The sequence below is a fragment of the Streptomyces sp. NBC_00887 genome (assembly GCF_045207585.1).
Genome location: NZ_CP108788.1, coordinates 9,666,152 through 9,723,822 on the forward strand (window position 1 = coordinate 9,666,152; position 57,671 = coordinate 9,723,822).

Here is a 57,671-nt window from a genome sequence, read left to right on the forward strand (position 1 = left end):
GAGCACAGTGGTGAGCCCCGGGCGCTGTCAACGGCGGTGCTGGCACTTGCGGAAGTCCGCGCGGAGGGAGATTCGGCCTTCGAGTCGGAGCTGCACCTTCAGCAGATGGAATTCGCCACCCAACCGTGCAGCGCGATGGCTGAACTGGCGGAGGAGATCCTGCGCTGGAGGGCCGAGGCGGCGGAGAGCGCCGCGCAGGCCGGGGCAGCGGTGGCGGCTTTGGCGACGGCCCCTCTTCCCGTCAACCCCCCGATCGGGGAGGGAGAGCGGTATCGGTGGCTGGCCGAGCGGTTCGGTCTGACCACCCAGGAACAGCTGACCTGCGGATGCCACGTACATGTCGCGGTCGACTCGGACGAGGAAGGCGTCGGGGTGCTCGACCGGATGCGTCCCTGGTTGCCCGTTCTTCTGGCGCTCAGCTCCAATTCGCCCTTTTGGCAGGGGCAGGACACCGAGTACTCCAGCTATCGCAGCAGAGTCTGGGGTCGATGGCCCTCGGCCGGGCCGGTGGAAGTCTTCGGCTCCGCAGACCGTTACCACGAACAGGTTCAGGCGCTGGTCGACACAGGGGTCCTGCGCGACCAAGGAATGATCTACTTCGATGCCCGGCTCTCCCACCGGTATCCGACAGTCGAGGTGAGAGTGGCGGATGTCTGTCTGGACCCGGGCGACACCGTGCTTCTTGCGACGTTGGTACGCGGCCTCGTCGAAACGGCGGCCCGCGAATGGCATGCCGGCGGCCCACCGGATCCGAGCGGGGTGAGTGTCCTTCGCATGGCCACCTGGCAGGCCGGACGGTCAGGGCTGGAGGGCCGGTTGCTGCATCCCCGCACCATGCGCCCCGAGCCTGCGGCGGATGTCATCGGTGCCCTGCTCAGTCACGTCCAAGCGGCCCTGGAGGAGACCGACGACTTCAGCTCGGTCGAGAAGGCGCTCAAGAACCTCATGGAGCGTGGAACCGGGGCGCGGACGCAACGCGACGCGCTCGCGCGCACCGGCAGCCTGCGCGCCGTGGTAACCGAGTGTGTCTCCAGGACCCAGGGCTGAAATCGGTCCCCGGCCAGGGCCCACCCGCAGACGGTCGCCCACGATGAAGCCGGACCTGTATCGGCCGGAAGGGAGCCGGCGCGAGCGGACAACGTCGACGCACTACACGGGCACTGCACCATCATGCCGCCGACACGACGTCAGTGGCGAGCATGCAGCGCCCGACGGCAGCACCGTATGACAGGTTGGCGTAGTGCGACGCCCCGCCCGCACGCGGATATCCGGTGACCAGTTCCACGTAAGAGGTGACTGTCGCCAGCCGGACATAACGCGACTGGCTGTGGAGCCCAACGGCACGCCGAATTCGGCGGCGACCTGTCCCACCAGGGCCTGCACGCCCGTGCCAAGGACGTCCCCAAGGATGAAGAGTGGGAGCAGAGGAGTGGTCAGGGCCTTCTCGAGGGGTGGAGGGGTATGTGATGTGGGTTACCCGCAGGGTGCCCGGCAGGCGGCGGATCGTCCGAATGTTTGCTTTAGTGAATCCTGTGCGCACCAAGTGGTCTGGTGGCAGCCCGGGCCGTGCCTGAAGAGCACGGCTGGGCGGTAGGGCGGACTCGGAACGGCGAGAACGGGAGGTATCGATGCCGGACGCGGTGGTTATCGGTGCGGGGCCCAATGGCCTTGTGGCGGCGAATCTCCTTGCCGCTGCAGGATGGAGTGTGGAGGTGCTGGAGGAACAGCCGGAGCCCGGCGGCGCGGTCCGCAGCGATCGAGGCGTCCACCCGGACTACGTGAGCGACCTCTTCAGTGCCTTCTACCCACTGGCCGCCGCATCCCCTGTTCTCGCAGGACTCGACCTGCAAGATGAAGGGCTCAATTGGAGTTGCGCCCCGCGCGTCCTGGCACACCCGCTGCCGGACGGCCGCTGCGCGGTTCTCGAACGCGGAGTCGAGGACACAGCGGATGGGCTGGACATGTTCGCCGCGGGCGACGGGCCCGCCTGGCTCGACCTGTACGGCACGTGGAATCGCCTGGGTCCAGACATCCTGCGTGCCCTGTTCACCCCTTTCCCGCCGGTGCGCTCCGGCGTTCGCCTAGCGGCCAGGCTTCGGGCGGCCGGCGGGCTTCGACTGGCGAGGATGTTGTTGCTGCCCGTGCGATGTCTGGGGGAGGAGCAGTTCCGCGGAGAGGCAGCCAGGCTCCTGCTCGCGGGCAACGCGCTGCACGCGGACCTCGGCCCCGAAGCTGCAGGCAGCGGGGGCTTCGGGTGGCTGATGTCCATGCTCGGACAGACTTACGGTTTTCCGGTGCCGGTCGGGGGCGCCGGGGCGCTCACAGCGGCTCTGGTGCGGAGGCTGGAGCGGCACGGCGGCGTGGTCCGGTGCGGGGAGCGTGTCGACGAGATCGTCGTGCGCGGCGGACGTGCTGTTGGCGTACGCACCGCAGGGGGCGAGTCCGTACCGGCATCCCGCGCCGTCCTTGCCGACGTGTCCGCACCGGCGCTGTACGGCGAGCTGGTCGGCGCGCAGCACCTTCCCGACCGGCTGCTCAAGGACCTGCGCGCATTCCAGTGGGACTTCGCGACGTTCAAGATCGACTGGGCGCTGACCGCCCCGGTGCCCTGGACCGCTGGTGAGGCTGCCTCGGCGGGCACGGTCCACCTGGCCGACGGGGTCGACGGTCTCACCCGCTTCGCGGCGCAGATCGCCACGGGCCGAGTGCCTGACCGCCCCTTCCTCCTCTTCGGGCAGATGACCACAGCCGACTCCACTCGCTCACCCGCCGGCACCGAATCGGCTTGGGCCTATACGCACGTCCCGCAGCGGATCAAGGGTGACGCGGGTGAGGACGACCTGACGGGGCGATGGGACCGGCGCGAGCAGGAAGCCATGGCCGACCGCATGGAGAACGAAGTCGAACGCTGGGCCCCAGGATTCCGTTCCCGTGTCATCTCCCGCCGCGTTCTCGCACCGCCCACCATCGAGTCCATGAACGCCAATCTGCACGGCGGCGCGATCAACGGCGGAACCGCAGCAGCCCACCAACAACTTCTGTTTCGGCCGGTCCCGGGCACCGGGCGGCCCGAAACACCAGTGAAGGGCCTCTACCTCGCCTCAGCCTCCGCGCACCCCGGCGGCGGAGTCCACGGTGCCCCTGGTGCCAACGCCGCGCGGGCCGCGCTGCGCGGGGCGCGCGGTATCCGCCTGCACGTGTCGGGCACGCCGTGGGCGGACCGCACAGGGCGCAGCACCGGATGATCGACAGTCCCGGGGCGCGGCTTCCCGTCGCCCAGTCGGGGCACCGACAACGGGGCGTTGTGGCCGGCACTCTGTTCATGCCGAGGGGGACTTGCTCGCCGATGTGGGGCTGTCACATGAGCGGCCGGCCTGGGTGTCAGGCCCGCGTTCGTTCGGTTGCCTCTGCTGCACGTCCACCGGCCCCCAAGAGCCCGGTGCCTGCGAATTGTGAACGTGTCAGCTCCCGGCGGGCCAGCCGCGAGACCAGCCCGGGCAGACCGGCGCGCACCGCCTGGACGCTCCGGAGCCACCCGGGCACGTAGACGGAAGGTGCCCGCCGTTCGACTGCGTTGACCACGAGACGGGCCACGTACTCCGGGGGATAGGTCTTGCGGGCCGGTGGAGGCATGTGGGCCCGGAGCTCCCGCAGCACGGCGTGCTGGTCGGCGTCGCGGATCATGTCGGTGTCGATCCAGTTCAGATAAGCGATTCCCACGCCGACCCCACGGGGGGCCAGTTCGGCGCGCAGGGAATGCGAGAAGGACTCCACGCCTGCTTTGGAAGCGCAGTACGCGCTCATCATCGGCGCGGCGCCGATGGATGCGAGGGAGGCGATCTGAAGGTAGTGACCGCGGGTGCTGAGCAGTTGGGGCAGGAACGTCCGTGCGGTGATCGCGCTGCCTACGAGGTTGACCTCGATCACGCGCCGCCAGCTGTCCGGGTCGGATTCGGCAAACGGACCTCCCTCTGCCACACCGGCGTTGGCGATGACGACCGAAACCGGGCCCAGTTGACGGACCACCTCCTCGGCCGTGCGGGCCATCGCCTCGTCGTCAGTGACGTCTACATGCCAGTGCTGGGACGCGGTCGGAAGTTCGTCGGCCGTCCGGGCGAGAGCGTCCTCCTCCAGGCCGAGCAGAGCCACGCGGACGCCCCTCTCGGCCAGCTCTCGGGCGACGGCCTCTCCGAGGCCGCGTGCGGCGCCGGTCACCACGGCTGTACGTCCGCTCAGGATGTGCTTCCGATCAGTCACGAGAGCTCCTGCGAGTGTGTGGCGGTGGTGGGTGATCAGGCGCGAACAGAGGCCGATGAGGGCGGCCCGGAGAGAACGAGCGACGAAATGACCCGTCGGAACAGCACCGTCTGACGGCGCTGCCCGCCGAGTGGGGTGAGAACGTCTCCCGATCGCGAGCACTACAGCGCGACCGTGTCGCCGCGGTGATGGTCGCTCGCATGCTGCGCTCCATCATGAGCAGTGCGGCTTCGGCAAGGTCACTGTGGGTGTGGGCTCACGGACAAGTTCGCCTCTCGGCCCGGCCTGAGCAGTCTCGATGATTTCGCCGTGGTGACAGCGCCATTCGGCGTCATTGTCATTTCCGTGAATGACGGGCACGCCTTCGGCGTGCGCTGTCGCCAGAAGCTGGACGATGTGAGGTAACGCCTTGCGTATGGACGGAAACAAGAAACTCGGCTTCGGGGTGCTCATACGTGTTGATCACGTCGATCAGGATGAGAGCGTTTCCCCACCGCTTCATGATCTCACCGATTGGATAGCGCGCATGTTGTCGGCCCGGTGAGTTCCTGCGGACGCTTCGAAGGTGAGGACCCACGGCCGGCGAAGGAAAGGGATAGCGACCGGGGTGCGACGGCAACTGGGTCCGTGATCGGGCCGCTGTATGGGCCGGGCCTGGGAGACATATCGCGTGCTGCAGCCGGAGAGGCCGGCCTCCCGCTCGCGGCAGTCGAGCCAAGCCCTGCTCTGTCCCAGCTCAAGGAGTGGCCGGGGGACGGCCGGACTCTCGGCCTTGTCACCGACGGTGCAGACGACCTGGACGGCGTACGCGAAGTACGTCAGGCAGTCCTCGACGCAGGGATGACTCCGCTGGCGGTCTGGTGATGCATCCGCCCGGGCCGGGCGGCGCCGGACCACAGCGTGCGGCCTGGTGGTCGCATGGGACGCCGAATACGAGGTGTTCCAGGAGCGCAAGACGTCTGGAGCTGTATTCATCCAGGAAAACGGCTGTGGCTTCTCGACCCTGCTCGTCGTCACGGCTCCGCACCACGGCTCACTGTGGTTCGACGGCCGGGCCACCTGCGACCAGATCCTGCCTTCGAATCTGGACGATCAGCCCGTGTCTTTACGGACTGGCGCGCGCGAAGGTCCATATACCTGGTCGGCCGGTGAACGCTGCCGGGCCGACTTCCCCCGAGGGCGGTGTCGACAGCCCGGTAGCAGAACTCCCGAACCCGCCCATCGATCAGGACTCTCGTCCAGGCCAATCGTGGGGCAGGTCGTAAGCAGCGATTTTCCCTGGTTCGTTCGATGAGGTGGCCGCGTTCGAAGTCGGCGCCGGCTCGGACGAGGGCGACGAGGGGGGGGTCACGGACCGCCGCGTCGGGCCAGCACGGTCAAGGCCGTCGCGTCACCGAACCGCCGGTGCGCCGGAGGGCGACAGCCCGTTTGCATGCGCCTGCTCGGGAGAAGGCGAACTCAGTCGGAGCGCGGATCGGACGGTCCGGCGTCGCCCATGGCCCTGCGGTCCTCGTCGGTCCACTTGCGGGTGTCCCGCGGGGCTACGTACGGCTCCTTCAGGTGTGGATGACCGCCGATGATGGCCCGCTCCCTGGCCATTTCCGCATCGAATTCGAGGCCGAGCAGAATCGCCAGGTTCGTGATCCACAGCCAGACCAGAAAGATGATCACGCCTGCCAGGGCGCCGTAGGTCTTGTTGTACGAGCTGAAGTTGGCGACGTAGAAGGCGAAGGCGGCCGACGCAACCATCCAGATCAGGAGCGCCAGCAGGCTGCCCAGCGACACGAACTTGAAGCCTCGCCCCTTGGCGTTCGGTGCCGCCCAGTACAGGATCGCCAGCATGAGGGTCACCAGCACCACCAGGACTGGCCACTTCGCGATCGCCCAGACGGTCATGGCCGTATCGCCGACCCCCAGCGCGGTGCCGAGCCGACGGGCGAGATCGCCTGAGAGAACGACGATCAGCGCGCTGACGCAGGCCAACACCATGAGCACCAGAGTCAGACCTACGCGGACCGGAAGCACCTTCCAGACAGGACGGCCCTCGGGCAGGTCGTACACCGCGTTGGAGGTCCGGATGAACGCCGCCACGTAGCCGGACGCCGACCACAGGGCAACCGCCAGACCCACGATCGCCACCACCCAGCCGGTCCCACTGCTGGACTGCAGTTGGGTCACGGCGTCTTCGAAGACGTCACGTGCCGCTCCCGGGGCCAGCTTCTTGATGTTGTCCAGAACGGTCTGTGTCGTCGACTTGCCCGCGATGCCGAGTAGTGAGACGAGGACCAGCAAGGCGGGGAACAGGGCCAGAATTCCGTAATAGGTCAGGGCAGCTGCCCGGTCGGGGAGTTCATCCCGTTTGAACTCCTTCAGCGTGCGCCTCAGCACCGCCCCCCAAGAAGCCTTGCCAACCTTCGTGGGCGTGTCGGGCGCGTTTCGCTCCACCTGCGGGTCCGGTCCAGCACCCGACCGTTCCCCGCGCGGACCTGCGCTGTCCTCACTGCGCTGTTCACTCGGCATATGGAGCACACAACCTCAGTCGCACCAGCTACGCGACTTTCCAGCCGGTTTATGCGTCTCAATGGATGACCGCCCACTGACCAAGCGGCCGCATCACCACTGCAGAATGAAATGCCGCCACCTGCCAGCGCACTCTTTCGTGTGGGCCGCCGACGAAGTCGGTGGCCCATTTCGTTGCCGATGACCGTGGTTGGGCAGGCCGTGGGCCCGAGCGTCGTGTCGGGTGAACGCCGGGTTCCACTACTCCGGGATGGAACGTTCCCTCGAAGGGATGGGTGGATCTGCTGGTCAGCCCGGGTTCGGGAGCACGTCGAGAGGCTCGATAGCGTCCGCAATGACGTCGGTCCAGGGCCAATGGCGTGCGAATCTCAGGTGCCGGAGGCGGGCAGTTGTGACGAGTTGGGCGGCGGCGGAGGAGAGGCGGTGCCGCAGTCGGCGGGGCTCCCACCTGCGGGTTTCACCGGTCGGAGCGAGCATGGGCATCCAGGCCAGCAGGTCCAGGGCGATCTGGACGATCTCCAGCCAGATCTGGTTCTGCGCGGTGTCGTGCAGGGGCAGGTTGCGCAGTCCGGTGGCGCGGGCGGCCCGGATGCGGCCCTCGGCGCGTGCCCGCTGGCGGTGTCGCAGTTCGATTGCGGCGATCGGGGCGTTGGTGGCGAACGCGGTGAGCCGCAGTCCGTCGGCGTCGGTGAATCGCAACTGGGCGCCAGGGTGCGGGCGTTCTTTGCGGACGATCAGCCGCATTCCCTTCGGCCAGCCCTTCATTACGTCACCGTCGAGCTCTGCGACCCACGCGCCGTCACGGATGTCCCCGTCCGACCGCCCAACTCGCCCTGGCGCAGCTACCGAAGACATACGGGCGTGGACGCCGCACGCTGATCCGCACCGACTCCGCCGGCGGCACCCACGAGTTCGGTGATGTGGGCGGTGGGGGTTTCGCTGCCCGCGTTCCCGGGCCGCAGCAGGGCGGCCACCGGCTCTCCGGTGCCGCCGCGTCCGTGGTCGACGAAGCCCATCAGTGGGCGGTGTCCGTAGGTCTTCTTCCAGGTCGCGGTGGCGTCATGCTTCCCGGAGTGGGCCAGTACCAGCACTCCGTCCAGGTCCACGATCACCTGACCGGTGGTGTCCGGCGAGGAGGCTCCAGCCAACTTCCAGACACGCTCGCGCTTCGGCCCGAGCTGACCGGATCGCGGTTCAGGGCCTTCGGGCCGGCCGCGCCCAGGGTGTCGATGAGGCGGGAGACGGTCGGGTCGGAGGCAACCAGGCCGAACACGGCTGACTCGGCCCGCAGCATCCCCATGTCGGCCAGACAGTCCCCGCCCAGCGCGACCGCGAGAGCCACGTCCAGCAGAATCTTGCCCGGATCGTGCGCCGCCCGAGCCTTCCCCACGGTGCCAGCACCGCTGATATCGCGGTGTCCAAGCCGACCTTGCGGACGGTCTCGACCAGCAGCACGCCCCCGGCCCGGGAGACCACCGCCCGGCCGCAGCCCTCGATGCGGACACGCGGGTACGACCCCATAGGCTTCTCCACCTGAGAAGTGCTTCTTTCCACGGCACGATCTGGACCCTCGACAAGTCTTATCGTTGCAGGTCAGGAGCACTTCTCGCTTTCTCGATCATGCTTCGGACAGGCCGCCTCGTGAAAGTCCGGGGCCTAGAGTTCCGTCATTTCGATCACTTCGCACCGATCCGGTACACAACTTGGGAGGGCACCTCTCGAGCGTCGCCGTTGTGAGGCAGCGACGCTCGAAGTCGAATTCCGGGAGTCTCAACCCAGGCCGACGAGAACCAGGACCATGCCGGTCCCCGATGCCAGTGGGGTAAGAGCTTTCCCAAGGACAGCACCAAATGCGGCCTCACGGTCGGTCGCAACCATGGTGTGGCCGGGAGTCGACGAGGTCGTCAGCAGATCGCCGACGCCAATGGGCTTCGACGACGCGTCCGCACGGCACCAGACCTTCCCGATCACGGCGATTGCTTTACGGAATGCGGCCTCTCGGCTTGTCCCCGCCTCCTGGCGATCCAGGACGAGTGCCGGAACTCGGTCACCCGCCCCTGACACCACGCCTGCCACGCGCGTGTCATACGCCAGCGTGCAAGGTGTCAGAGCGCCCTCGTGATCGAGGGTGAGGACCGCGCCAGGACCAATGTCCTCACCATCGCCCCTGCCTACGGCCACGTCGAACTGCTCGGCTACATCGGCCCCTGTGAGCACGAGGTCACCAGTAACCTCAACATTGCCCTCAAAGAAGCCGGCGAGGCGGCCACCGCGGGCGTGCACGCCGACGCCTTCGGCGCTGAAACCGATCGTCCCGGTACCGGCGCCTTTGTGCTCGCCCCAGACACCGCTCCCACCAGAGGTGCTCGCCGACTCCCCGTAGGCACCCACCCAGTTCTTGGACTTACCTGCCGTGCCGGCGCCGTTATCAGCCTCGCCAAGTACGCCTTGGCCCTCGGTGCCGCTGTGCTTGCCGTACACGGCGGGGTTGAAGCGGCCCGAGGTCTCGCCCACCACACCGGCGCCGCCAGCGGAGTTCGATCCGTAGACTCCGGCCCCTCCGATCGCGCTGCTACTCAGGCCCTCTACGCCATGCCAGCGGGTGCCCTTGCCCTGGACGCCCACAGCGTCGCCCCGCCCTCCGACGCCGACCGTTCGCTCGCCCGGGTGGGCAGTCCCGGTGATCGCCACACTGTCGTCGCCCGTCACTGATTCGTTGATGGCCATTCTGATTCTCCATTTTCCGCAGGTCCGGCATGCGTGGCGGACCCGGCTTCGATGGGGGTTGGGTATGAAGGGAACACGAGGTACTTCTCCTTCAACTCTCATGCGGAAAACGGACGGGCGCAAACCAGGGTGCGAAGGCACGACGCGGCGGCCAGGAGTTGTTGCAGCTGTGCCGAATGTTCACGGCGGACAGCAGCGCGGACGATGACCAGTGCCCTGCCGACTCAACAGCCGGTCGACGGCGGCGTCACATCCATTCAAACCGCGCTCGGGGGTCGGCTCGCTATTCGGAAGTGAGGCTTCGGCGGCGAGCAGTGTGCTCGATACCCATTCGCCGAACTTCACGGAGACGAAAGGGATTTGGAGTCGCCCGCTGACCGTAGTTGCTCAGAGGTCATTTACGGAGGACTGGCCGGAAATATTGCCTCCGACTCTCACCAAGGGACCTGCCCCGAGGTCACGGTTCCCTTCCTGGCCGCTGTTGTCCGCGACGCCAGCGTCCCCGCCGAAAGTCAAGTAGTCCTGCTCGGCGATCTGCTGCGGCTCGCCGTCACCGGGCCGACAGCGGCTTTTCCCCTTGCCGACCGCAAATCCGCCTTCGGCGGAGCATGGCAGGAACGCGTCGAGGCGACCTGAAGCGCACACAGCGCGAAGGCACCGACATCCCGACGCGTGGGCGCACCCTGCCTGACTGCCCTTCCCGGCTGCCCAGTTGCACCACACAACAGACAGTAGGACCATCAAAGAGCAGGGCTTAGCAAAGGCCCGAGCTCTTCGCGCCGGGCGCAGGGGTGATCTTCGCGCTCGCCGGTCCTGCCTAGTCAGATCGGCTGATCATTTGCGACGCCTGCGGAACGCCGCAGGCATCGTTCTCGTACTGTCGCAAAGGGTGCGTAGTGCTGTGTAGACGCGCAAAATATTCGACCTTGGAAGTAGGCGACACATTCGACCTTGGAAGTAGGCGACACATGAGAAGCGTGAGGCAGCTCGCCCAAGACGAAGGCCTTCATGGCGATATGAGCATGGCCACTTTGGTTCAGCGATATGACGTCTCTAGCCTGGTGGCACTGATTGGTGCTCACGACCAAGCGCGTGCGGCGTTGTCGAGTTTCACCTTCGACGGCGATATCTCAAGTGAGAACAGAGGTACGCTGATCGCCCGTCACTGGATAGCGTTGTCTAGGGGCCTGTCGAGCGGCATTCTAGCGGCAACGGAAAAGGAGTCGCTCAAGGCAGCGTACGGACGTGCAATTCATCACACGATCCTGAGTGACCCGGATGCGAACGCCAGCGCGACTGTCGGCGGTTCCACTCTCAATGTGAACTTCGGCGTATTGTTCCCGCAGGGTAATGAGGAGATATCTCAGACACTCATTCATGAGATGATGCATTGCGCGGGATTCACTCACCCCGAGAGGCGTGATCCTCCTCCAGGCCGCGATTGCTCTGCGCCCGACCCCGACCTTTTCGACTGCCCGAACGATAACGGCCAGTACTACGGCACTGCCCCTCTGCGCGCGGAGTTCTGCATAGCAGGTGACCAGAGTGACGCAAGTGACGTTCGCGAGGCGCGGTTCGTACTGATCGAGCGGAAATCTGGCGCCGAGAGCTGCGCCATCGATGGCGCGGGCGTGGCGACCATCCACACAACGGGATGAGACGGCGTCTGCGGCAGGTTCGGCCAGGATGAACAGAAAAGCGTGGAGCGCGGCGGGCGACGCGGAACGCGGTGTCGAACAGGTCCGCGTGCCGGGCCGGGGGCCATACCCGAAAAACCGGTGCGGCAAGCTGCGGCTCGGGCCGTGACAGGCGTCGGGCATTCCCAGCCCATCGCGACTGCGAGGGCCACGTCCAGCAGCACCTTGCCTGAATCGTGCGCCGCCCGAGGGCGCCGCCTGGGTGTCAGCCGGCTGATAACGCCTGACCCAGCGCGGCTTTGCGAACCTCTCGACCAAGAGCACGGCCCCGGCCTGGGACACCACCGCCCGGCCGCCGCCCTGGATGTGGAATTGCCCGGTGCTGACGACAGCCGGGTCAAGGCGTACCGCAAGCAGGCCCGTGAAGGGACGCTCCCATCTGTCCTGTTGTGGTGATAAGTGTCCTTGACTGCCGTCTGATCCTGGACGGTCACGCACGGCTTGCCGCGGCGATCGCCGCATCCGTCGAGCCTCCGCTGCTGCAGTTGCACCGCACGGTGCCGCGCGATTGACCTGACCGCGCGCATCGATGAGGCCACGGGCTTCTACGAGGACGAACTGGCACGCTTCACCGAACTCCGCACCATTCACGGCCCCACCGCTCCAGACGGTGCCGCAACCGCCGGCCCACAGTTCGTCCGCCTTCTTCATGACCTGAACACCGTGGAACAGCCGACCTGGGTATGGCCGCTGCCCGGGGGAGAGGACCAGTGGCGTCGTATCGCACGCGAGGTGACAGCCAGCCAGGCAGGACTGGCCCCATATCTGAGCCCTGTTTGAAAGTCACACTCTGACCGCCGTACGGCCAAGATCGCGCGCACCGCGATGAAGGACCACCTCCGAGGTGCGAGCTCTCACGCTTACGCGGACTCTGGCGCAAGCCGCCGTCAGCAGGCGGTCCGGCCGAGGCTCGCCCTGCCCCTGGAGCCGCCTGGCCATCAGGCAATGTGGGGAGATCCACTGAGCAGGTCTGGGGTCACCGCCGAGCAGGAGATGGCCGATTTCACAGAGCGCCATCAACGCGCCTCAAGCTCGCAACTGATCATGCCTGTTCGTGCTTGTTGGTGCCAGATGCTGGTGCCAGCATCCGAAGCGGCCTTGACGCCGGTTCGCGTTGCCGACCGAGTTCCGACGGCATATCCAATGAGGGAGGCACAGCCGATCAGGAAGACAACCCCAACTACCTGCCAGACCGTGTTCCCATCGATGAGTGCGCCTTTCGCGATGCGGCTCCCCGCAAAAGTGAACGTCATTAGCCCGACCCAGAACCGAGGCTTGCGCCATCTGGGTATGCCATCAGTCACCTGGCCTCCTGGCCGCGCACGATAGCGCACTGTCGGCGGAGCGGTTCCAGACGGGGACGGCCGTCCGGGAGCTGGTCACGAGCTCCCTGCACCAACCCACCACTGGCCCCCAAGCTCCCATCCCGTCCGCCTTCGACCCACACGTCGTGGAGCGGTCGTGGTTCAGGGCGTCAAGGTGGAGCGCGCCACTGTAGGAACGACCTTGACGTCCTGGGCCGCGACTGCTCGGCTCTGCCTGGGGTGAAGGTGGTGGGGATGGGAGCCCCACGACGCACACCACGAATCCGCCGGCACTCGCGAACGGCGCCCCTCCCATCCCGGAGTCTGAGCCCCCCCGCCGGAGGCATTTCTCGTGCCCGACGGTTCCCCTCAGTCAGGGACCGGCGTAGCCGGGGAGCGCGCGACGAGCGGAGCGAGGGGCCTTGAACCTGTAGAAAAGGTTTCTACTCAGCATGCCGCTCGTCCCGATGGCTCCCGGGTTTGCCGCAGCCCGGGAGGCACGATGAAATGCCCCCTGTGCCGGCTACGGCCGGGGCAGGGGGCGTTTTCGTGTATCTGGAGGCTATCCGCGCCGAACAGTTCCGGCGGGCCAGACCACATCCACGGGTAGCCCGGCCTCGCGGGCCTGCTCGACGGTGTCAGCGGTGCCGCCGCCCTTGCCCGAAGGGGGCGTCCCGTCCCACACGGCGACGAGGCGATCGGCTCGTCGCAGCAGCTCAGCGTTCGCCGCCTCGTAGGCAGCCCGGTTCGCAGTCGAATGCGGCAGAGTCACCACGTGCTCGGCCGCCTCCACCAAGTGGTCGAAGACTGCGACGTGGGCTGGCTTCACCTTCGCAGCGCGGTAATCCCGAGAGGGAATCACCACGACCAGACGGCCCCCGATCGCGGAGACCTCTTCCGCGAAGAGGCTGTCCGCCCCGGCGGCAATGCACGACACCCCAGTCAAGTCATCGCTGTACTCGGCGAGCAGCTCACGCAGCGCGGCCCACACAACCGGCACGCTTTCGTCAGCCAGGTCCATGTGCCCGGTCACAGCAAGTGTTGTCATGCTCCCTGTTCCTCAGCTCGACAGCAGGTCGCGGATACTATCGCGCGCCTCACGCACTGGTCGCGACGCGCTGTGTCCCACGGTGTAGGGATACAGCTGCCCGAGTTGAGCACGGACACGCCCCGACTGCGTGCCTCTCGCGGCCTGCACGGCCAGGGTCGTTTCGGCGGCGGCCCCTTGGATGTCACCGGCAAGGAACGGGGATTCCGCCAGGCCGATGCGGTCGAGTGCGCAGGAACCTGCGATGGGCCGTCGACTTCGATATCCGGAAGCACAGCGGCAACCCCCGCCAGGCGCATCCGCTGACCAGTGTGCCGCGGGATTTGAGACCCCACAACGGACGTCGCTCTCGCCCCGTGCGACATCGCCTGACAGGCAACGCTTGGCAGAAGAACGGAGACTGATCACTCACGATCAACGATTACGCTCCAGCCTGGTTGCGGTAGCACCCACCCCATGCCCGCGAGCCCCGTCGTAGAGTTTGGCCGCACCGTCAGGTGTTCTCAGAAACGAACCTTTCCCGGAGCAAGATCGAGAACGGTCGGCGGAAGCGCTGCTAGGGCCTGTCTTCAAAGGGTCATATCCACATCAGGAGTGACGCGATAGTGAGTGCCGCTTCGTAGGATTCGCGGGTTTTGTCGTAACGGGTGGCGATGGCCCGGTACTGCTTTAACGCATTGAAGCAGCGCTCGACGACGTTGCGCTGCTTGTAGCGCTCCTTGTCGAACGCGGGCGGCCTGCCGCCGTTGCTGCCTCGACGGCGGCGGTTCTCCTGCTGGTCCGACCGTTCAGGGATGGTGTGCGGGATACCGCGTTTCCGCAGGTAGTTACGTATGCCTCGGCTGCTGTATCCCTTGTCACCCAGGAGATGATCAGGCCGGTTGCGCGGTCGACCTGGGCCTGGACGGCAGACCCTGATCTGCGCAAGGATCTGCTCGAACTGCGTGCAGTCGTTGATGTTGCCGCCTGTGACGACAAAGCCGAGCGGACGGCCGCGGCCGTCGCAGGCGAGGTGAATCTTGGTCGTCAGTCCGCCACGGGATCGTCCGAGGGCGTGAGCGTGTGCCGTTTCTGCGGGACCTGCCCCTTTTACGGGCGCCGGCCGCGTGCTGATGAGCGCGGGCGATCGTGGAGTCCACCGATACCAGCCAGTCAACGTCCCCAGCCGCATCCTTCTGAGCCTGAACGGCCTCAAGCATCCGCGTGAACGTGCCATCGAGCGCCCACCTGCGGAAACGTGTGTACAACGTCCGCCAGGACCCATACCTCTCCGGCACATCACGCCAGGCCGAACCAGTCCGCAGCTTCCACACGATCCCGTTCAGCACCACCCGGTCGTCCCGCCGGGGCCGCCCCGTGCCCGTCCGCGGAAGCAGCCCCGACAGAACGTCCCACTCGTCGTCCGAGAGCTCATGCCGCCGCACCATGCGTCACATGATGCCCCATCAACAGCCTTTGAAGACAGGCCCTAGCGCCGGACGCACCGGCCGAGGCAACACAGGCCGTCGCTCCGCTCACGGACCGGCATTCCACCGAAGCGCCGTACCCTCGACCGCCCAGAGGCGGGCGACGTCAGGACTGATCCTCGGCGCGCCCCGTCCCACGGCGGTGCGCGGGCCCGGTTCCGGTGTCCTCGGAACCACGCTGCGCGCTCCGCTCGGTCGGCTCTCGGTCGGACGGTGAGGCTGTGGCGCCTCGGTCTGTCCGCTCGGGAGCGGCTGCCTTCGCGTCGTCGTCCGTCACGGGTCCCGTCGCGCCGGCGATCTTCGCCCCGCCCTTGATCGACTTCTCCCTGGCCCGGACATCGCCGGACCGGCGGCGGCCCTCGTACGGTGGTACGGCCTTGCCCTCGGTGTCGATGTCGTCGGGTCCGTTCTCTCTGCTCGTCATGCTCTGCTCCCGGTGTGAGAGGGACCGAGTCGCGCCGCGCGATGCTCTTCCAGCCACGCACCCGTACCTCGATCGTCACGCTCACCCGGGGTGACCGCATGTGGATCATGCGGTTGCCTGGCCTGAGATCTCGATGGCAGTTGGTGCCCAAGTCGACAGGCATGGAGCGAAGGGCGGCAGCGGCGGCGACCGCTGCCGTGGAGCAGGCATAGACGGCCCGGCACCGCAACAGCACATGCCGCCGACGCTTCGCTTGCAGCCTGGACAATCATCAGGCGGCCCTTTCCTGCCGTCCGCAGCCGTGCGGATAGCAAGTGATCGGTGCCCCGAGTGTGCGCACCGCGCTCATGCTTTAGACCTGCTGCTCTCCTGCCATCACTCTGCAGGGCATCCAGGATGCGCGAGTCGGTACCATCCGGCGAATGAGTGCTCCTGCGGCAAAACTTTCAAGGAATCGCCGGTGAATCAAGCCGATCGCCGGTGATCAATGCTTCCGGCGCGTGTTGGCCGGTCATAGCGTTGCGGGCATGGAAAACAACGCAACGAGCGCGGCACTGGCGGTGCCGCAGCCGGTTGCGCTTGCCTCGTTGGCGCGAATATTGCAGCAGCTCCGCCTGGCCCTGCGGGTGACCGCTCAGGACTTGCGCGTCGCCAAGGACGAGCAGCCCGCGGCGAAGGCTGCCGGACAGCCGCCCATCACGCCGCGACCGATCGCTGCCACCGTGATGATGTGTCCGATGTGCGGCGCACCCGTGCCGATCCGCTCCCGACGGGGCCCGCGACGGGTCTACTGTGCGAACGTCTGCAGGAGCCGGGCTCACCGCCGCCGTTTGGCGGCGCTGGGGCGGCAGCCGGTATCGCCCAAGTTCCCCGAGCCCGCGGGCGCAGGCGCTGTGCTTACCGCGCGGCAGTGCGCCGCCGGCCACGGTGAGGAACACGGTTGGTCCGTCTTCATCAGCCGAAGAGTCCATCAGCTCTGGGCTTCGTCCTCGCCGGCTACTTGAGACTTCGCGACCAACTCGGTGGGACGAGACGGCCGCTTGGCCGTGTCGCCGAGGTTCTGGCCGCCCTGGACCGGCCGAACGGTGACCGGCGTGCTGCCGCGCTGGACTGGATTGACCGCCATGCGGCCACCTTGCCGAACGGCTTCGCCGACGACGTCCAGGACTGGCTCCTTCGGCTGCTGGACGGTAGTGCCCGCAGCCGGTCCGCGGGCACTGGGCGCCCTCCACGTCTATTTCGGTGGCGTCCGCCCGATCATCTGGAAGTGGGCCGGGAGCCGTACCAACTGCGGGAGATCACCTGCGACGACGTGATGACCACGGTCGCCGACCTCCGTGGCCAGCCCGTACACCTCCTTATGGTCCCTTTTCCGCTACGCCAGGAAGTACCGGCGCATCTTCACCAGCCCCATGCGCGGTATTCGCGTCGGCTGGCGCGTTCCGGGCGCCGTCGCCCCGATGACCGACGTCGAGGTCACCCACACGCAGGTCACCGCTGCGTCCCCAGGCACGAGGTTCGCCGTCGTCCTGGCTGGCGTTCACGCGGCCCGGGGCGAGACCGTCCGGGCCCTTCAGTTCGACGACCTTGATGTCCGCCAAGACCGCATCACCATCTACGGCAACGTCCAGCCGATGGGCGCTCTCACCCGGGCCGCCCTGCGGGCCTGGCTCACCGAGCGGCGGGCGGACCCGATGGGCGCACACCCTGCCGGCACGTTGTGGTCTCCCGCCAGACCGCGAACGGCACCGGCCCAGTCAGCGGTTACTTCCTCTTGACGACAGGTCACCCTCAACGGCGTCAGCCTGGACCGTATCCGTGTCGACGACGTCCTGGGCGAGGCCCTGGCTACCGGAGCCGACCCGCTCCACCTGATCTCGTTCTTCGGCCCGTCCGAGTCCACCGCGACGAAGGACGCCTTCCTCGTCCGCAAGTTCCTCGACCCCGTGCCGTCTACCGACGAAAACCAGCAGTGACGGTGGGCTGTCACAACAACGTTCGTAGTTCTGCCGTAGGCATGGGAAGTAGCGACCGAAGTCGCTCGCTGGGTCTGATGACATCTTGCTGCCGCCCGCCGTGCCCGTGTTCGGTACAGGCCATCACGGGTGGTGGCCGACGACGTCTCCGCCTGGGTCGTCGGCCAGCACGATGGCTGTCGAGATCCGCTTGCCCACAGGTTCGCGGTGCACCGCGAAGCTCTGACCGATCGCCAGGACCAGCTCCAGCCCGTGCTGGCCGATTCGGGTCGGGTCGGGCGGGAGGATCGCTGGTGGCGTCGGGTTGCTGTCCCACACGGTCACCTCGACCGAGCCGCCACAGACTTCCAGCGTCAGCAGGCACGGACCGGGCGCGTACTTGCGGGCGTTGGTCACCAGCTCGCTGACCACGAGCTGCACCATGCCCATCGCCCGCCCGGACACCGGCAGCCCGTGCACGGCCTGTACATCAGTGAGAAAGCCGTGGGTGAGGTCCCGGGCGACGGCGATGTCCTCGCTGCCCTCGAACACCCCGGACACGGAGATAATGCCCCCCGGCAGGGCCTGCTGGTCCTTGCCGCCTGCCGTCTGCTGCATGCCGCCCGCCTCGCCCCGGTACACCCCAACCGCCAGGCTCCGTTTACCCCCAAACCTTCACATCATTCGACTCACGGCAGATCACTGACATCTCGTGGAGGAACGCACGGGCATCCACGGACAGACGGCAAGTGACACCCCGAGTGTCCGGTGCAGCGAAAGGCTGCGTCGCCGGTGCGGGTGACCAGCGGAACGACGTGCCGGCCTGAAGGACATCCAGGAGATGCTTGGCCACTCCTCGAGCACCATCACGTCGGACACGTACACGAGCCTGCTCCCCGAGGCGGACCTGGCGATCGCCAAGGCCGCGGCCCGGCTCGTGCCGCGAGCACGCGTCACCTCCAAGGACAACGGGCCCGGGGCGGGCGCCCAGCCCGGCGAGGCCGACGAGTCCGTCCCGGACGACGCTGATCCGTGGGGACGGATTGGGGACAGCGACTCCCCGTCCGCTCACGCACCGCTCACGCAAACGGCCCGGACGAGGAGTCCGAGGCCGAGTAGCACCTCCCTGGGGGAGAAACCTCAGGTCAGAGCGATAGTGCGCTGTGCCCACGGCAGGATTCGAACCTGCGACACCCGCTTCAGGAGTTCGATCAACGGAGCGCGGGGATGCTCGTAGTCGTGTTCCAGGGCGGTTGCTGATCCACTCATGACCACCCGGATCCATCATTGTCCGACGCCGTTGATGTCAGCCGCTGATGTCAACGTGCCAACGTGCACTGGGAAGTGGCCGTGCATGAGAGAACCGGCAGGCCTCTCGTCCGGCGCGCGTGTGAATCTGTGAACTGTGGTCGTCGGGCGGCCGTGGAACGCTCTGGTGTCCGCCTGCGTCGTCCCTCTACGGGGCACGGTGGTTGTGTTTCGGAGAGGGGAGAATGGGTGCATACGGGCGGCTTCGCCACGTGGACAAGGCGGTTCGAGGACGAGCGCGAGCGCAGGCGTGCCCTGGGGGCACAGCGCGCCCGCTGCATCCGGTGGTGTGGGCCAGCATCCAGCGCTTCCAGGTCGGCGAGGACGGTGACGGTGCCAAGCTCGTCCGTAAGGCGGACGCGGCCGGTGACGCCGATTACGGGCAGGCGGTCCGGCTCTTCATCGCCGAGGAACACAACTATGCTCTTCTGCTTGCTCGGCTGGTGGCTGCGGGGGGCATGCCGGCGTTGACCGGGCACTGGAGCGACGCCGTCTTCGTACGGTTGCGGCGTCTCATGGGTTTGCGCATGGAGCTGCTGGTGCTGATGATCGCGGAGGTAGTGGCGCTGCGCTATTATCGGGCGCTGCGCGATGGCACCGGCGACTCGCTCACTGCGGATGTGGCGGGGCGGATCCTGTCCGACGAGCAGCGCCATGTCCCGTTCCACTGCGAGCGACTGCACGCCTCCCTGGCGGAGCTGCCTCGTGCAGTGCGCCGCCCCGTGATGGCCCTGTGGCGACTTCTTCTGCTCGCGGTCTCTCTCGTCGTCGCCGCCGACCACGGTCCGGCACTGGGCCAACTCGATATCGGGCGCCTGCGATTCGTGGTCGATGTCATGACCTCGTCCCGGGCGGTGGTCTCCGCAGTGCTGGTGCCCCGCCCAGGTGCGTGGACGAGCGCGGGCTGACCACAGACAGCTCCACCGCTTCCTACACCCTCTTTGGGAGTTCGATCGAGGACGCGCTACTACAGACTGCGGTAAAGGGTGCGGCGCTGTAGAGGACCGGGAGGGATCGTGGTCGTGCGTCGGCGTTGGTGTCAGGCGGGCCGAGGCACGATACTCACGGCGCGGTAGTCGTACCCGTCCTGTTTGAAGCCAGGGTCTTTCCATGTGAGGTCCACCTGTTGTCCGGAGGACAGCGTGCGGAAGCCGGTCAGCTGAATGTCGGAGTAGTGGCCGAAGCAGCCGCCGGGGGTCTCGGAGGAATCGAGTACGCCCCACCCTTCCTCGTCGTTCCACTCGCGGACAGTCGCAGTCACCATGGGCGGCACTCTACGGGCTTCGTCTGCGCCGGCATGCTCGGTACGCAAGCGGCAGCGTCCGGACCGCGGGTGACCACGCGCGTTGTACCAGCCGGTCAGCTCGTGGAACGGCACCTGGCCCGGGAGGGCCTCTTCGTCGGACAGGACGGGTGGCGACGCGGTGCTCGCCGCTGGTGAGGACCGCGCCTCGTCGGCCACAGGACCCTTGCTGGCCGAACTGGTGTCCGAGCTGCTCGGGGTGTGCGTGGGGTGGGCGGAAGAGGTCGAGCGGTGTGGAAGATGCTGGCCTGTCGCCCGGGGGTGTCGCGTAGAGGACGAGCGTGCAGCCGGTCGCGGCCAGGACCCCGGCTGCCGCGAGGAAAGCTCGTCCCCGGCTGTTGCCTGCAGGTGTGGTGGTCACAGGATGCGGGCTCCTCCGGCGTAGTGGGACATGGAGGTGCCGGAGTCGACGCGGACTCTGGTGCCGGGCCGGGCGGCGTTGACCATCTGACCGTTGCCGAGGTAGATCCCGACGTGGTGGATGGTGCTGTTGCGGGTGGGGATGTAGCCGTAGAACACGACGTCGCCGGGCTTGAGCGCTCCGATCACTTGGGGATGTAGCCGTAGGACACGACGTCGCCGGTAGAACACGACGTCGCCGGGCTTGAGCGCTCCGATCACTGTCGTGACCAGGTGTCTCACCCGAAGCGGGCGGGTGAGGAAGTACGGGCGCTGGCCAGCCGAACTGTCAGCCCGTCTCCCGGTCAGGGAACAAGCGCCGCCGCAGCCGACCGCCGACTTCGCCTACGGCAGTGACCGGCACAGTACTCGCCGCGCACCCCGCGAGGTCTGTCGGCTGATCGAAGTCCTTGGCCGGGAACGGGAAGGCCGCGGTTACAGCCGCCCACCGCATAGCCCACAAGCTGTTGGCGGACCACCGGGCCGTCTCTTCACACCATCAAGATACGTCCCTCGTCCTTTGCCCTGAGCGGCCCGGGATCTTCTGCCGGGTACTCATCGCCCGGGGCCGGGGCCTGTCGAAGGCGACATGCCAAGAATGGGTTGGAGGGCGCCGAAGGCGACCCACCCGTTTCGCAGCTTCGGCAGACTGTGAGGACGAGGAACTCCCACCACTACGAGGAGAGGCATCCACATGCCGCGGATTCCCGTCCACACCATCGACAGCGCGCCCGCAGCCGGCGGAGAGATTCTGCGCCGCCTGCAGAAGCGATTCGGGAGGGTGCTCAACATCCACGGAGGGATGGCCCATTCCCCCGTGGTCCTGGAGGCCTACGCGGGCATCACCGGGGCTATCGCCGATCATGGCACCTTCGACGCCCGGACGCGCGAGGCGATAGCCCTGGCCGTGGGCGCGGTCAATGCGTGCGCGTACTGCCAGTCGGCGCACACGGTGTCGGCGAAGGTGTCGGGCCTCACGGTGGAAGAGACCGTGGTGATCCGCCGCGGGGAGGCGGGCGACGACGTGAAGCTCGCCGCCCTGGTCCAGGTCGCGAGGGAGATCGCCGGTGAGATCGGCGAGGCATCCGACGCGGCGTGGGACGAGGCCGTGGCCCAGGGCTGGACGGACACCGAGCTGACCGAGGTGTTCGTCCATGTGGCACTGAACCTGTACACCAACTACTTCAACCACTACGTCCGCACGGAACTCGACGTCCCCGCCGCCCCGGACATCGACGACTGATCCCACTGGCCCGCTCCCGTCCGGCTCCGGGGCCGCACAGCTCCGGAGCCGACTGGGAGACCGGCCGCGGTTGCCCATCGAGACCTCGGCGCCCCACAGGTTCGGGTATCGTCTGCGCCACAATCATGGAAGCCCTTGTGTGCCCCAAAAGTCATACCGGGCAACGAAGTTGACTTTCAGTCAGGCGGCTTGCGGTCGGTACGCGGCGCCGGTGGTGGACTGCACGACCGGGCGCCCTTGGTCCAGCGGGGAGGCTTCTTCATGAGTCGAACGGGTGTGCGTCCCAGAGTTCTCGTCGTAGGGGCAGGCCTGGCCGGCACCGCAACGGCGATCCGGCTGCTCCACTTCGCGCGAAGACCTCTGGAGATCGTCCTGCTGGAGCGGCACCCCGACTACCGCTCCGCAGGTGTCGCCTACCACCGCGACGGCAACCCCTGGGACCACGTCTTCAACATCCAGGCCGGCCGGATGTCCGTGTTCCGGGAGGACGTCCTCGACTTCATCCACTGGGCCAACCAGGAGGCCGACCGCCGGGACTGGCCGCAGCGCTGGGCCGCCCAGAAGTTCACCGAACAGGGCCCGGCCCCCCGCCGCCTCTTCCAGGACTACCTCCACGACCGGCTCGCCGAGGCCACAAAGGAGTCCTGCCCCGGCGTCGTCCTCGTCGAAGCGGACGGCGAGGCGCTCGACATGCAAGCGTGCGACCGGGGCTTCGAGGTGACGCTCGGCGGCCTCGCCGCCCACGGAATCGAAGGTCTGCGCCCCGGACCCGTGGCGGACACACAGCTGCTCCAGGCGGACCACGTCGTCCTGGCCACCGGGCTCGAACTCAAGGAGCCACCCTTCGCGGCCGAGGCCGCCGGGCACCCCTCCTTCGTGCGGAACCCGTACTCCGCGACCGGAATCCGTAAACTCTCCCAGCTGCCGCCCGACGCAACCGTGGCCATCGTCGGATCGGTGCTGAGTGCCTACGACTCGGCGGGCCTGCTGCTGCGTAACGGCCACACCGGGCGGATCCACCTCATCTCCAAGTCCGGGACGATCTTCCGAACCTACCCCGGCACCCACGAACACGGCGTGCTGTGGCTGCCCCGCCCCGACACCCTGCTCGAGCCCTACCGCGACCGCGAGGAATTCCTCGCCCGGGTCAGGGCCGCATGGCGAACGGCCTGCTCGACGGTCCGGGAACAGCACCCCGACATCGCCTCCGTGATCGTCTCCGAGCGGATCGCCAAAGCGTGGGAGCCGTACCTCCCCGAGGTCATCGAACGCATCCCGACAAACGAGCTGCGATGTCTGCTGGACGAGTTCGCCACCACCATCGCAGCCCTGCGCGTCGGTGCGGTGGAGTACACGATGGCGATCATCGAGCGCGCGATGCACCCCCAGGACGGGCGGGTGGAACTGGTCGTCGGAAGGGTGCAAGCGATCACACCCGCCCAGTCGGGGGGGCTGCTGGTCTCGGTCGCCGCGCAACACGAGCGACACAGCGTCGAAGCCGACCTGGTGGTATCCAATTTCGGCAGGGAGTTCGACTACGAGAAGGTAGAACAGCCACTCTGGCGAAACCTCCTCCAAAAGGGCCTCGCGGTCCCTCACGCACGCACCGGGCGCGGCCTGGAGGTCGATGAACGCGGAACTCTGCTGGACGCCGACGGCCAACCGGCCGGCCCCGTCTCCACGGTCGGCGTGCTGCGGGAGGGGGACGAGATCGTCCGGCACGGCCGAACCGGCGCGTTCGCGTTCAACCTCGCCGCCATCAAGAACCACTCGGTCTCCGTCGCCGCACACGTGATCGAGCAGCTTGAACTGCGGCTGGACGGCCTGAACGACATCGCGGCCCAGCATCCCCGCTACCACAGCCTTGTCAGCAACCCGGAGGAAGCGGACCGGGCGGCGCTGGAGGAGTCTGTGTTACTGGAAGTGCGGAGGCTGGCCACACGTGAGCGAAGGGAAAGAGAGGCACTCGACTCCCGCTTGAACGCGAGCATCCGATCCCTGGGCGGTCTCCCGACACTTCCGGCGGACATCTCCCGGCACGACCGCCTGATGAGGGCGGCCGTCAACCGGGTGGCCGTCGAACGGCTCAACGACGTCTCCGTGACGCCACGGCAGCTACGTCGACAACTGGGGATAGGGAACGCCGAAAATCCGGAGGGCTAGTTGAACGGGAACGGGCGACGGATTCTGGGAATTCTTCTGGCCGGCGGCACCGAAAGCGTGCTGCAGGGCACCTGTAACCGGACAAGAAGTCCACGCGAGGGAACCATCCTCGTCGCCCCCTCTCTCGAAGCCGGGCTGTATGACGCCATCGTGGCCGCCCGCGCGGTGGTGTGCGGCTCCGGCGGACTCACCGGCCACATGCAGTCGCTGTGCCGAGGCAGAGGGATACCCGTGCTCCGCGTCGACGAGGCGGACCTCGCCGACCTGGTCGGCGAAGTGACGCTGTACCTGGAAAGCGCGTCGATCGTTGTCGGACCGGAAACGCCCTCGGAGCCCGAGGCCGACAGTCCCACACTGGATGACCTCGGCTCGGCGTGTGCGGTGATCGCGGACCTGCAGGACATCACCACCATCAACTCCTGCGGACCGAACGCCGCACGCGTCGAGTCCTTCTTCATCCGCGAGGAGTTTCTCTGCCTCGCCCTGAGCCTGAGCCCGCTCGACGCCATGGCCGGCGGACCCGCCGACATCACCGCCTACGGACAGGCCATCGCAGAGCGGCTCTGCGGCTTCGTCGAGGCGCTCCTGCCCGGCCAGCGGCTGGTCCTGCGCATGCTTGACCTGCGCTCGGACCACGCGGCCGACGTCACAGAAACCGCCCCCGTCGCGGTCGAGCCCAATCCAGAGATGGGCATGCACGGCGCACGCTGGCTGCTCGGCTCCGTCGCCTACCGCGAAGCCCTGCACGCTGTGCTGGCAACCCTGCGCAAGCGCCTCGGCGACGACGCCGACCGCGTACAGCTCTCGGTGCCGTTCGTCAGCGACGAGACCGAGTTCGCCCAACTCAGAGCGCATCTCGACTTACCCGACGGCGCCCCCCTGTCCGCGTTCATCGAGACACCCTCCGCAGTCCACGCCACCTCGGCGATGTGTGCCGCCGGCGTCAGTGAACTGTTCGTCGGCATCAAGGACTTGGTGCAGTTCTATCTCGCTGCGGACCGGGGAAACCACTTGGTCGCAGACTCCTACCGCACCCGCCATCCGGCCGTCCTGGACGGTGTGCGCAGGGTCGTGGAGTCTGCCCGTGCCGCAGGCACCCCGGTACGCGTCTTCTCACTGGCATCGGACCTTGACCACTACCTCAAGAACCTACCGACGCCCGACGGCTACATGATGTGTACTGCCGAACTCCAGCAGATGCTCCTGCCACCCCCCTCCCGGACCTGAGCCCCAGACTGTCCTTCCCGGGGCGTTCCCCTCCCGGGGAACGCGTGGCACCCCCCCACGACACAAGAACAGGGCTGCACCTGATGTGGGCGCAACGCCGCTTCGAGAGACGGGGGTCGCAGTCGCGACGGGCGGCGAGACCGATGGGCGGCGAGGCCGATGGGCGGCCCCAGCCGCCTTCGCCTGCTTCTCCTCTTGGAAAACGAAGCGGTCCTCATCGCCCATCGGAAGGCAACGCCCGCCTACCGAAGCGCTCCAGGCCTGAACAGGCGAATCGAACTCCGGAGCCGTCCAACCAGCAAAACCGCACTCCCCACGGATGGTTGGGGGCGTCCGGAATTCCCGCCAACACCTGATGATCTGCGGGCTCTTGTCACCGAGGGTTCGACACCGTCATGTCAGTGGGCGAGTATCGAACTCTCAGCTGTTCAGTGACTTCGTGGGCGAATTCCGCTGCTGTCAGGGACACCGAGCAGGTGCTGACAATCTTTGGCGTTGATACGGGTCAAATTGGTCGCAGGTTCGCACAGCGGGGAGCGCGTTGCCGCTGGTCAGGAGTGTGTGCGGGCGATGCGCCGCGGTGTCGGGGGCCGTGGGAGGCGGCGCACCGTCGCCTTCTACCAATGGTGGCCGAGTGTGTAGCAAATCCCCTGTGCGGTGAGGCGGAGTCGTTCACCGCCCTAGGGCCTGTCTTCAAAGGCTGTTGATGGGGCATCATGTGACGCATGGTGCGGCGGCATGAGCTCTCGGACGACGAGTGGGACGTTCTGTCGGGGCTGCTTCCGCGGACGGGCACGGGGCGGCCCCGGCGGGACGACCGGGTGGTGCTGAACGGGATCGTGTGGAAGCTGCGGACTGGTTCGGCCTGGCGTGATGTGCCGGAGAGGTATGGGTCCTGGCGGACGTTGTACACACGTTTCCGCAGGTGGGCGCTCGATGGCACGTTCACGCGGATGCTTGAGGCCGTTCAGGCTCAGAAGGATGCGGCTGGGGACGTTGACTGGCTGGTATCGGTGGACTCCACGATCGCCCGCGCTCATCAGCACGCGGCCGGCGCCCGTAAAAAGGGGCAGGTCCCGCAGAAACGGCACACGCTCACGCCCTCGGACGATCCCGTGGCGGACTGACGACCAAGATTCACCTCGCCTGCGACGGCCGCGGCCGTCCGCTCGGCTTTGTCGTCACAGGCGGCAACATCAACGACTGCACGCAGTTCGAGCAGATCCTTGCGCAGATCAGGGTCTGCCGTCCAGGCCCAGGTCGACCGCGCAACCGGCCTGATCATCTCCTGGGTGACAAGGGATACAGCAGCCGAGGCATACGTAACTACCTGCGGAAACGCGGTATCCCGCACACCATCCCTGAACGGTCGGACCAGCAGGAGAACCGCCGCCGTCGAGGCAGCAACGGCGGCAGGCCGCCCGCGTTCGACAAGGAGCGCTACAAGCAGCGCAACGTCGTCGAGCGCTGCTTCAATGCGTTAAAGCAGTACCGGGCCATCGCCACCCGTTACGACAAAACCCGCGAATCCTACGAAGCGGCACTCACTATCGCGTCACTCCTGATGTGGATATGACCCTTTGAAGACAGGCCCTAGGCCGTGATGAGTGGGAAGAATGGACTGTCCGATGCACGGTCCTTGAGCTGTCCGCGGACGCCGCCGGTGCGTACGAGGCAGCGCGCCCAGGTCGAGAGGGGGCAGAGCCGGCATCTGCGGTGGGCTGCGTGGTCGTGGACTTCGACGGCGACCGCGGTTTCGTTGACGCCGATGCCGCGGATCAGCGCGAGCCCGCTGATGTCTGCCCCCGTGACCGCGCGGACGGCCAGCGCTGCCGCGTACAGGGGAGTGCGCCACCGTGGTTAGCCGTGCGGCGAGGACGTCTGCCGGTGCGCGGTCACGATCTTGCGCGAACGGTGCGCCATTTGTCGGCACGAGCGCGGGGGCGCCCTGGCACGGGGCACGTTTCGGACGGTCCGTCACCACGCCCTGCGACCACACCGGGGAGGTGATCCACTGCGCCTCGCCCGGGCTGGAGGCCGGTCCCGTGATCGCTTGCTGTCCGGCGCCTCGCGTGCCGTCCGGTGAGTGGCCCATGGTGCGGTCCAGGACCGCACGGGCCAGAGGGAGGGTGTCGACGAGGCGGTACGGGGTCTGTTCGAGGAGCGTTCTCAGGGCAGGGCCGGCCGGTGCAAGAGAAGGCTGACGCGGATGCCGCAGCGTTCGCGCAGGGCGAGTAGTTGATGCCGGCGGGCGGTGGTGAGGCAGTCGGTGCGGCAGACGATGAGATGCCCGATGCGGTGGGTGAGGATCCAGGCGGCGACCACGTCCAAGGCGGGGCGCTGGGAGCCGGCCCACGTCCCGTACGTCTCTCCGCCATGAGGGAGTCCCCTGCCCAGGGCGTGGAGCAGGTCGTGGACGAGGGCGGCGGGTGCTCCGATGGCAGAACCGGGGTCGACGCTCACACGTCCCAGGACCAGGTCGTGTGCTGCATGCGCGGCGACCGTCCAGCTGGAGTGGTCGTCCTCGCCGACGAGGACAGTGACGGCCGGGAGGACACCGCCTGCACCACATGCCGCCGATCTTGCTGAAGACCCAGCGCACGAGGTCTTCGTCGACCTGTCCGAGGTCCAGTTCCCTCAGCCGCCCAGGATGCAGGTGGTGATGCCGGCCCAGTCGCGGAAGCTGCCGTGGACGGCCCGTTTGGCGACCGCGTCGACCAACGCGGTCGCCACCTGTGTCCAGACGGGGTGGAAGGCAGGGACCGTCCCCCTCACTTCGTCCTTGGACATGCGGGTGAACTCCTGCCAGATGAAGATCCTGGATGCCCGCATGCGGTTCGCGGCGCAAGACCTTGCAGCAGCCGTCGCCCCCGGCGAAGACCACGGCGATGCTGGTGCGTATGCCGTCCCACAGATGGCGCCAGAACTCGAACCCGGCCATCTCCATCCACTGCGCCTCATCACAGACCAGGACCCAGAACTCCTCGGCGAGCACCTCCCTGAGGAGGGTGTCGAACCCGATCGGGCGGGCCGGCGGCTCACCGGGCAGCCCCAGCGCCTGGAAGAGACCGTATCGGATGTCGCGCGGGGCCTGCCCGGCCCGCAGCTCCAGGCGGTGGGACAAGTCCGGGCCGAGATAACGCAACGCGGAGTTCACCGACATGGCCCTGCCGGATCCGGCCGGCCCGCAGACGCCCATCATGGCCCTGGCCCCGATGACGGCCCCGACGTTGTCCCGAGTGGTCAGCAGCGTGCCCGTGCCGACCAACTGGGCCTGCTCCAGGCCCAGGAAATGGCCTACGCTCCCGCCGGACAGCAGCCCGTAGTCCAAGTCAGCGATCATCAGCTCCGTCCTCATCACGAATGGGTGTGCGCGAGGGCCCGGGGCGGACACAGGTACCGGGTGCGGGGCCGTGCGGAACCAAGTCAGGACCGGCCGGCGCACGGCGGTCCGTCTGCGCCGCCACCCCCAGTTCCTCCTCGGCCTGCGCGGAGGTCGAGGCAACGCAAGCCGTCCGGCGCACTGCCGAGGCAGCGTTCCGAGCGGCCGACATGGAAGCCGCTCTCCCCGGCCTGGATGACGCGATCGACACGCTCGCTGCTCATGCCCGGCCCGGTCCTGAGCCAGAAGCGAACGCTGCGAGGGAGGGCTCTCATTGAGCAAGGGCAGGCCGACCCAGGCATTACCGAGCCGCACGCGGTCATCGAGCGCGGCCATCCTCTGTCCGCACCGCGCGCAGGGCTGGATTGCCAGCGCTCTCCACAACACCGATCGGTGCGACGAGCCCGAGCCGTACCTCCTCCAAGCGGCCGACCGGTTGGACGAAGAACGAGCGCCACACCAACGCAGGCACCTACCAGGCAAGGCCGGCTACGGACTCTGCTTGATCCGACAGAGGCGTGAGTCCGAGGGCAAGCGCAACTGCCAGAAGGTCATTGCACAAGCTGAGCGAAGGGGCGACGACGAGTTCGCCGAGGCCACTCGCAGGACGCTCACAAGGATCTTGGAAGAGAGACCCTGAACCGACGACACGCCGACGGAGACGGATGCCGATTGCGGAACAACAGGTACGTGAACAGCAACGCAACAGGCTACCTACAGCCGTGTACACGCCCGGGGCGTGTGAAAGGGGCATTTACGCCCACCTCATGCCGATCGCGGAGAGCCGCTCCACTCGCTCAGGTGCCAGCGTCGCGGCCCGGGACCGCTGGTTACCGACCCAGGCGCCCAGCCGGACCTCCCGCTGCGCCCCGTCCTCACCGTCGCCGACCACGATGGTCTCGACGTGCTTGCGCGGTACCCGAAGGTGCCCCTCGCGCTCGAAGAACTGCCGGGCGGCGGCGAGGTGCAGCGCCCATTTCTCGGCCTGGCTGGCCCTCGGCCTCGGCTTCTCGTCCTCGGTCGCGGGCGTGACCCCGAGGACCTGCTCGCACATCCACTGCTGCACGGTCGTGAGCTTGTCCCAGCCCAGCCGCTGCGCTCGCACCCACCGCCCGAGGTCCTCGCCGCGGTGTACGACGACGCCCGGCTCGGTGGGCAGTTCGCCGCCAACCTCCTCCAGGTGCAGGCGGGTGAGGTGGAAGGCGCGCTGCCATTCCACCGGCCAGGCCGGGCACCAGGACGGATCGATCTCCTCCAGCTGCTCGCGCCGCTCCTCCGACAGGGCGCCGGCCCGTGACTCCACCGGCAGCCCTTCGGCCCGGCGCTGTTCGAGGTCCTGGGCGCGCCGGGCGGCGGCGCGGGCGTTCTTCAGCCAGATACCGACCTTGTACCCCTGGTGGGCGGCGTCCAGCGGGGCCAGGAGGTGGCCGTGTTCCGCCGCCCATCCACGGGCGGCGGACACGCCCTCCTCCCACGCGACGTCGAAGTGGGACCAGACCATGCCGAGCTTCTCCAACTGGGCGACACGGCCCTCGTCCATGTCCCCGCGGGCGTAGAACCTCCTGGCGTCGGCGGTCCACTGCCCCAGCGGGAAATCGGCGAGCGAGGCCGGCCACCCGACCTCCGGCACGCGGTATGTGAACGGCACACGCAGGTCGCCGTGATCGCGGGCATAGATGACGGCGGCCTCCACACCGCGCCGCCAGTGCTCGTGATGACTAGCACTCCAATGTCTTCAATACTTGCTTGAGAGTGTCCGCCGACTCGGCCTGCTGACCTGGCGGATTGGGCAGAGTCCATGGACGGGACGCGCGAGTGTCAGGGGACATTGTGTGCAATTGCCCAGGACATTGGGATGCAAGCCCAAGTAGACGCTTCTCTGACCACTGGCGAGGGATGGGCTGCCGGAAGAGAACATTCCTCGCAGTGATAGTGGGGGATCCGAGTGGCCCGACTGCCCGCCGACGACGACAAGGAAGCAGCCCCTCGGGCGTGGGGGTGAGGCTGAGGCCGGCGCCCTGCTGAGTGCCGAGACGGAAGCAGCCCCACCGGCGTGGGGACGAGTGCTCTGGGCCGTTCCTGAGCCACCCGGGCGGAGAAGCAGCCCCACGCGTGGGGACGAGGTCTCTGCCGATGCCGGGAGACTTGAGGAGCTGGAAGCAGCCCCACGCGTGTGGGGACGAGGTTGAGCAGTGCGGGTCGCCCTAGCGCATTCGGAAGCAGCCCCACGCGCGTGGGGACGAGACCTTCCCGGTCCGCCACCGCGTTCTCACCGGAGAAGCAGCCCCACGGGCGTGGGGACGAGACGTAGCGGCCGCAGTTCGGCCATGCCCCCGCCGAAGCAGCCCCACGGGCGTGGGGACGAGGGTTCATGGGCGTCCAGCGCGGCGAGCGCGCTCGAAGCAGCCCCACGGGCGTGGGGACGAGGCTTGCTGACCTGGGAGGATGCGGAGCCGCAGTCGGGATTTCCTTCACTTATGACAGCACCGGACCGTATAGCCCTGCAAGCTCCTTGCCCATTTGCTTCGCCTCTGGGGGCGTTGGTGGATCTTCACGGTCCTCGGATCACGGTCGGATGGAACTGTGGCTGCCGGACGTCACGTCCGGACCTGGGATACAACCTCGCCTGCGTGGCGGTGATTTGCTCGCTGAGGTCAGGGCGATTGTCGTGGGCGACCGAAGCTCGCACGGCGTCCGGGTGTGCCTTACACCTGTGGGGAAGCGGGGCACATCTGAGGGATCCGCTGCTGAGCCGTGCCAGCCCCACGCACATGCGGGGCGACTTGGTCGAGCGGATGCTGCCCATCGAGGAAGCAGCCCCACGTGTGTGGGGACGACAGCCATGCCTTGGGCGCGGAGAGATAGGCCGCGGAGTCAGCCCCACGCGTGTGGGGACGAGACCGCCCTGGTGAAGGCTTCGGCTGAAGAGGGGGAAGCAGCCCCACGCGTGTGGGGATGAGAGAGAAACCCCAGCCCGGAGGTGCGAAATCTGGAATCAGCCCCACGCGCGTGGGGACGACCCCCCGCGGTTCGCAGCGAGGTCAGCGCCCTACCGGAGTCACCCCCCCCCGCGAGTGGAGAGGAGGCCTGCTGGAATTCGGAGACGCTGTGAATTCTCCTTGTGGCAATAGCGAACCATGGAGCTGCCCAAGGTCCAGTGTTTTGCTGGCTGATCCGCACTGCGCGACAAGTGTGTCTCTCGAGATCGTTTGTTGAGGTATTTGCCGGTTGGGAGGTTGTTGAACTTCCTCGTTTACGGTTCGTGGATCCTTTGTCGCACGGATCGTTGGCGTGGCGGTGGTCTGAGAGTGGTCTTCACTAGAAGGAGGTAATTCGCTGCTGTGTTTGTCAGTTGCTGAGACTGGAGTGGGTAGTCAGCGGTGCGAGCCCACGAAGGCAGCGTGACAGTGACGGGAGTGTGGTTTGTGTGGGGGTGGTTGAGGACGGGCGGTTCGGCGGTCTTCCGTTATGCGTGTGGGGGAAGTTCATTCAGAGGTTCCGACTCGGGTATCCGGTGCTCTTTCACATGCTGGATGTTGCCGTGGTGGCGGGGGAGTTGTGGGACAAATACCTGACGCTTCAGCAACGCCGGTTGATCGCGGACGGCCTGGGGCTTGGCCTGGCTGACGCGCGGAAAGTGGTTATGTTCTGGGCGGGCTGCCATGACCTGGGCAAGGTCAGCCGTTTCCAGGAGTGCGAGCCGGTCGGCTGGGCGCGGGTGAGTGACGAGCTGCGCGCGGACACTGGCGGCTGGCCCCTGATGCGGCATGAGCGGGCATCGATGCACGCGATGGCGCAGATCCTGGCCGAGTTCGGCTACCCCCTGAGCGGGAACGCGAGCCCCGCGGTCCGGGCCGCTCAGATTATTGGCGGGCATCACGGCTGGTTTCACCAGTGCGATGTGCGCGGCTCAGCCAGCAGCGCCGGAGTCCAAGCCGAGCTCGGCGGACCGCTCTGGCAGGAGGTGCGGTTGCGCTATGCGGCGCAGGTCCGGCACTTGACCGGCGGCAGCGCGGTTCCGTCACAGGTGTCGGTGCCGGCGGCTGTGCTGATCTCAGGGCTGGTGATGGTCGCGGACCGTCTGGCGAGCCAGCCGCACGTGTGGGTGCCCCGCGCGATGGCCCCGGCGTTCGGAGCAGCAGAGCACTACGCCGCGGCCGGCAGGCCTGCGTCGCCGATGGCGGACGAGTCCTGGGCTGCACAGATCGTTACTGACTCCGGCCTGGAGCGTGTCGATCTCCCGCCGGCTTCGTTCACCACCGCTCACCCGCATCTTGAGCACCCCAACCAACTGCAGGAATCGGTCATACGGCAGCTCGACCCCGTGATCGCGGACAGGGGTACGGGAATCCTGGTTGTCACGGACAGGACCGGAGCAGGTAAGACCGTCACCGCACTGGAAGCGCAGCGGATCTTCAACCACCACTGCGACACGAGAGGCGCGGCGATCCTGCAGCCGTCCACTGCCATCGCTGATGCCCTGTACGAGACGCTTGTGACGTACGTGGCCGCACACCGGCCGGAGCGAGCACCGGTCACCCTTGTCCACAGCCACAGCTACCTGAATCCCGCCTACACCGACCACGCCCTGGCCAGGGCAGGGCAGCTCACCCTGGACGAGTACTTCACGCCCCGCCCCGGCATCCATGGCCGGCCCGAGCACAAGGTGACCGTGCCCGATCCGTGGCTGCGCGGATTCGACCGTGCCCTGCTGGCCCAGTTCACCGTCGCCACCCTCGACCAGGCACTGATGGGCGTCCTGCCCAGCCGATACAGCGCCCTGCGGATGCTGGCCATGTCGGGCCGCACCGTCATCATCGACGAAGCCCACTCCTACACCCCGTACACCCTCACGCTGATGCAGCGCCTGGTGCACTGGCTGGGCGCGTTGGGCTGCCCGGTTGTGGTGCTTTCAGCGACCCTCCCCGCAGAGCAGTCCGCCGGCCTGATCCGTTCCTACCTGTCCGGAGCCGGCCACCCGCCCGCAGACCTTGCGGAACGCGACTTCACGGTCCCCTATCCCGGCTGGCTGTTCGCCGCTGCCCACGACGCCTCTGCAACGCTGATGGATGAGAAGACGCGGCAGACCCACATCCGTGAGCACCGCTCCACCGCCTCGATCAGCCTGACCGACGTCACCCACCAGCCGTATGGAGACCCAGACCGAATCGCTGACACGGACGGGCGGCTGCAACGTATTGCCCGCGAGGTGGAACGGGTGGCCGAGCACGGCGGATCCGCCGCAATCCACACCCAGACCGTTGCCGAGGCCCAGGACACCTACCGCTACCTGCGCCGGGCCTTTGAAGCAGCCGGCATGGCGGCAGGAGAAGAGCTGGTTCTCCTCCACGCACGCTTTCCCGGCCATCAACGGGAGCCCCTCACCCGCCGGATCTGCGACGTGCTCGGGCCACGCGGCCGACGGCCACGCAGGCTGATCGCGGTGACGACCAACCTGCTGGACATGGGCCTGGACATCGACCTGGACGTCCAGGTCAGCGACCTTGCATCCTTGCACCGGCTGCTGCAACGCATGGGCCGCCTATGGCGGTTCGAATCCCTTTGGCGCGACCACGACCCTCACGGCCTCGATGCCCGAAGGCCGACGTGGGTGCGTAAGCAGGGCCCGGTGATGACCGTGCTCAACCCCGTCGAGGACGGGCGCACCGCTGTTCCTGACGGATGGCTGACGGGGGACACCGAGTTCTGGATGCACCGCACCGCAGCCCTCCTGTCTGCCTCCCACCCGTACCAGGTGAGACTGCCCGAAGACGTGCCCGACCTCGTTCAGCAACTCCACGCCCCGGCGCAACACCCCGCCCGCGTGCCGGATGCTCTCGCCGACCTGTACACCGCGCATGTGGCCGCCGAACGGCACGCCACGTACCTAGGCGCCACTCAGGCCGTTCCTCCACCAGACAGGGTCGGCTCCCTGGCCGACCTGCACCGCCGGCCGACCACTGCCGGACAGGCCGCCACGCGCGACGGTGACCGTCCCCGCCGCCTGCTGCCATGCCACGTTCAACCCGGTGGCCGCCTCACCCTGGATGCCCACGGAAATGTTCCGCTGCCACAAGGGCCGCGCCTCAAACCGCACGAGATCCGTCGCCTACTCCAGTGCGCCGTGCCCGTACCCGCAGCGTGGGTGCAGCAAGCACCCGACCAGGACGCGCCCAGGCCGAAGGCATGGACGGAGCATCCTCTGCTGTCGGATCTGATCCTCCTCGCACACGATCCCCAACACCCGGGCCCGGTCTGCTTCGGCCGGCATCAGCTGCACATGGATCACGAACTCGGCCTGGTCCACCGCATCCTCACCTGACCGTACCCAACCCAGTCGAGGCGGCCCGGACAACTCTCGGCGCCCACAAGTGCGCAGTCCCGGGAAGCTGCCAGCACAGCGCACGCGCCACCGCACGGAAGGCTGCCTCTGGCAGCTGAACACACGCTAGCCGCAAGAGGAGCCAACATCCGGGGAGTTGTGCGCCAGGCGCACGTCAGACTGCGCGCGCTACCGCTGGATTGTGTGACAAGAGATCGTTCGCTGTCCGGTCAGCCTTCGCGCGTGCTGTGCTGAACAGGTCCGCAACCTCTGTGCTCCGGGCCATCCGCCTTCGGCAGCTGCTGCCCGCCCCCTCAACGCCGCGCACCCGCCCGATCCCCTGCTCCGCCCCGACCGTCTCCCTTTCCTTTGGACAGGGGACCAGGGCTGTCGAGAGGAGGCCTTGCGATCACCCCCCGCTACTGTCTCGCCGAACGCCCATGGATCCCGATCCGCTCCGGATCCCATCACGACGGGCTGGGCCTTTCAGGCGTGTTCCATCACGCCCACGAAATCGAGGACCTGGCGCTGCCGATCCCGCCGGCCGAGTCCTCACTGTGGCGGATCCTCACCGCGATCACCGCACGCATCACCGGCCTCGACCGCCCGGACATGACCCGCAACGAATGGCACACCAAACGCGCCACGCTCCTGAACAGCCGCAGCGGATTCGACACGGAGGCGATCGACGCCTACCTCACCTCATATGTCTGGGACCTCTACGACACCGAGCGGCCCTTCCTGCAAGACCCCCGCCTCCCGGACCAATGCCGGGAAGCAGCCGGCGTGAACGCACTCGTTCACGGACGCCCGTCCGGGAACAACTTCGCCTGGTTCTCCAGCCACAGCGACACCCGCCCCCACCCCGTACCCAGCCACGAAGCAGCCTGGCACCTGCTCATTCACCACTACTACGGACGCGCCGGACGATGCTCCGCCCGCACCGTCGACGGCATCACACAAGCCGACCTCCGCGCCGGCCCCGTCAGAGGAACCATCTCCTTCCACCCCCGTGGCCGCACCCTGTACGAATCGCTGCTGCTGCACCTGACGCCCTACCAGGGAGACAACCAGCCCGAAGACGACCTGTGCCCCTGGGAAGCAACGAGCCCGCCCCACCCGCTCGACCCTCCCGCAGCCGTGACCTGGCCCGGAGGCGTGCTGACAGGCCGCTCCCGCCACGCCCTGCTCCTGGTGCCCGACGGCGACGGCAGCCACGCCGTCAACGCTTTCCTGACCTGGGCCGCACCCCATCGTGGCCTGCCGGCCACCGACCCCTACCTGATCATCCACACCGATCCGAATAAGCCCGCCGAAACACGCGACAGGCCCCGGCGCGCCGACGCTGACCGGGCTCTGTGGCGGGACCTGGACACTCTGCTGCTGGCAGGCGATGAGACGCACAACGTCCGGCGCCCTGATGCCTTTGCACACCTCAACGAACTGCCCGAAGAGGTTGCCAAGCACCTGACCGTCCGGGTTCACGGCTTCGACCAGGAAGCCAAGACGAAGGACCGCGCCTGGTACACCGCGGTCACACCGCCGATCTGGCCGTGGGCGCAGGAGAACGACCCGGCGATGGCCAGCCGGATCGCCGAGTGCCGCCGGGCGGCCGAAACCCTGGCCGCCGTACTGGCACGCGCCGCTGCCCAGGCGTGGCGCGAGACCGTCACCCCGCCCACTGGAAGGGCCCGCACACCGGGCAGACGCGGGGATACAGCCAAGCCCCTATGGACGAGGCAGGCCCTGGCCCACTACTGGCCGCGCGCTGAGCAGATCTTCTGGAACCTCGTCGAACAGCACCCCGAACGCCCCGCGTTCCAGGTGTTCGCCTTCCTCGCGGCCGACATCCTGCGCCAGGTCACCGCTCCGGCCCTGGCTCATCACTGCGGCGCTGGCCCCGCCCTCGCCCGCGCGATCGCCACCATCCGCAAAGCATCCGCTCCCCGTCCCAAGGACCCTTGATGAGCCTGACATCCGTCGAACGCCGAACTCACTACGACAAGTTCGTTGCCCAGGTCCGCGACCTGTGCACCACCAACCGAATCCGGGCAGACCTGGCCGGAAGCCGAGGCCGCCGCGTGCAGCAGTGCACCAAAGCCCACCCCTACCTCAGCAAACTCACCCACGCCCACGGGGCCAGGCGCGCGCACTACACCGTTGCCGCCCTCATCGCACTCGAACCCCCCGCCCGCAACAGCACCCCACCGCCCGAGAAACCGGACGACGACGCCGACCAGGGGCCGGCGTTGTGGCACCGAAGGCCCAACCTCGGTGCCACCCTCGCCACCGCAGCCGCACGCCGCCCCGTCAGCGCCGTCGCCTGGGGAGAGAAATTGCAGCTCCTGTCCCGCCTGTCCACCGACGTCCTGCACCCCCGCCTGCCAGGGCTCGCCGACCAGCTGCTGCAGGCCGGCTGTCGACCCGACTGGGCTGTCCTCCTCAACGACCTTGCGTGGTGGGACCACGACCGGCCAGCCGTCGTCAGCCGCTGGATGGACTCCTTCTACCTGGCCCTGCCTGACGACGCCCCGACCCTCGACCCCCGGGAATGGTGATCATGCGCGCCCGCTACCTGGATCTTCACATCACCCGCAGCCTCCCCTTGGCCAACACCAACCGCGGAGAGTACGGGGAACCCAAAACACTGCTCCTGGGCAACAGCACCCGCGGAGCCATTTCCAGCCAAGCCATCAAACGCGCAATCCGTATGGAAATCGAGGACGAACTCGCCGAACCCGCTGTCCGCACACGCAGGATCCCGCCCCGCGTCATCACCGCCCTGAAAACGGCGGGCTGGCCCGACGACCTTGCGGTCTTCGCCGGAAGGCAGATTGCCGGCAGCGCGATCAAAGGCGGCCTCAAGACCGACCCGACCAAGGGCCACCGTACCCAGGCCATGATCTACACCGCCGAGAAGGGACTCCTCGAAGACCTCACCGCGCTGTGCACCCGCCACCGCGCCCAGCTCGAAGACGCCCTGGCCGCCACCCTCAACGGCTCCGCCAAGAAAGGCAGAAAGAAGCAGGAGGAAGCCGAGCCGCCCAGCCTGCTTCCGATGAAGGACATCGGTGAGATCCTCGCCCGCCGCACCGCCTGCATCGGCCTCTTCGGCCGTATGCTCGCCGGCCATGAAGCCAGCAGCGTCACCGGCGCCGTTCAGGTCGCCTGGGCCTTCACCACGCACACCAGCGACTTCCAGCCGGACTTCCTCACCGCCAAGGAGGACTGGCCCGCACCCGGCGACACAGGAAGCGCCCACCTCAGCACCGCATTCCTGACAGCCGGGGTCTTCTACTGCTACACCACCATCAATATCCCCGGCCTCACACACAACCTCGACGGCGACAGCAAACAGGCCCTCGAGCTCCTCGCCATGTACATGGACGCCTTCATCATGACCCTTCCCCAGGGCAAGGCCACCTCCACCGCCCCCCACACCCTGCCCGACACCGTCCACTACACAGTCCGCGACCGCCGCCCTGTCTCCTATGCCGCCGCATTCGAACAACCCGTGCGCGCCGCCACCGCGGGGGGCTATCTCACCCCTACCCGGCACGCCCTCGCCGCCGAGGCGGCCCTCACCGACCGGCTCATCGGCACCCGACGACGCATCGGCCACGGCCACGTCACCGCACACCCCACACCCCTGGACCACCTAGGCCCCCACCACGACAGTCTCGACGACCTCATCGCCTCCGCCGTCCGCGACGCCGCACTACCGCCAACCCCATGAGCGCCCACAGCGGACTGCTGCTGCGACTCGCCGGCCCCCTCAGCGCCTACGGCACCCAAGCCGCGTTCACCCACCGCGACACCAACATCCACCCGACCCGCTCCGCAGTCATCGGCCTGCTCGCCGCAGCCGCCGGCCGCCCCCGCAACCAGGTCCTACACCCCTTCTCCGACCTGCCAGGCCACCCCACCTACCACGACCTCACCCTCACCATCCGAATCGACAAGCCCGGCACCCTGCACACCGACTACCACGTCACCGGCGGCGGCTACCCCCGACCCATGTCCCTGCGCACCAGCACCGGCAACCACCGACCGCCCAGCGGCTCCGCCCTGCCCTCCCACCGCATCTACCTCGCCGACGCCGCCTTCACCCTCGCCCTGACCGGTCCGCCCCACCTCATCGACACCATCGCCGACCAACTCGAACACCCCCACTACGCCCCCTACCTCGGACGCCGCGCATGCGTCCCCGACGAACCCCTCGTCCTCGGCAAGCCCCTCACCGACCCCGTCCACCACCTTCTGCACCACACCCCCCTCACCCTGCCGAACCCACCCCGCCCAGACGCGGAAACCGTCCCCGTCACCGTCGTGTGGGAACAGCCCCCCACCCACACATCCGCCGCGCGTCCCTACGAACTCACCGACCAGCCACGCGACTACACCCAAGAAACCCGTCAGTACTCCCGGCGCCGCCCGTGGCACACCACCGAACACCTCCCAGCCCACCTCTACGCAGGACGCCACCCCCAGACGGCTCTCGCCGACTACCTCGAACGGGAACCCTCATGCACCAAGCGCGCCTGACCTGCATCCAGCTCAACCTCGCGCACCCCGCCGTACGGCGCGACCTCGCCGACTACGTCGGGCTGCACAAAACACTCATGCGCCTGGCCACCCACGACCCCGACTGCGCCCACCCACGCCGAGCCGCCGGCCTGCTGTTCCGACTGGAGCACGAGCACACGACACCCCTGCTGTACGTGCAGACCACCGCATCACCCCAACTCGAGCACCTGCCCCCCGGCTACGGCGACGCCCGCACCATCGACCTCGCCCCCGTCATCCACCGCCTGACACCCTCCATGCGCGTGCGCTACCGCATCATCGCCAACCCCTCGACCCGCATCGGAAAGAACCCGCCACGCCGCCATCCCGGCCCCAGTGGCCGACAGACCACCCCCGCCACCCCCCTTCGGCGAGGAGCAGTCGTCGCCCTTCGCGGCCCCGACGCCCTCGCATGGTGGCACCGCCGCGCCACCCAGGCCGGACTTGCCCCCGACACCACCACCATGGAACCCCGCAACTTCCGACGGCCCCGGAGCGCCGGACCCGGCCCCTTCCACCGCCTGGTCCAGTTCGACGGCACCGCGCTCATTACCGATCCACAGTCACTCGCCACCGCACTCGTCAACGGCATCGGCCGCGGACAGTCCTACGGCGCAGGACTGCTCTCCCTCGCCCCCGCATAGCAATGGAACACACCGATGGCAGCCCAACCCACCCCGGACACCAGGCCCCAGCGACAAGCCGCGATCAGTAACCTCCTCCACCTGCAGCAGACCGGGAAACTCACCACCGATGACAAACGACTCGTCGCCCGCGCCTTCGGCCGCAGCACCAAAACCATCGACCGCTGGATCGAAAACGCCCTCTCCCACGACGGCACCTACACACCCCAGCCACGCGACTGCCTGCGGCTGACCCCGCAAATCCACGACGCACTCGCCCGCTGGTGCGGAAACACGGCCGCCGCCTACCGCGAACTCGCAGACGAGGGCCACCTCGACATCCCAGGCAAGCCAGGACGCCGCTACTCCTACGCCACCCTCCACCGCACCATCACCCGGGAACTCGACCCCGGACACCTCGCAGGTCTCAAGGGCGGCGAAACCGCACGCCGCCGCTACGACGTCCACAACACCCGGGAGCGGGGAAACCGCAACGATGCCTGGGAAGGCGACCATAAGACCGCCGATGTCCACGTTGGTCTCAACAACGAGGTCATCTGCCCCCACATCACATGGTTCGCCGAGGCGGCTACCGATGCCATCTGCGGAGTGGCGATCACGCCCCACTCCCCGTCTCGCGAAGCGATCCTCGTTGCTCTGCGCTCAGCGATCCTCAGAGGCCGCCACCACGGCCCTTTCGGCGGTGCCCCCACCCTCATCCGCATCGACCGTGGGAAAGATTTCCTGTGCGAAACCGTCGAAGAAGCACTTGCCGCCTTCTGCATCCGACGCGTCGACCTGCCTCCGCGCCATCCCGAACTCAAAGGCACCATCGAAGCAATCAACGACGCAGTCAAAGACACACTCTTCGCCGGACTTCCCGGCTACACCGAACGCCCCACCACGAAGCCAGGACGAAGCAAACGCCCGCCCATAGAAGACCTTTTGACCTTCGAGCAGTTCGTTGGCCTCCTGCTCAAATGGGTCCGCTGGTGGAACTACGAACACAAGATCCGCAACCTCGGCAACAAAACGCCCGCACAGGCCTGGGAAGACGACCTGACGATCATCAGGGACATCCCGCCCGAGGCACTGCACACCTTCACCCTCGAACCCGCCCGCAAGACCTTCATCATCCAAGGCAACGGCGTCCACTGGGACAACAAGATCTACCTCGACGCCTGGATGAACGGCTGCGTCGGCAAGAAGGTCGCTGTCCGCTTCATGCCCCACCACGACCAGCGCATCGAACTCACCGACCCCAAAACCAGCACCTACCTCGGCCCCGGCTTCAAACAAGGCGTCCCAGACCCTGACGCAGAACAACGCCGCCACGAGCTGTTCAGAACCCGCAAACGATCAGCCGCAGCTCTCAGACGGCGACTGGAGAAAACCGAAGCCAGCCTGCGCAAGCGCTACAGCGCCGTCACCGACACAACCCCGCCAGTCCTCCTCAGCCCCACCATCGCCAACCTCTCCACACCACACCCGAAGCCACCCCCACAAGACGCCCTCCGGGATCTGCCGCAGCCCACCACCTCCTGGGAGACCGCCCCCGACGGCATTCCGCGACCGCAGTTGCCAACCCAGCCCGCTGCCAACCTCCCCGCACCCACCTCCTCCTGGGACACCACCCCCACCACGGACAAGGACGCAGACGGACATGCACGCCCTTAGCCCGCCCTCACCCGAAGACCACCACCTCAGCCTGCGCGGAGCCACCCTTCGCCCCACCCGCGCAACCCGCCTCACCGCAGCACACCTGAAAACAGTCATCAAAGCCAACGGCATGATGTGCATCCACGGCGCGGTCGGCCTCGGCAAAACCCTCGCAGTCAACACCAACCTCTACGACCTCGCCGCACACACCACCCTGCGCTTCCAGTACCCGCCCGGATACCCCCTCAACGACTTCAGGGCCGACCTCGCCGAAGCCCTCGAACTGCCCGAAGACCTCCAACCCGGCCACCGCACCACACAACGCCTGATCAAAAGCACCCTGGCCGCCCAACCGCGCATCATCGTCCTCGACGAAGCACAAACCCTCAGCAACCTCATCCTCGAATACATCCGCGACCTCTGGGCCGACAAACAGACCCACCTCGCCGTCGTATTCGTCGGCGGAGAGAACTGCTACCAGCGCATCCGCAGCCGCGCCGCACTCGCATCCCGAATCTGCCTATGGCAGCAATACGCACCCCTGCGCCCCGACGAAGTCGTCGACACCATGCCGAACTACCACCCCGTGTGGGCCGACGTGTCACCCCAAGACCTGCTGTGGGTCAACGACCTCGCCTGCCACGGCAACTTCCGCAACTGGGCCACCCTCACCTTCCACCTGCAGGAAGCCATCGACGACCCCGACCGCGAGGACTCATCCTTCAGCCGCAAACTCGCACGCGCCGTCCTCGCCGACATGGACTCCACCGACCGCTCCTACAACGACCACCACAACAGCAGCGGATACATGTAGGAGAGACAACGAGCCGGCTTCCACACCGGAGCACAGGTACGTCTGACGTCCAACTGATTCGATGCGCAGATCATCCCCGAAGTGCTGGGGCTTTCAGGCGCCCCCGCCGGGTCGATTTTTGACGTCTGCACTCCCGTGCGATGGCTCTGACGTGCGGGCCGTGTCAGTGGTGAGGGCTAGGGTGCGCTGTCGTGGACGCTGCTGATCTTGACTACCGGGCCCGAACATTGACGGGCTGCATTCCTCCACTACTGGTGGCGCGGCTTCTCGAACTCGGTCATGAGCGGGAAGTGGAGTTCCAGGCCGGCCGCGGGGAGTGGTTCTGCGCGCTGGAGTGGGCACGACTGCTCGGGCATCGGGGCCAGCGCGAGCAGGCCTTGGAGGTGCTCGCTCCGTACATCGCCACAGACTGGTGGCCGGCGGCCCGGGCCCGTGCGGAGCTGCTGGAGGGCTGGGGCCGGGTGGAGGACGCGATCGCGCTGTCCCGCCCGTACGCGCAGGCCGGTGACCGGCTGGCGCTGGTCTTCTTCGCGCGCCTGCTGGCCCGCCACGACCGCAGCGGCGAGGCGTTCATGCTGCTGCGCACCAAAATCCAGGACTGGTTCCTCGCCGAGTGCCTGGTCGACGTCGCCGAAGCGGCGGGCATGGACGAGGAAGCGGCGGCCCTGTTGGAGGCCCGGGTAGAAGGTGCGGTCCCCGCTTGCAGCGACGCCGACTGCCACAACCTGCGGATAGAACCGTCCAACGCAGTCGGCCTGCTCGCCACGATCAGGGAACGCCAGGGCCGGATCGAGGAGGCGATCGCCCTGCTGCACACCCGCGAGACCACCTCCGTCAACGGCCGTGACCAGCTGGCCGACCTGCTGGCCAGGCACGACCAAATCACGGAACTGCGTGCGTACGCGGCGTCCGAGTACCACGGGCACGCCGCGCAGCGCCTTGCCGAAGTGCTGGAAAAACGCGGCGACGTGGAAGGCGCGATCGCCGCCTACCGCACCTTTGGTGCTACGCCGGACGGCATGTGGCATGTGGCTGTACCGCTGTCCGAGCTCCTGGTCCGGCACGGACGGGGCGACGAGGCGATCGAGGTGATGCGCGCGCTCGCCGAACACGGCGCGGAGGACTGGATCGTCCACACTCTTTGCACCCTGTACGCCGATCACGGCCGGCCCCGGGACGGCCTGGCCCACCTCGATGCCCTCAGGGATCGCCACGGTGGCAAGGAGGAGTGGGACTTCTTCCGGATGCGGCTTCCGCTCATGGCCGACTGCGGCCTGCTCGATGAAGGGATCGAGCAGGCGCGGGTGCACCCCGAGGGCGACACGTGGTACGCGGCCTGGGTCCTGTCCGACGTGCTTGCTGAAGCCGGCCGCACCGAGGAAGCTGCCGCAGTCCTCGAACGGCACCCGACATTCGGCGGCTCTCTCCGTGCCGAGCGCCTGATCGAACTCGGCCGCATCGAGGACGCTGTACGAGTCCTCCAGCAGCCGGTGAGCAAACCGACCGCACCCGCCGGGGACGGCGCCTACTCCACCGAACCACCGTTCTGACAGCTCGGGCTGGTACGTGCCACGTCTCCACCGCTCGTCGCGGGCGGGTACGTGGATAGGAGGCTTGCCATTGAGGACAGGTGGGCTGGTTCATATGCTGCTGGCATGTTGAGAGCTTGGGGCTGCCGGGGGCCAGCGCCCTCGACAGCCCCTGCTGTCTGATGTGTAGGCAATAGGCCCGTCATGCGCGGGGTTGCCCGTTCGGACAATCTATGAGGTCAGCTAGTTCTCCTGTTTTACGGAGGCCACCACTGCGATGGTCGGGAAGGGCTAGCCGGATGCCAGAGTTCCCGAATCCTGCGCGCGGGGGCCTGCTGGACAGTTCTACCTTTCGGCGTCGGCTAGGAGTTCCCCCTGGGCGTGGCGTCCGGACTCGTTGAGTGCGGCGGTGTGTTGCTGCCGGGTGAGCCCGAGGCTGAGGCATGCTGCCACGCTGGCAAGCACCACCATTGCGCTGATCAGGCACAGTGCACTAACCAGTACGCCAGATCGTGGTGTCGATGATGTGGCGTCAGTGCCCGCGAAGCCGATGGCTGCGATGACGGCCGCGTGGGGTGGCCCAGCGTGGCGCCCAATTTTTCCGGATGTCGTCCGGCGCAGGGCGCTAAAAGCCCTTGAGCCGCGGTTTCCATCGGGCTTGCGGGGTTCGCAGTCCGAGGCTCCCCACGGGGTGCTGGCGCGCCCCTGCGCAGGAGAACTGGCACCGTACCTGCGCAGGGCGAGTTGGATGTGCTCATCGGTTGACAGCCGGCCTTTCCGCGGAGGGACAGGGGAAGCTGCCCGTGGAGTCACCCAGCGATCGAGAAGTTGCCGTAGTGCGTCGAACGTAGCGGCGAACATCCCGGTAAGCAGCGAGATGAGAGGCATGGATTGGTCTCCTTGTGTCTGGGGTTCGGAGCAGGACTGCCTGATTGCCGCAGGCACTTCTGGGCCCCGATCAGAGCCCACGGTCATCTCCCTGGGCGAGAGAAGACCGTGGTCTCGCAACGGGATCCACAAGCGCTAGCGGTTCTTCTTATTGCGGGGCTTGTAGTCGAATCGGGCCTGGACACGTGGATCCCGCAGCTTTTTGTTCGCGTCAGTGAGGGCTCGCCGGATGCCGGCATACGACTTGCCGAGGTCGTTTGCGATCGCCTTGAGATCCATGTCGTACCAGTGACGGCGTACGTAGACTTGGAATTGATAAGGGGTCAGCACCTCCCGAAGCACGGTGAGTGCCCGCGATCCGGAGTCCGGATCGGAGGCCAGTTCCACCAGCAAGTTCCCTGATGACGGATGCGCGGCGGGATCGGAGGCGTACACCTCGATCGACCGGCTCATCTCCTTGAGCTTCTGGTTGGCCTTGTTCTTGCAGATCGTCATGAAGTACGCGGACCAGTCGCGCACCGAGCCATCGACCGACGGCGGATCGACTTCCTCGCTCTCAGAAGCCAGCAGGTCGGGAGCCTGCACCAGCAGATCACCCTCCTGGCGGGTCTCAGGTACGGCGGCCGGTGATGGGGCATCGGCGGACCCGTCCGCAGGCCTGTCCCGCTCCACGGTCCTGCCGACTTGGATAACCAGTCCCAGGAGCGCTTCTTGGAAGACGTCGTCCTGGAACCGCTCGCCTACCATTCGGCCGATCTTCCGCCGGAACTTTCCCTGGCCGGCGAGCCTTGCTATCAGCTCACGTGCCTCCAACGGCAGTTCAGGTGCATCCCTCTCTTCGTCCTGCGGATCCTCATGGCACGGCTGTTGATCTTCTGGTGCACCATCAGAAGAACCCGGGGAAGGACCACGCTGCCCGGGTAGCGTGGAATCCTTCCGGCTCTCGGCGGACTCGGTCATAACGTGTTGTTCTCCGTTTCGGCGGCTGTCCCCCCGACCAAGAGGGATGTGTCCAAAACGGCGCCTTGTGTGAGCGGTTCACCAAGATTCTTTGAATGAACTCTTGTTCGACTGAACTCGGCTGCCGCTGTCCACCACCAGGGCGCAGCCTTCCTCCCCGTAACTGGAGGGCCGCCTGCACCGGGACAACGCAGAGGTGTGCCCCTCCCCGGCCGGGGAGGGGCACACCGCCTACGGCTGATCTATGGCTTCCGCAGCTCCCTGACGAGCTTCTCGGCCGAGGTGATCAGGTCGATGAGGTGGGTGGCCTCACGCCCTTGCTTCTGTACTTGGCTGATGAGCCTGTCCAGGGCGAGCCCAGGTGGGACCTCGGCGGTAGAAGTGGAGGCGAGGTAAGCCGCGCCTACTTCGTCGGCCGAGATGACGGCCGAACCGATGTACGCGGACATCGCCAGGACGACTCCGCTCAGCTCGTCGTGCAGCGCGGACTCGTGCTGTCCAGCGACATGCTGCACGCGCGGCAGCAGTTCACGCAACGCCGCGAAGTCCGCACCCATGGCAGCGCGTTCAAGCGCCGTCAGCCGCAGAACCTCTACGTGAACCTTCCCGAGGATCTCTTCAACGGCAACGAGGCCGGACCTGGCATGGTCGCTGCTCCGGTGCCGACGAATCAGCCGCCACCCCAGCAGAGCGACCAGCAGGCTCACCACAGAGGCGAAGAGGGGCGCCAGCACCTGACTGCTGCCGGCCGCCACCTGCGCGACGTCACCGGGGGACGCGAGCGCATCAATGACCTGCACGAGTGCGAGGCCGTTCCCGAAGACGTTCATGAGGTGCACCCCGCGGAAAATGCGGTCCATGCCGCCACACGGGTGGGTAGGTTGAACATGTGCCATCTCCCTGTTGGTGCAGCGACGCCCGCAGCCCGGACCACGAATCCCATGAGCAGGTGGCGTCTCCAATGCGCTGTCTGCCTCCATGTGCCGAATGAGCGGGCCGGTGTGAGCCGACGGCAAGGACACATCTCTGGCCGAAGCTTCAAGTTCGGGCACGCTGACCGGCTGGGCGGTCGGTTCACTGCCGATCCGGGTGCCCCACGTCTCCGTCTACCGACTCCTGCGCGGTGAGGATTGCCCTCCGGGTCCAACCCCGTCCATACGGGATGCTCTGCGACCGCTCTCTCGGAGCCAACCGGACCTGCACCGGCCTCTTGACCGAAGCCGCTGAACCCGCCTGCCTGTGACGACATCTGCGAGATTCGGCCCCTCGGCTTCAGCGCTTGGACGCTTCGAAGTGGCCGATCCGCTTGATGCTGATGAGTACCACTTAGCGCAAGTGTGTGACGCCATGCCGTGTGTTCGAGAATCGGCGGATGCCGCTTGTTACCGATTGGGCGACATCCGGAATGGCGATGCGCCTGTGGATAGACCGGTTGTGCGCCGGGGGTGCGCAAGCGTTTGCTGCCGATCACCCGCAGGGTGGGTGTAGCCCTCATCGAATGTCGAGTTCATGTCGATATTAATCGATTGACCGATGCAGGGGATCGTTACGGAAATGTCCGCATTTGGTTACCGGGGTCGAGTCGGTCTCCCGAGGCCCCGGTCGGGGTCGCACAGTGTGTGTTCTCGGCCCAGGACGGGTCGGGAACTCGTACCGCCTCTGGGGTCTTGAACCGGGCCCGGGGCATTGTGATTGAGGGGACATCACCTATGTCTGCTTCTTCGACCGCCCGCCGCGCAGCCGCTACCGTCCTGGCGGCCGGTGCCGTTGTCTCAGCGATCGCGCTGCCGGCCTCCGCCGACGACGGCGACCGCCACCGCCCCGGCCCCCGCGTCGTGATCAGTGACGTGCAGGCCGACAGCCCGGGCCGTGACAACCGCAGCAACCGGTCGCTGAACGCCGAGTGGGTCGAGATCACCAACCAGAGCCGCCGCGCGGTCAACCTGGACGGCTGGACCCTGCGCGACGAGGACGGTAACCGCTACCGCTTCGACGACGTCCGCCTCGCCGGACGCGCCACCGTCCGCGTCCACACCGGCATCGGCCGCGACACCCGCACCGACCTCTTCCAGGACCGCCGCTCCTACGTCTGGGACAACTACTCCGACACCGCCGTCCTGCGCAACGACCGCGGCCGCACCGTCGACACCGAGTCCTGGGGCGGCCGCCACCACCACCGCCGCTGATCAACGGCACGGCGGGCTGAAAGCCGGCTCCTGCCTGCCGGGCCCCACGCGGGGTGAGCGCAGGTGAGTGGGCCCGCCGGAGCCGGGATCCATCCTCATCATCAACTGCCCGCACCGTCCGTCCGGTGCGGGCAGTTCGGCCGTCATGCCGACCACGGGCGCGCAGCCGGGACTGAGCAGGACCGTGATCGGTCGAACTGCGGCCCCGCCGACCAGTCTAGGGAGCCCCCGCCGTCAGGCAGGGGCCGGAACCCTGGGCTGGATAGTCCCTTCCAGTCTTTACCTGGGCTGAGTTGAACAGCCGCGGCTACCGGCATCTGTCGGCACTGGGCCCAGGTGGTGCACGGCCTGCTTACTGCAGGTAGGCCCGCACACATGACCACCTGTCAGTAAAGGCGTAACGCTGCGAACATGAGTGGGCCACTGCATCCCATCAGGGAGTTCGCTTGTGAACCGTCGCCGCATCACGCCCGTTGCTGCCGCCTTGCTCGCCCTGTCGTTGGCCGGGTGCAACCCCCAGGCCGCGGACACCGGTGACTCGAAACCCTCCGAGGCCGAGGGATCGTCCGCCGCCTCGCCGGCACCGTCCGGTGCGGCCGGCGGGCCCGCCGAGGGTGCCCTCTCGCTCGCGGACGCCATCGCGAAGATCCCGGCCGGGACGGAAAAGCGCGACGGGTATGAACGCGACAGCTTCAATCACTGGGTCGACGAGGACGACGACGGATGCGAGACCCGGGCCGAAGTCCTCCTCGAGGAGGCGACCACGAAGCCCCAGCAAGGGGACCGGTGCGTACTCACTGGTGGTGTGTGGATGTCGTACTACGACGGCGCCGAGATCACCGAGGCGAGGAAGCTGGACATCGACCACATGATCCCGCTCGCCGAAGCCTGGGACAGCGGGGCATTCGGCTGGAGCGCTGATCGCCGCGAAGCGTTCGCCAACGACCTTGGCGCCGAGCGTTCGCTGGTGGCGGTGACCGCGAAGACGAACCGCAGCAAGTCCGACAGGGACCCTGCCAGCTGGTTGCCGCCGGCCGAAGCTACCCACTGCCAGTACGCCGCAGACTGGACTGCAACCAAACTGCGGTGGGGACTCAACGCCGACGACAAGGAACGGGCAGCGTTGGTGAAGCTCGCCGACAGCTGCGCAGACACGACTGTGAACTACGAAGTCGCGCCCTGAGCCCGGTTGTACGGCTCGGTGGCGAGGCGTGCGGGACTGGCAGTGCACCCGATCGCGGTGAAACGACCGTCGCCGCGCGGGCGGTTAGGGCATTAGCCACCAGGTGAAGCATGCTGCCATGCCTCATACCGTCCACCGTGACGCATTCCCGCGCGGGAGAGGAGGTTCAGGTCCGTGCCGAAGACTGAAGCGCTCCGCTTCGTATCCGTCGACCAGCCGCGTCGACGCAAGCGCGATGATGACCACGCCTGAAACAGCACACGAATGCCCGGGGTGAACGTTCCGTCGCCGGCCGGGCACACCAGCCGTCCACCCCGGGCCACGCCACTTTGTCAGAAGCCCCGGCGTGCTTGTCCGGGCGGGGCAGCTTTGTTCGATGAGCGGTAGGCAGGGGCGCTATCTGACATGTGGGGTCTGTCCGCCGTCCATTCATGCGAAGGGCGGCCCTTCGCTTGCTGTTGAAGAGGCACACCACTGATTTCGTGGCTCAGGCGGAGAATCGGCGAGCGCCCCCGTGCGGTTGGAGCGGTTGTGAATCCTGGACGGCACGCCGTCCCGGCCAGGCCGCCTGCACCACGACCTGGCCCGAGAACACGTCGTGGCACTTGAACTACCTGTCGATGGAAGCACGCGGGTTCCGAGATTCCTGAACGCTGGCAGGCCGGAACCTGCGCGTCAGTTGATAGCTGCGGCGGTCCCGCACGCGGGTTCCGGCGAAGCTGCCGGAATCTGATTTTCCGAGCGTTTGCAGTGCTGCCGATCCAACTGGCTAACCGGCAGGCCAATGTGGGTTCGGCGTGCCGTCATCGCTCATGTGCGCCCGTCGCCAGATTTCGTTCCAGTTGAACGGGGTCTCTGGCACGAACCGGTGCCGCTGCCCGCACGGACATGGCGCCAGCGCCCGTGCGCACCCACGGCACAGCTCGACCCAACCGTGCCCGGTCGAGCTCAGCACTCGTGGTCCCTCATCCCCGCAAGCCGGGCAGCCGGGCGGCTCGGCGCCGTCCAGAATCGCGTTCTGTCGCCGGACGTACTCGGACAGACGCAGCGACGGGTGGCGAAACGGGTCTTCGTACCAGGCACGGTCGGGGCTTTCCCACCAGCTCTGCAGCCACCACGGCCGAGGGTTCGGTACAGCCCGCCGCCCAGCCTGCTTCTCCGCCCGGCGCTGCGCTGCGTACTCGTCTGCCCGCACAAGCCACAGCACCCGCGCCTCGTGCAGTTCCTCCACCGCCCGCGACAGCGCGTCCGGGTCCGCCTCCAACCGACGGGGGATCGCGGCGCTGAGCGTGAGGTGGTGGTATGTCGCCCGCAAGCCGTAAGGAGCAAAAACGGTGAGGCAAGTGCGCAACGCGCTGTGCCGCCGGTGGAGGGGGAGCCGGGCGTCGTGCACGCGCGCTCGGTGGGTCAGGAAGCTGGTCATGGTGTGGGCGCCAGGTTCAGTGCCCGTGCCAGGGCGGCAGTGACGGCGGCGGCGTGTGCCGGCAGGTGTTGTTCAGCCCAGGTTTCGGCAAGGCTGAGGAAGTCCTGCAAATCCTGCTGGGCGCCGGTGACGAGCGTGCGTATCTGGTCTACCGACAGCTCGATCACCGGGCTGCTGTCCGTCTCGTGCGCGTCGAGCGTCAGCCGGACGATGTCGCCAAGACGTTCGGCCGTCGAGGACGGATCGTGGCCGAAGTAGGAGTAGCCGGTGCCGTTGAGCACCTCCAGCCAGTCGCGCCAGGTCTCCAGGCCGTTGCAGCAGCCTGGCTCGACGAAGACGATGTCGGTGGCGTTGTCGGTCACCCGGAAGCCGCCGGCGGCGAACAAGTCAGGCATGGTGAGCAAGCCGTGCAGGAAGGTGCCGAGCGGGTCGGTCGGACACGGCCCGTGCTCCTCCTCCGGCTCGAAGTCGTTGCAGTCGGCGATCTGCATAACCGCCGTGCCGACTTCCGCCGGAGTGAGCTCCCCGTTCAGCACGAGGTAGCCATATGACTCGTGCTCGCGAACAGGCCAGAGCGCGAAGTCGTCGGCTGCGGAGATCTCCAGAACGGGTTGCATCACAATCACATGGGGATGATGCCGGACCCACTGCTACACCGCCACGGGCTTTCAGCTGGCATCGGGCTGGGAGCAGGCCCGCTACCAGGGCAGTTTCGCGGTGCGCTCCGGGCAGGCGGCGCTGACATAGCGCATAGCGGTCTGCGCGGTGATCCCGAAAAGCCGCATCAGCTTGAGGGGATCACCGGTGGCAAACGCCTCGTCTAGCATGCGGTCCTGCCGCAGGCCGACGAGGGTGACGTTCTTGGGGAGGGTCCTGCGAGGCAATGTTCTGGGGTTCGTCGATGCCGGCCGGCCGCAGCAAGCCGCGGCGGACTTCGAGGGTGCCGCAGGCAAGGTTGAGATCGATTGTCCGAATCGTGCGGAGTTCTTCACCAGGCAGTGCGTGAACGGCCACCAAGGCGATGACCAGGCGGCTGAGCGGAGACTTCGCGTGACCCATCAATCCGGCTAGGAGGTCGCTGCGCACGGACCAACCTCGGAGGAGTAACTGATGCCGCCGAGGTAAAAGTCAGCTCCTGCTCGACATTGGTCGTCCGTGACCAGCAGGGCGGCCGACTCACCGCACACTCTGCCATTCGCTGCCGTGCCTACTGGGCAGACGTAGCGGGCTCATCGGAGGAAGCCGCTGTGGCGGCAGAAGCAGGGGTGTAGTACACGGATCGGCCCTGCTTGGAACGCTCCAGGAGACCGCGGGCAACACCATGCTCCAGGGCGTTGCGCACGACAGGCGCCTGCACCTTGCGCTGGGGATGGGCTTCGGTCAACGCGGCGGAGACCTCCGCGGCGGACTTCGGCTCGTTCTGCCCGGCCAGGTAACTGCTGGCCAGCGCAGCCCATGTCTCTTCGGCCTCGCCCTTGGGCGAGGCGGTCTTCCCGGCGGGAGCCTCACGGCCGGCCTTCGAAGGCTTGGCCGTACGCGAAACCTTCTTCTGCCGCGTTGTCGCACCCTTTCCACGACGCGCAGCCGGCACGGGGGCCTTCTTCCCGCCCCCGTGGTTCAACTCGCTGGAACCGCCAAGTACATCCTGCATTTTCACCAGGACCTTCTCGCTCTCCTCGAGTTGCTGGAGCTCGTCCTGCAGCCGGGCCAGTTCAGCACGGACCCGTTCCTGCTCCTTCTTGGTGAGCGCGAGGTCTTCCGTGACCTTCTGCGCGTAACCTGCGGTGACGGTGGAGGCTGCAGCGACTTGGGACATGAGGCCCTCATCTTTCTGTTTGCGAATGGGGGTAAGTCCCTGATGCTACTCACACTTTGCTGTGAGCAACTTCCCTGGCCGTGAATTCACCCCACACCCACACCCCCGCGCTGACTCTGAGCGAAGAGAATCCTGCACACGCCCGGGCGCAGCCCGCTGGCCTGAACTACTAGCAGTACACCCCCTTTTGGCAGAGACTAGGGACGGAATTGCAGCCAGTCGGTTCCAACGCTTGGGCCAGCGAGCAACTGCTTTCAAGACTCATCATGAGTGAGTTGATTCGGCGACCAGAGGGCCCACCGAACGTCTTCAGATACAGCTTCGAAGGTCCATGAACGCAGGAACCGCCTGTCGGCAAGCAGGTCAAGTTCCTGGGACAGCTGAGGCAGAGCAAGCCCGGACAAGCGCCCGAGCATCTCCCGATCGACGGCTGCATGAGCAGAACCGGGAGGAAGATGCGCCCCGAGTACCAGCGCGAGCAGCCTGGTGGTCACCCCGAGCGGGCCGAGTTGGCGCGCTCCACAGACGCGCAGCGCCCAGTCGGCTGCTCGGGCACGGCTCAGTCGCCCAGGAGCTTGGGTGCGCACCGTGGGATCCAGCAGCCGAGCGGAGAATCCCTGGCGAGGGCTGTTCGGCCGCACAGCGTGGATATGGAGCCAGCCTGCCCATTCCAGTTCTCCTAGTGGGGTGGCATCCGAACCCAGCCGCATTCCGCGCACGAGGCCGGTGGGGATGCGCACATCGCCGCCGCAGCTCGAGCGCAGTGCGCATTGCAAGGCAAGCAAGCGGGAAGCCGCAGAAGCCTCTGCCGGCAGGGCGGCTGCGAGATAGCTGAGCATCTCGCGCACCCGAACCTCGTCAGCGAGACCGTGCAGCCTGCGGTGTTGGGGCGGGAAACCGGGGGGTGAACTGGGCAGCGCAGTCTCCGGAACGACCGCCGCATGTTCCGTGGCACCAGCGCAGGCGGCACAGGTGTCGGCGAGCCGCCATTGACGACCGCCGCGCTCCCAGGCCAGGACGAGCAGGATGCTCCCGGCGCAGCCGCGATGCCTGGGGTGCCACCTGCAGCCGCGTGCGTGGCACTGGCAGGTGCGCAAGTGTGCGGGCAGCGCGTCGCGGCGCGCATGCAGGGCCAGGTGGGTCATCGCCTCGTGCGCCGAGGCGCGAATAGGTGCGGTGCCTGACGAAGAGCACCTTGAGCAGACGAGCACAGGTCCGCCGCGCTCGGGGCGTAGCTCCACCGTCCAGGTGCGCTGCACTGGCTGCATCGTGCACTGCCTCATGGGGCGCGTCTTCCTCCGGTCCTGCTCGCCGTGATGCCAATGAGTCCCTCATCCCGAGGGAGCGGGGTGAGGAAACGCACCGTAGTGCAGACCTCTGCCCTCGCGGCGGTGCGGCGACCTGCGGAAATAGGGCAGAGGTCTGCACTGACAGGGCAGGGGTCTGCACCATCGGATGGTGAGGTGACAACCTTCCCGCCCGACCCAAACCTCACCGCACTCCGCCTGGAGCTAGCCCGGCTGAGGAGCGAACGAGGCTGGACCTACGACGAACTCGCCGACCGTACCGGCCTGGCCAGACGCACCCTCATCGAAATCGAGCAGGGCCGCACCATCGGATCCCTCAAGACCTGGCACGCCATCGCCCACGCCTTCAACGTGCCCGTCGACCACCTCATCGCCCGCCTCTGCGAAGGCCACGAACCACCAGCAGAACCCCGCACCTAACGCCCAGGCTTCACCGCCCGGAGATCACCCGATCCAGTCGCCACAGGGAACTCCCGTACGGGCAATCGCATACGCGTTCCACGACGCTAAGTCGTTCGCAGGACACCTCGGCACGTTTCCCTCACCACGGGCGTGTCACCTGCCACCTTCGCCGACATGTGCTCCGCCACGGCCTCATCAGGCCGCCGATGGGACGGTTCCCCCGCCCGCCCCTCACGTTCACGCGCCCTGCGCGTCACCCCTGACAGCCCCACCCGCCTCGTCCGCAGCGCCCAGCCCGGCCGCTGCCCCGACTGCGGCAACCGCATCGACCGCTACCCCTGCGCCGACTCCGCCGACGACGGCCGGGTTGTCCCCCTCCATCCGCAGGAACTTCCCGCAGCCGCCGTCCCGGTCACCAGCCGCTGGCACGTCAGCTCCGGCACCGCCCACCCAGCTCACGACGGCAGCCCCTGGTGCCGCATCCCGCACGCCACCCTGTGCCCCGCACAACCAGCTCCCGCCGTCCTCACCCCACAGATCACCACCCTGCGCCGCCACATGGCCCTGCACACCCGCCGTTTCATCAACAACGGCGCTTTCACACCCCCGGCCGCCCAGCCATCCCCATCACCCACCACCACCTGCAGGCCAGTCAGGCCCGTCATCCATCTCCTGCGCGTCCTCCGCCTAGCCCCGCGCCCGATCGACACCATCCAATGCGTTTCGCAGACGCGACAGCGCCGTCGCTGCACCCGCCCAGTCTTCGACCCCGATACCCCTGGCGGCATCTGGACACTGCTCCCAGCACCCACCGCCGGCCGCCGCCCACCTTGTCCGGCGAACCTGATGGCCGTGTACGACCTCGCCCACCTGCCCTACGCAGAGCAGCTGCGATGGCGCCACCAGCACTGCCCCGACCACGCTGCCCCAGGAGCAGCCGACCTCAGCCTCGTCGAGTGGGAGCCCTTCGATCCCCTTCTGCACCGGCAGCACATCCACTCACGACTGCCTGGCCGCCCCCACACCCACCGACCGTGACCCCCAACGCGCAGCCGACCTGCAACCACCACTGCAGAAACCCGGGCCGCGACGAAGCCGCACAACGCCTCACCGAACGCCGCCCACTCTTGGAGCCCTCCCGGTGCTGACGCTCACCGACGAACAGACCACCGCGGCCGACCGGTTCCACGCCGGCGATCACCTCACCCTTCAAGCAGGCGCAGGCACCGGCAAGACCAGCACGCTCGCACTCCTTGCACACCGCACCAAACGCACCGGCCGATACCTCGCCTACAACAAGGCAATCGCCCAGGACGCCGCCGCACGCTTCCCCGCAACCGTCACCTGCAAGACCGCCCACGCCCTCGCCTACGCCGCCATCGGCCACCGCTACCGCACCCGCCTTAACGGCCCCCGCCAACCCAGCTGGAAAACCGGGCAGGACCTCGGCATCACCAAAACCATCCGCATCGGCGACCGAGACCTCTCACCCCGCGCCCTGTCCTACGCAACCCTGCGCACCATCACCCGCTTCTGCCACTCCGCGGACCCAGCGCTCGCCGACCACCACGTCCCCAGACTGCGCAGCCTCGAGAACGCCGACGACCACAGCCAACTGACCCAGATCGTCATGCCCTTCGCCCGCAAGGCATGGGCAGACCTCCAGCACCCCATGAGCGGAGCCGTCCGATTCGACCACGACCACTACCTCAAAATCTGGGCACTTACCTGCCCCAGGATCCCCACAGACTTCCTCCTCCTGGACGAAGCCCAGGACACCAACCCCGTAGTCGAGCAGATCTTCAACGCCCAACGTGACCACGCCCAGCTCGTCATGGTCGGAGACTCAGCCCAAGCCATCTACCAATGGCGTGGCGCCCGCGACATCATGACCACCTTCCGCGGCACGGCTCTCACCCTGTCCAAGTCGTTCCGCTTCGGCCCCAGACTCGCCACCGAGGCCAACCGCTGGCTCGCCATCGCCGACGCACCCCTGCGCCTGGCAGGCACCGAAACCATCCCCACCACCCTCGGGCCGGTCGAACAACCCGATGCCATCCTGTGCCGCACCAACGTGGGCGCCATGCACGAAGTCATGCACCTGCTCGAAGCAGAGCTCCGGGTAGCTCTGACCGGGGGAGGCGAATCCCTGCGAGCCCTCGCTCGTGCGGCCGACGACCTCAGAGCGGGCCGCCGCACATCCCACCCCGAGCTCCTCCTCTTCCCCACCTGGGGCGACCTGCAGGACTACGCAGGAAACGACCCCGCCGGAGGAGACCTCCAGCCGCTCGTCGACCTGGTCGACACCCACGGCACCGACGCCATCCTCAACGCCGTCCACCGCCTCGATAGCGAGGACACCGCTGACGTGACCGTCTCGACCGCCCACAAAGCCAAAGGCCGTCAATGGGGGAGCATCAGGATCGCAGCTGACTTCACCCCGCCCCGCGACTCCGACGAGAAGGACGACAAAGGCCGGCCCATCCCTGGCCCCATCGACGAGGCCGAAGCCCGACTCGCCTACGTCGCAGTCACCCGCGCCCGCCACCAACTCGATATCGGGGGACTGACATGGGTGAACGACCACCCCGACGGAAGCCCCACATGATCAGCGCCCCGCCAGGGCCGGATGCCGTGTCCCACGTCCTGGGGCCGGTGCTAAAGGTTGTCCCGTAACTGCTGCTTGCGACGTTGAGCTTTCCCGTGCTGGGTTCCCATGAGCGCAGGGACGTTGTCAGAGGGCGAGGGCACACTGGCTCGCATGGTTAACCCTTCATCCACTGCAGACGATGCCTCCGGCCCCTTCCCTGTCTGGGTGGAGTCGATGGGCGGCCCTCTCATCGTCGTCCCCGTCTCTGCCCTGGCCTCCTGGGGCGGGAGTACGGAGAGTGGTCTTATGGCGGGAGACTCCACCGCCCCGGACGACTACGACCGGGCCTGCGCGGTGGACGATCTGGCCGGTGTGATCCCTGTTGACGCGAACGGTGCGCAAGCACTGGTGCTGGCCGATGAGCCGGCGACCAGTTGCTATCTGCCGCAGCACCGAGTGTTTCTGCGGTGGCTCGCTGCCGACTCCGAGGCCGGACTGAGTGCCGCGGCAGACACTGCCCTCGCAGATCCGGCCACGGAGTGGGATGAGAGCGGCACCTGGGTCTCGGACGGTCCGGCGGTACTCATGGACTCCGCATGGGCGGGTTCGGACTTGGGCATCGAGTACCCCTACGGCGGGATGCCCACCGTGGCACCGGTCTCACTGCCCGCCGGCCGCTGGCGGGTCCGCGCCACACAGACCAAGGTGGACGAGGAGAACTGGGTCGGCCTGGTCCAGCTCCTGCCCGCCGAATCCTGAACGCCGGGTGCGGTCAGTCGCGCGCGCAAGGTTGTGCAGATGAGCGATGCCGAGCATGGCGTGGTGCACGCCGTCCTTTGAGGCGCAGTCGCGCAGGATCTTCCAGCTCGTCATCCGGGCGAAGGTGTGCTCGACGCGGGCGCGGACCTGTTTGTGGGAGCGATTGTGCTTCTCCCTCCAGGGCGGGAGTTCTTCGCCTTTACGGCGGCGGTGCGAGATGA

General features: G+C 67.3%; 44 protein-coding genes and 5 pseudogenes (2 of these 49 running past the window's edge). 25 read left to right on the forward strand and 24 right to left on the reverse strand.

Going from position 1 to position 57,671, the window contains the following annotated elements; all coding sequences use genetic code 11:
- Together OG844_RS44090 and OG844_RS44095 are read left to right on the forward strand one after the other, a co-directional pair.
- Nucleotides 1–1,047 carry the 3' portion of a glutamate--cysteine ligase gene (locus tag OG844_RS44090; protein ID WP_406387571.1) on the forward strand. Its footprint begins 45 nt before the window's first position, so the window shows 1,047 of its 1,092 coding nt (coding positions 46–1,092); the start codon falls outside the window, past its left edge; it ends in the stop codon at nucleotides 1,045–1,047.
- Nucleotides 1,048–1,628: 581 nt separating this feature from the next.
- The gene (locus OG844_RS44095; RefSeq protein ID WP_406387569.1) at nucleotides 1,629–3,245 is read left to right on the forward strand and encodes a phytoene desaturase family protein; all 1,617 of its coding nucleotides are present in this window, start codon (nucleotides 1,629–1,631) and stop codon (nucleotides 3,243–3,245) included.
- Between the two features lie 136 nt (nucleotides 3,246–3,381).
- Here OG844_RS44095 and OG844_RS44100 read toward each other — a convergent pair whose 3' ends face one another.
- From OG844_RS44100 to OG844_RS44115, 4 genes and pseudogenes are all read right to left on the reverse strand, one after another.
- Entirely contained in the window at nucleotides 3,382–4,257 is an 876-nt protein-coding gene (locus OG844_RS44100) for an SDR family oxidoreductase (RefSeq protein WP_406387567.1), read from the reverse strand.
- A gap of 1,458 nt (nucleotides 4,258–5,715) precedes the next feature.
- Complete coding sequence (locus OG844_RS44105) at nucleotides 5,716–6,777, reverse strand: YihY/virulence factor BrkB family protein (RefSeq protein WP_406387565.1); 1,062 nt, start codon at nucleotides 6,775–6,777, stop codon at nucleotides 5,716–5,718.
- Nucleotides 6,778–7,065: 288 nt separating this feature from the next.
- Nucleotides 7,066–8,298, reverse strand: a pseudogene (locus OG844_RS44110) (transposase).
- 249 nt (nucleotides 8,299–8,547) lie between these two features.
- Nucleotides 8,548–9,504, reverse strand: a complete 957-nt coding sequence (locus OG844_RS44115; RefSeq protein WP_406387564.1) for a hypothetical protein — start codon at nucleotides 9,502–9,504, stop codon at nucleotides 8,548–8,550.
- Nucleotides 9,505–10,481: 977 nt separating this feature from the next.
- Between OG844_RS44115 and OG844_RS44120 the strand changes: the two genes are divergently transcribed.
- Entirely contained in the window at nucleotides 10,482–11,162 is a 681-nt protein-coding gene (locus OG844_RS44120; protein WP_406387562.1) for a hypothetical protein, read from the forward strand.
- 1,905 nt (nucleotides 11,163–13,067) lie between these two features.
- Here OG844_RS44120 and OG844_RS44125 read toward each other — a convergent pair.
- The 3 genes from OG844_RS44125 to OG844_RS44135 all read right to left on the reverse strand — a co-directional run bounded on the left by OG844_RS44125 (nucleotide 13,068) and on the right by OG844_RS44135 (nucleotide 15,443).
- A complete protein-coding gene (locus OG844_RS44125; protein WP_406387561.1) occupies nucleotides 13,068–13,553 on the reverse strand; it encodes a hypothetical protein in 486 nt (161 codons plus the stop codon).
- Nucleotides 13,554–14,130: 577 nt separating this feature from the next.
- A protein-coding gene (locus tag OG844_RS44130) for an IS5 family transposase (RefSeq protein WP_406387559.1) occupies nucleotides 14,131–14,980 on the reverse strand; the annotation gives its coding sequence in 2 pieces (ribosomal slippage) (nucleotides 14,131–14,623 and nucleotides 14,622–14,980; 852 coding nt in all).
- Nucleotides 14,981–15,125: 145 nt separating this feature from the next.
- Nucleotides 15,126–15,443, reverse strand: coding sequence for a hypothetical protein (locus OG844_RS44135; RefSeq protein ID WP_406387557.1), 318 nt, complete (start codon nucleotides 15,441–15,443; stop codon nucleotides 15,126–15,128).
- 14 nt (nucleotides 15,444–15,457) lie between these two features.
- Here OG844_RS44135 and OG844_RS44140 point away from each other — a divergent pair, with 14 nt between their 5' ends.
- On the forward strand, nucleotides 15,458–15,655 hold the full coding sequence (locus OG844_RS44140; protein WP_406387556.1) for a hypothetical protein: 198 nt from the start codon (nucleotides 15,458–15,460) through the stop codon (nucleotides 15,653–15,655).
- Between the two features lie 758 nt (nucleotides 15,656–16,413).
- Here OG844_RS44140 and OG844_RS44145 read toward each other — a convergent pair.
- Entirely contained in the window at nucleotides 16,414–16,569 is a 156-nt protein-coding gene (locus OG844_RS44145) for a hypothetical protein (RefSeq protein WP_406387555.1), read from the reverse strand.
- Between the two features lie 211 nt (nucleotides 16,570–16,780).
- Between OG844_RS44145 and OG844_RS44150 the strand changes: the two genes are divergently transcribed.
- A complete protein-coding gene (locus OG844_RS44150; RefSeq protein WP_406387554.1) occupies nucleotides 16,781–17,221 on the forward strand; it encodes a hypothetical protein in 441 nt (146 codons plus the stop codon).
- Nucleotides 17,222–17,542: 321 nt separating this feature from the next.
- Here OG844_RS44150 and OG844_RS44155 read toward each other — a convergent pair whose 3' ends face one another.
- Together OG844_RS44155 and OG844_RS44160 are read right to left on the reverse strand one after the other, a co-directional pair.
- Nucleotides 17,543–18,016 carry an ATP-binding protein gene (locus tag OG844_RS44155; protein ID WP_406387552.1) on the reverse strand — a complete coding sequence of 158 codons (474 nt, stop codon included), beginning with the start codon at nucleotides 18,014–18,016 and terminating at the stop codon, nucleotides 17,543–17,545.
- A gap of 522 nt (nucleotides 18,017–18,538) precedes the next feature.
- Nucleotides 18,539–18,667: a hypothetical protein gene (locus OG844_RS44160; protein WP_406387550.1), complete on the reverse strand. Its 129-nt coding sequence runs from the start codon at nucleotides 18,665–18,667 to the stop codon at nucleotides 18,539–18,541.
- Between the two features lie 228 nt (nucleotides 18,668–18,895).
- Between OG844_RS44160 and OG844_RS44165 the strand changes: the two are divergent.
- A pseudogene (locus tag OG844_RS44165) lies at nucleotides 18,896–19,614 on the forward strand (ferritin-like domain-containing protein).
- A gap of 131 nt (nucleotides 19,615–19,745) precedes the next feature.
- Here the strand turns inward: OG844_RS44165 and OG844_RS44170 are convergent.
- Together OG844_RS44170 and OG844_RS44175 are read right to left on the reverse strand one after the other, a co-directional pair.
- Nucleotides 19,746–19,970 (reverse strand): cold-shock protein, encoded by a 225-nt coding sequence (locus OG844_RS44170; protein ID WP_406387548.1) that lies wholly within the window; start codon nucleotides 19,968–19,970, stop codon nucleotides 19,746–19,748.
- Between the two features lie 396 nt (nucleotides 19,971–20,366).
- Entirely contained in the window at nucleotides 20,367–20,558 is a 192-nt protein-coding gene (locus tag OG844_RS44175; RefSeq protein ID WP_406387547.1) for a C40 family peptidase, read from the reverse strand.
- A gap of 544 nt (nucleotides 20,559–21,102) precedes the next feature.
- Here OG844_RS44175 and OG844_RS44180 point away from each other — a divergent pair.
- From OG844_RS44180 to OG844_RS44195, 4 genes are all read left to right on the forward strand, one after another.
- The gene (locus OG844_RS44180; protein ID WP_406387545.1) at nucleotides 21,103–21,651 is read left to right on the forward strand and encodes a carboxymuconolactone decarboxylase family protein; all 549 of its coding nucleotides are present in this window, start codon (nucleotides 21,103–21,105) and stop codon (nucleotides 21,649–21,651) included.
- 261 nt (nucleotides 21,652–21,912) lie between these two features.
- On the forward strand, nucleotides 21,913–23,814 hold the full coding sequence (locus tag OG844_RS44185; RefSeq protein WP_406387543.1) for an FAD/NAD(P)-binding protein: 1,902 nt from the start codon (nucleotides 21,913–21,915) through the stop codon (nucleotides 23,812–23,814).
- Entirely contained in the window at nucleotides 23,815–25,041 is a 1,227-nt protein-coding gene (locus OG844_RS44190) for a putative PEP-binding protein (RefSeq protein ID WP_406387542.1), read from the forward strand.
- Between the two features lie 725 nt (nucleotides 25,042–25,766).
- A protein-coding gene (locus OG844_RS44195) for an IS5 family transposase (RefSeq protein WP_406387540.1) occupies nucleotides 25,767–26,617 on the forward strand; the annotation gives its coding sequence in 2 pieces (ribosomal slippage) (nucleotides 25,767–26,118 and nucleotides 26,118–26,617; 852 coding nt in all).
- Between the two features lie 593 nt (nucleotides 26,618–27,210).
- Here OG844_RS44195 and OG844_RS44200 read toward each other — a convergent pair.
- From OG844_RS44200 to OG844_RS44220, 5 genes and pseudogenes are all read right to left on the reverse strand, one after another.
- Nucleotides 27,211–27,504 carry a hypothetical protein gene (locus OG844_RS44200; RefSeq protein WP_406387538.1) on the reverse strand — a complete coding sequence of 98 codons (294 nt, stop codon included), beginning with the start codon at nucleotides 27,502–27,504 and terminating at the stop codon, nucleotides 27,211–27,213.
- A gap of 174 nt (nucleotides 27,505–27,678) precedes the next feature.
- The gene (locus OG844_RS44205; RefSeq protein WP_406387537.1) at nucleotides 27,679–27,831 is read right to left on the reverse strand and encodes a hypothetical protein; all 153 of its coding nucleotides are present in this window, start codon (nucleotides 27,829–27,831) and stop codon (nucleotides 27,679–27,681) included.
- Between the two features lie 127 nt (nucleotides 27,832–27,958).
- Nucleotides 27,959–28,759, reverse strand: a pseudogene (locus OG844_RS44210) (ATP-binding protein); the annotation flags it as partial.
- A 418-nt stretch (nucleotides 28,760–29,177) separates the two neighbouring features.
- On the reverse strand, nucleotides 29,178–29,924 hold the full coding sequence (locus OG844_RS44215; protein ID WP_406396377.1) for a helicase associated domain-containing protein: 747 nt from the start codon (nucleotides 29,922–29,924) through the stop codon (nucleotides 29,178–29,180).
- A 9-nt stretch (nucleotides 29,925–29,933) separates the two neighbouring features.
- Nucleotides 29,934–30,125 (reverse strand): annotated as a pseudogene (locus OG844_RS44220) (helicase associated domain-containing protein); the annotation flags it as partial.
- A gap of 1,770 nt (nucleotides 30,126–31,895) precedes the next feature.
- On the opposite strand from OG844_RS44220, the gene OG844_RS44225 reads away from it, so the two are divergent.
- The 9 genes from OG844_RS44225 to OG844_RS44265 all read left to right on the forward strand — a co-directional run bounded on the left by OG844_RS44225 (nucleotide 31,896) and on the right by OG844_RS44265 (nucleotide 43,957).
- A complete protein-coding gene (locus OG844_RS44225) occupies nucleotides 31,896–34,745 on the forward strand; it encodes a CRISPR-associated endonuclease Cas3'' (RefSeq protein ID WP_406396378.1) in 2,850 nt (949 codons plus the stop codon).
- Between the two features lie 369 nt (nucleotides 34,746–35,114).
- The gene (casA, locus tag OG844_RS44230) at nucleotides 35,115–36,710 is read left to right on the forward strand and encodes a type I-E CRISPR-associated protein Cse1/CasA (RefSeq protein ID WP_406387533.1); all 1,596 of its coding nucleotides are present in this window, start codon (nucleotides 35,115–35,117) and stop codon (nucleotides 36,708–36,710) included.
- Nucleotides 36,710–37,303, forward strand: a complete 594-nt coding sequence (casB, locus tag OG844_RS44235; RefSeq protein ID WP_406387532.1) for a type I-E CRISPR-associated protein Cse2/CasB — start codon at nucleotides 36,710–36,712, stop codon at nucleotides 37,301–37,303. The genes casA and casB overlap by 1 nt, the downstream gene beginning before the upstream one ends.
- Complete coding sequence (gene cas7e / locus OG844_RS44240) at nucleotides 37,297–38,481, forward strand: type I-E CRISPR-associated protein Cas7/Cse4/CasC (RefSeq protein WP_406387531.1); 1,185 nt, start codon at nucleotides 37,297–37,299, stop codon at nucleotides 38,479–38,481. Before casB ends, cas7e begins: the two co-directional genes overlap by 7 nt.
- Nucleotides 38,478–39,290 carry a type I-E CRISPR-associated protein Cas5/CasD gene (gene cas5e, locus OG844_RS44245; protein ID WP_406387530.1) on the forward strand — a complete coding sequence of 271 codons (813 nt, stop codon included), beginning with the start codon at nucleotides 38,478–38,480 and terminating at the stop codon, nucleotides 39,288–39,290. The genes cas7e and cas5e overlap by 4 nt, the downstream gene beginning before the upstream one ends.
- Nucleotides 39,272–39,955: a type I-E CRISPR-associated protein Cas6/Cse3/CasE gene (locus OG844_RS44250; RefSeq protein ID WP_406395920.1), complete on the forward strand. Its 684-nt coding sequence runs from the start codon at nucleotides 39,272–39,274 to the stop codon at nucleotides 39,953–39,955. The genes cas5e and OG844_RS44250 overlap by 19 nt, the downstream gene beginning before the upstream one ends.
- Before the next feature lie 15 nt (nucleotides 39,956–39,970).
- Nucleotides 39,971–41,611, forward strand: a complete 1,641-nt coding sequence (locus OG844_RS44255; protein WP_406387529.1) for a Mu transposase C-terminal domain-containing protein — start codon at nucleotides 39,971–39,973, stop codon at nucleotides 41,609–41,611.
- The gene (locus OG844_RS44260; protein WP_406387527.1) at nucleotides 41,598–42,407 is read left to right on the forward strand and encodes an AAA family ATPase; all 810 of its coding nucleotides are present in this window, start codon (nucleotides 41,598–41,600) and stop codon (nucleotides 42,405–42,407) included. The genes OG844_RS44255 and OG844_RS44260 overlap by 14 nt, the downstream gene beginning before the upstream one ends.
- Before the next feature lie 290 nt (nucleotides 42,408–42,697).
- Nucleotides 42,698–43,957, forward strand: coding sequence for a tetratricopeptide repeat protein (locus OG844_RS44265; protein ID WP_406387525.1), 1,260 nt, complete (start codon nucleotides 42,698–42,700; stop codon nucleotides 43,955–43,957).
- Between the two features lie 1,002 nt (nucleotides 43,958–44,959).
- Here OG844_RS44265 and OG844_RS44270 read toward each other — a convergent pair.
- Both OG844_RS44270 and OG844_RS44275 read right to left on the reverse strand, forming a co-directional pair.
- Nucleotides 44,960–45,784: a hypothetical protein gene (locus OG844_RS44270; RefSeq protein ID WP_406387523.1), complete on the reverse strand. Its 825-nt coding sequence runs from the start codon at nucleotides 45,782–45,784 to the stop codon at nucleotides 44,960–44,962.
- A 242-nt stretch (nucleotides 45,785–46,026) separates the two neighbouring features.
- Nucleotides 46,027–46,644 carry a hypothetical protein gene (locus OG844_RS44275; RefSeq protein WP_406387521.1) on the reverse strand — a complete coding sequence of 206 codons (618 nt, stop codon included), beginning with the start codon at nucleotides 46,642–46,644 and terminating at the stop codon, nucleotides 46,027–46,029.
- A gap of 849 nt (nucleotides 46,645–47,493) precedes the next feature.
- Here OG844_RS44275 and OG844_RS44280 point away from each other — a divergent pair.
- Together OG844_RS44280 and OG844_RS44285 are read left to right on the forward strand one after the other, a co-directional pair.
- Nucleotides 47,494–47,970 (forward strand): lamin tail domain-containing protein, encoded by a 477-nt coding sequence (locus OG844_RS44280; protein ID WP_406387520.1) that lies wholly within the window; start codon nucleotides 47,494–47,496, stop codon nucleotides 47,968–47,970.
- A 448-nt stretch (nucleotides 47,971–48,418) separates the two neighbouring features.
- Entirely contained in the window at nucleotides 48,419–49,153 is a 735-nt protein-coding gene (locus OG844_RS44285; protein ID WP_406387518.1) for an HNH endonuclease family protein, read from the forward strand.
- Between the two features lie 769 nt (nucleotides 49,154–49,922).
- Here OG844_RS44285 and OG844_RS44290 read toward each other — a convergent pair.
- The 4 genes from OG844_RS44290 to OG844_RS44305 all read right to left on the reverse strand — a co-directional run bounded on the left by OG844_RS44290 (nucleotide 49,923) and on the right by OG844_RS44305 (nucleotide 52,392).
- Nucleotides 49,923–50,576: a hypothetical protein gene (locus OG844_RS44290; protein ID WP_406387517.1), complete on the reverse strand. Its 654-nt coding sequence runs from the start codon at nucleotides 50,574–50,576 to the stop codon at nucleotides 49,923–49,925.
- Nucleotides 50,573–51,193 carry a hypothetical protein gene (locus tag OG844_RS44295; protein WP_406395958.1) on the reverse strand — a complete coding sequence of 207 codons (621 nt, stop codon included), beginning with the start codon at nucleotides 51,191–51,193 and terminating at the stop codon, nucleotides 50,573–50,575. Before OG844_RS44295 ends, OG844_RS44290 begins: the two co-directional genes overlap by 4 nt.
- Nucleotides 51,194–51,274: 81 nt before the next feature.
- Nucleotides 51,275–51,460: a hypothetical protein gene (locus OG844_RS44300; protein WP_406387516.1), complete on the reverse strand. Its 186-nt coding sequence runs from the start codon at nucleotides 51,458–51,460 to the stop codon at nucleotides 51,275–51,277.
- 323 nt (nucleotides 51,461–51,783) lie between these two features.
- Nucleotides 51,784–52,392 carry a hypothetical protein gene (locus OG844_RS44305; protein ID WP_406387515.1) on the reverse strand — a complete coding sequence of 203 codons (609 nt, stop codon included), beginning with the start codon at nucleotides 52,390–52,392 and terminating at the stop codon, nucleotides 51,784–51,786.
- A 1,463-nt stretch (nucleotides 52,393–53,855) separates the two neighbouring features.
- On the opposite strand from OG844_RS44305, the gene OG844_RS44310 reads away from it, so the two are divergent.
- From OG844_RS44310 to OG844_RS44325, 4 genes are all read left to right on the forward strand, one after another.
- A complete protein-coding gene (locus OG844_RS44310; protein WP_406387514.1) occupies nucleotides 53,856–54,119 on the forward strand; it encodes a helix-turn-helix transcriptional regulator in 264 nt (87 codons plus the stop codon).
- Nucleotides 54,120–54,275: 156 nt separating this feature from the next.
- On the forward strand, nucleotides 54,276–55,139 hold the full coding sequence (locus tag OG844_RS44315) for a DUF6083 domain-containing protein (protein WP_406387513.1): 864 nt from the start codon (nucleotides 54,276–54,278) through the stop codon (nucleotides 55,137–55,139).
- 106 nt (nucleotides 55,140–55,245) lie between these two features.
- On the forward strand, nucleotides 55,246–56,709 hold the full coding sequence (locus OG844_RS44320; RefSeq protein ID WP_406395957.1) for a UvrD-helicase domain-containing protein: 1,464 nt from the start codon (nucleotides 55,246–55,248) through the stop codon (nucleotides 56,707–56,709).
- Between the two features lie 153 nt (nucleotides 56,710–56,862).
- Entirely contained in the window at nucleotides 56,863–57,450 is a 588-nt protein-coding gene (locus OG844_RS44325; RefSeq protein WP_406387512.1) for an Imm21 family immunity protein, read from the forward strand.
- Here OG844_RS44325 and OG844_RS44330 read toward each other — a convergent pair.
- Nucleotides 57,352–57,671: pseudogene (locus OG844_RS44330) on the reverse strand (transposase); it runs 555 nt beyond the window's last position. The gene OG844_RS44325 and the pseudogene OG844_RS44330 overlap by 99 nt on opposite strands.

Excerpts from the sequence above, each read along its gene's own strand:
- OG844_RS44095 (WP_406387569.1), top strand. The coding sequence starts at position 1,629 with ATGCCGGACGCGGTGGTTATCGGTGCGGGGCCCAATGGCCTTGTGGCG.
- OG844_RS44170 (WP_406387548.1), bottom strand. The coding sequence starts at position 19,970 with ATGGTGACTGCGACTGTCCGCGAGTGGAACGACGAGGAAGGGTGGGGC.
- OG844_RS44250 (WP_406395920.1), top strand. The coding sequence starts at position 39,272 with ATGCACCAAGCGCGCCTGACCTGCATCCAGCTCAACCTCGCGCACCCC.
- OG844_RS44260 (WP_406387527.1), top strand. The coding sequence starts at position 41,598 with ATGCACGCCCTTAGCCCGCCCTCACCCGAAGACCACCACCTCAGCCTG.
- OG844_RS44135 (WP_406387557.1), bottom strand. The coding sequence starts at position 15,443 with ATGACGAGCAGAGAGAACGGACCCGACGACATCGACACCGAGGGCAAG.
- OG844_RS44185 (WP_406387543.1), top strand. The coding sequence starts at position 21,913 with ATGAGTCGAACGGGTGTGCGTCCCAGAGTTCTCGTCGTAGGGGCAGGC.
- OG844_RS44290 (WP_406387517.1), bottom strand. The coding sequence starts at position 50,576 with ATGACCAGCTTCCTGACCCACCGAGCGCGCGTGCACGACGCCCGGCTC.
- OG844_RS44115 (WP_406387564.1), bottom strand. The coding sequence starts at position 9,504 with ATGGCCATCAACGAATCAGTGACGGGCGACGACAGTGTGGCGATCACC.
- OG844_RS44145 (WP_406387555.1), bottom strand. The coding sequence starts at position 16,569 with ATGGCGGTCAATCCAGTCCAGCGCGGCAGCACGCCGGTCACCGTTCGG.
- OG844_RS44325 (WP_406387512.1), top strand. The coding sequence starts at position 56,863 with ATGGTTAACCCTTCATCCACTGCAGACGATGCCTCCGGCCCCTTCCCT.
- OG844_RS44180 (WP_406387545.1), top strand. The coding sequence starts at position 21,103 with ATGCCGCGGATTCCCGTCCACACCATCGACAGCGCGCCCGCAGCCGGC.
- cas7e (WP_406387531.1), top strand. The coding sequence starts at position 37,297 with ATGGTGATCATGCGCGCCCGCTACCTGGATCTTCACATCACCCGCAGC.
- OG844_RS44105 (WP_406387565.1), bottom strand. The coding sequence starts at position 6,777 with ATGCCGAGTGAACAGCGCAGTGAGGACAGCGCAGGTCCGCGCGGGGAA.
- OG844_RS44270 (WP_406387523.1), bottom strand. The coding sequence starts at position 45,784 with ATGACCGAGTCCGCCGAGAGCCGGAAGGATTCCACGCTACCCGGGCAG.
- casB (WP_406387532.1), top strand. The coding sequence starts at position 36,710 with ATGAGCCTGACATCCGTCGAACGCCGAACTCACTACGACAAGTTCGTT.
- OG844_RS44160 (WP_406387550.1), bottom strand. The coding sequence starts at position 18,667 with ATGAGTGGATCAGCAACCGCCCTGGAACACGACTACGAGCATCCCCGC.
- OG844_RS44125 (WP_406387561.1), bottom strand. The coding sequence starts at position 13,553 with ATGACAACACTTGCTGTGACCGGGCACATGGACCTGGCTGACGAAAGC.
- OG844_RS44155 (WP_406387552.1), bottom strand. The coding sequence starts at position 18,016 with ATGCAGCAGACGGCAGGCGGCAAGGACCAGCAGGCCCTGCCGGGGGGC.
- cas5e (WP_406387530.1), top strand. The coding sequence starts at position 38,478 with ATGAGCGCCCACAGCGGACTGCTGCTGCGACTCGCCGGCCCCCTCAGC.
- OG844_RS44280 (WP_406387520.1), top strand. The coding sequence starts at position 47,494 with ATGTCTGCTTCTTCGACCGCCCGCCGCGCAGCCGCTACCGTCCTGGCG.
- OG844_RS44255 (WP_406387529.1), top strand. The coding sequence starts at position 39,971 with ATGGCAGCCCAACCCACCCCGGACACCAGGCCCCAGCGACAAGCCGCG.
- OG844_RS44205 (WP_406387537.1), bottom strand. The coding sequence starts at position 27,831 with ATGTCCAAGGACGAAGTGAGGGGGACGGTCCCTGCCTTCCACCCCGTC.
- OG844_RS44305 (WP_406387515.1), bottom strand. The coding sequence starts at position 52,392 with ATGTCCCAAGTCGCTGCAGCCTCCACCGTCACCGCAGGTTACGCGCAG.
- OG844_RS44215 (WP_406396377.1), bottom strand. The coding sequence starts at position 29,924 with ATGGTCTGGTCCCACTTCGACGTCGCGTGGGAGGAGGGCGTGTCCGCC.
- OG844_RS44275 (WP_406387521.1), bottom strand. The coding sequence starts at position 46,644 with ATGGACCGCATTTTCCGCGGGGTGCACCTCATGAACGTCTTCGGGAAC.
- OG844_RS44295 (WP_406395958.1), bottom strand. The coding sequence starts at position 51,193 with ATGCAACCCGTTCTGGAGATCTCCGCAGCCGACGACTTCGCGCTCTGG.
- OG844_RS44315 (WP_406387513.1), top strand. The coding sequence starts at position 54,276 with ATGTGCTCCGCCACGGCCTCATCAGGCCGCCGATGGGACGGTTCCCCC.